Origin of the sequence: Mycolicibacterium houstonense, assembly GCF_900078665.2 — a bacterium.
Classification (GTDB): Bacteria; Actinomycetota; Actinomycetes; order Mycobacteriales; family Mycobacteriaceae; genus Mycobacterium; species Mycobacterium houstonense.
Map to the genome: position 1 here is coordinate 1,851,918 of NZ_LT546207.1, position 56,937 is coordinate 1,908,854.

Consider the following 56,937-nt stretch of genomic DNA (forward strand, 5'->3'; position numbering starts at 1 on the left):
CGGGCCGGCCGTGCGGCCGGTGGCGCTGGCCCGGGGGCCGGGCAACCTGTGCTCAGCGCTCGAAATCACCATGGAGGACAACGGAATTGACCTCTTCGCTGCCACCAGCCCGATCCGGCTGGCGTTGAGCGATCCGGTTCCGGCGATCGAGGGCCCACGGGTGGGGGTGAGCAAGGCCGCCGACCGGCGGTGGCGATTGTGGCTGGCCGATCGGGCGGAGGTGTCGGCGTACCGGCGCAGCCCCCGCGCCCCGGCGCCCGGCTCCAGTGACTGAAACGCGATGATTGATCGCATGACTTCTAGAGCGATGGGAATCCTCGATGAGCTGGACTGGCGTGGGCTGATCGCGCAGTCGACCGACCGCGACGCCCTGGCGACTGACCTGGCCAAGGGACCCATGACCGTCTATTCGGGCTTCGACCCGACCGCGCCGAGTCTGCATGCCGGGCATCTCGTACCCCTGCTCACGCTGCGGCGATTCCAGCGCGCCGGGCACCGGCCGATAGTGCTCGCCGGTGGGGCCACCGGGATGATCGGCGATCCCCGCGACACCGGGGAACGCACCTTGAACACCGCCGATACGGTCGCCGACTGGGCCGGCCGGATTCGCGGCCAGCTGGAACGGTTCGTCGAGTTCGACGACACCCCGACCGGTGCGATCGTCGAGAACAACCTGTCGTGGACAGGGGAGTTGTCTGCGATCGAATTCCTGCGTGACCTGGGCAAATACTTCTCGGTCAACGTGATGCTCGACCGGGAGACGGTCCGGCGCCGGCTGGAGGGCGACGGCATCTCCTACACCGAGTTCAGTTACATGCTGCTGCAGGCCAATGACTTCGTGGAACTGCACCAGCGGTACGGCTGCGCATTGCAGATCGGCGGCTCCGACCAGTGGGGCAACATCGTGGCCGGCGCCCGGTTGGTCCGCCAGAAGCTGGGCGCCACCGTCCATGCCATGACGACTCCGCTGGTCACCGACTCCGAGGGCAAGAAGTTCGGCAAGTCGACCGGCGGCGGCAATCTGTGGCTGGACCCCGAGATGACCAGCCCGTACGCCTGGTACCAGTACTTCGTGAACACCGCCGACGCCGATGTCATCGGGTACCTGCGCTGGTTCACCTTCCTGCCCGCCGACGACATCGCCGAGCTTGAGGACGCGACCAAGAACCGGGCGCATGAGCGGGCCGCGCAGAAGCGATTGGCCCGCGAACTCACCACGTTGGTGCACGGGGAGGCCGCCACGACGGCGGTCGAGCTGGCCAGTCAGGCGTTGTTCGGGCGGGGCGAGCTCACCGACCTCGACGAATCGACGCTCGGCGCGGCGCTGCGCGAGGCGAGTAATGGTCAGGTGGCCGAGCTGACTCCTGGTGGCCCCGACTCGATCGTCGATCTTCTGGTCGCCACCGAATTGGCGCCGAGTAAGGGCGCGGCACGTCGCAACGTCGCCGAGGGCGGGGTGTACGTGAACAACATTCGTATCGAAAGTGACGAGTGGATACCACAGCACTCGGACTTTCTGCACGACCGTTGGCTCGTGTTGCGACGTGGCAAGCGGCACATTGCCGGGGTCCGGCGGGCGAGCGCTTCCGGTTAGTCGCGCGTGGGCGCTGACCTGGGAAAACGTCGCAATGACCTGGCGATTTGACTCCCTGTTAGCGCTCACGTAACTTATTCCAGGTCAGAGCGACACGGACAAGCGCCGGAGAGCGAAGACGAAATCCGAGAGAGACACCCATTACGGTGGGTCTTCTCACTGCCCGCAGTAAAGTTCAGCGGCTTTTAGCCGCGGGATTTCTGCGCGACAAACTCGGGCGTGTTGTTTGAGAACTCAATAGTGTGTTTGGTGGTTTTTGTTTGTTGTTTTTGGCCACGCTCTTTTTCCCGTTTAGGGTGTGGTTTTGTTTTTTGATGCCAGTTTTTGGTGTCTTTTGTTTGTGATCGGATTTTTCTGATTCGAATTCTGCCTGGGCTTTGGTCTGGGAGTTTTTGTTTGGAGAGTTTGATCCTGGCTCAGGACGAACGCTGGCGGCGTGCTTAACACATGCAAGTCGAACGGAAAGGCCCTTCGGGGTACTCGAGTGGCGAACGGGTGAGTAACACGTGGGTGATCTGCCCTGCACTTTGGGATAAGCCTGGGAAACTGGGTCTAATACCGGATAGGACCACGCGCTTCATGGTGTGTGGTGGAAAGCTTTTGCGGTGTGGGATGGGCCCGCGGCCTATCAGCTTGTTGGTGGGGTAATGGCCTACCAAGGCGACGACGGGTAGCCGGCCTGAGAGGGTGACCGGCCACACTGGGACTGAGATACGGCCCAGACTCCTACGGGAGGCAGCAGTGGGGAATATTGCACAATGGGCGCAAGCCTGATGCAGCGACGCCGCGTGAGGGATGACGGCCTTCGGGTTGTAAACCTCTTTCAATAGGGACGAAGCGCAAGTGACGGTACCTATAGAAGAAGGACCGGCCAACTACGTGCCAGCAGCCGCGGTAATACGTAGGGTCCGAGCGTTGTCCGGAATTACTGGGCGTAAAGAGCTCGTAGGTGGTTTGTCGCGTTGTTCGTGAAAACTCACAGCTTAACTGTGGGCGTGCGGGCGATACGGGCAGACTAGAGTACTGCAGGGGAGACTGGAATTCCTGGTGTAGCGGTGGAATGCGCAGATATCAGGAGGAACACCGGTGGCGAAGGCGGGTCTCTGGGCAGTAACTGACGCTGAGGAGCGAAAGCGTGGGGAGCGAACAGGATTAGATACCCTGGTAGTCCACGCCGTAAACGGTGGGTACTAGGTGTGGGTTTCCTTCCTTGGGATCCGTGCCGTAGCTAACGCATTAAGTACCCCGCCTGGGGAGTACGGCCGCAAGGCTAAAACTCAAAGGAATTGACGGGGGCCCGCACAAGCGGCGGAGCATGTGGATTAATTCGATGCAACGCGAAGAACCTTACCTGGGTTTGACATGCACAGGACGCCGGCAGAGATGTCGGTTCCCTTGTGGCCTGTGTGCAGGTGGTGCATGGCTGTCGTCAGCTCGTGTCGTGAGATGTTGGGTTAAGTCCCGCAACGAGCGCAACCCTTGTCTCATGTTGCCAGCACGTTATGGTGGGGACTCGTGAGAGACTGCCGGGGTCAACTCGGAGGAAGGTGGGGATGACGTCAAGTCATCATGCCCCTTATGTCCAGGGCTTCACACATGCTACAATGGCCGGTACAAAGGGCTGCGATGCCGTGAGGTGGAGCGAATCCTTTCAAAGCCGGTCTCAGTTCGGATCGGGGTCTGCAACTCGACCCCGTGAAGTCGGAGTCGCTAGTAATCGCAGATCAGCAACGCTGCGGTGAATACGTTCCCGGGCCTTGTACACACCGCCCGTCACGTCATGAAAGTCGGTAACACCCGAAGCCGGTGGCCTAACCCTTGTGGAGGGAGCCGTCGAAGGTGGGATCGGCGATTGGGACGAAGTCGTAACAAGGTAGCCGTACCGGAAGGTGCGGCTGGATCACCTCCTTTCTAAGGAGCACCACGAAAAGGGTTCAAGACACTGGGTCTTACCCGAGCCGTGAGGAACCGGTTGCCTGTAGTGGGCACGGTTTGGTGCACAACAAACGTTGAGCTGGCGCGGGAAAGCGTTGGTGATGGACTGCCGAACACACTATTGGGCTTTGAGACAACAGGCCCGCAGTCCTGTCCCGTTGGGGGCAGGGGGTGTGTTGTTGCCTCACTTTGGTGGTGGGGTGTGGTGTTTGATTTGTGGATAGTGGTTGCGAGCATCTAGCACGCAGAGTGTGGCTGGGGGCCTTCGGGTTTCTGGTCGCGTTTGTGTGTTGATGTGCAATTTCTTTTGAAACTCATTTTTGGTTTTTGTGTTGTAAGTGTTTAAGGGCGCATGGTGGATGCCTTGGCACTGGGAGCCGATGAAGGACGTTGGAGGCTGCGATATGCCTCGGGGAGCTGCCAACCGAGCGTTGATCCGAGGATGTCCGAATGGGGAAACCCGGCACGAGTGATGTCGTGTCACCCTGCACTGAATACATAGGTGTTGGGAGGGAACGCGGGGAAGTGAAACATCTCAGTACCCGTAGGAAGAGAAAACAAAATGTGATTCCGTGAGTAGTGGCGAGCGAAAGCGGAGGATGGCTAAACCGTATGCATGTGATACCGGGTAGGGGTTGTGTGTGCGGGGTTGTGGGACCTGTTTTTCCAGTTCTACCTGGCTGGAGGGTAGTGAGAAAATGTTGTGGTTAGCGGAAGTGGTTTGGGATGACCTGCCGTAGACGGTGAGAGCCCGGTACGTGAAAACCTGACATCTACCTTGAACGGTGTTCCCGAGTAGCAGCGGGCCCGTGAAATCTGCTGTGAATCTGCCGGGACCACCCGGTAAGCCTGAATACTTCCCAGTGACCGATAGCGGATTAGTACCGTGAGGGAATGGTGAAAAGTACCCCGGGAGGGGAGTGAAATAGTACCTGAAACCGTGCGCTTACAATCCGTCAGAGCCTTCGACTTTGTCGTGGGGTGATGGCGTGCCTTTTGAAGAATGAGCCTGCGAGTCAGGGACATGTCGCGAGGTTAACCCGGGTGGGGTAGCCGCAGCGAAAGCGAGTCTGAATAGGGCGTATCCACACAATAGTGTGTGGTGTAGTGGTGTGTTCTGGACCCGAAGCGGAGTGATCTACCCATGGCCAGGGTGAAGCGCGGGTAAGACCGCGTGGAGGCCCGAACCCACTTAGGTTGAAGACTGAGGGGATGAGCTGTGGGTAGGGGTGAAAGGCCAATCAAACTCCGTGATAGCTGGTTCTCCCCGAAATGCATTTAGGTGCAGCGTCACATGTTTCTTGTTGGAGGTAGAGCTACTGGATGGCCGATGGGCCCCACAGGGTTACTGACGTCAGCCAAACTCCGAATGCCGACAAGTCCAAGAGTGTGGCAGTGAGACGGCGGGGGATAAGCTCCGTGCGTCGAGAGGGAAACAGCCCAGATCGCCGGCTAAGGCCCCTAAGCGTGTGCTAAGTGGAAAAGGATGTGCAGTCGCGAAGACAACCAGGAGGTTGGCTTAGAAGCAGCCACCCTTGAAAGAGTGCGTAATAGCTCACTGGTCAAGTGATTGTGCGCCGATAATGTAGCGGGGCTCAAGCACACCGCCGAAGCCGCGGCAGCCATTTATGGCTGGGTAGGGGAGCGTCCTGCATCCGGTGAAGCAGCAGAGTGATCTAGCTGTGGAGGGTGTGGGAGTGAGAATGCAGGCATGAGTAGCGAATAGGCAAGTGAGAACCTTGCCCGCCGAAAGACCAAGGGTTCCTGGGCCAGGCCAGTCCTCCCAGGGTGAGTCGGGACCTAAGGCGAGGCCGACAGGCGTAGTCGATGGACAACGGGTTGATATTCCCGTACCCGTGTATGTGCGTCCCTGATGAATCCATTGTGCTAACCATCCAAAACCGTCGTGACTGATCCCTTCGGGGTGAGGCGTTGACGGGGCTGCGTGGGACCCCGGTGGGTAGTAGTCAAGCGATGGGGTGACGCAGGAAGGTAGCCGTACCAGTCAGTGGTTGTACTGGGGTAAGCCGGTAGGGAGTCAGATAGGCAAATCCGTCTGGCATATATCCTGAGAGGTGATGCATAGCCGTTTGAGGCGAATTCGGTGATCCTATGCTGCCAAGAAAAGCCTCTAGCGAGGACATACACGGCCCGTACCCCAAACCAACACAGGTGGTCAGGTAGAGAATACTAAGGCGTACGAGTGAACTATGGTTAAGGAACTCGGCAAAATGCCCCCGTAACTTCGGGAGAAGGGGGACCCCCATATCGTCAACACCCTTGCGGTGGGTAGCGGGAGGGGGTGGCACAAACCAGTGAGAAGCGACTGTTTACTAAAAACACAGGTCCGTGCGAAGTCGCAAGACGATGTATACGGACTGACGCCTGCCCGGTGCTGGAAGGTTAAGAGGACCCGTTAACCCTTCGGGGTGAAGCGGAGAATTTAAGCCCCAGTAAACGGCGGTGGTAACTATAACCATCCTAAGGTAGCGAAATTCCTTGTCGGGTAAGTTCCGACCTGCACGAATGGCGTAACGACTTCTCAACTGTCTCAACCATAGACTCGGCGAAATTGCACTACGAGTAAAGATGCTCGTTACGCGCGGCAGGACGAAAAGACCCCGGGACCTTCACTACAACTTGGTATTGGTGCTCGATACGGTTTGTGTAGGATAGGTGGGAGACTGTGAAGCAGCCACGCCAGTGGTTGTGGAGTCGTTGTTGAAATACCACTCTGATCGTATTGGGCCTCTAACCTCGGACCGTATATCCGGTTCAGGGACAGTGCCTGGTGGGTAGTTTAACTGGGGCGGTTGCCTCCCAAAATGTAACGGAGGCGCCCAAAGGTTCCCTCAACCTGGACGGCAATCAGGTGTTGAGTGTAAGTGCACAAGGGAGCTTGACTGCGAGACGTACATGTCGAGCAGGGACGAAAGTCGGGACTAGTGATCCGGCACCTCTGAGTGGAAGGGGTGTCGCTCAACGGATAAAAGGTACCCCGGGGATAACAGGCTGATCTTCCCCAAGAGTCCATATCGACGGGATGGTTTGGCACCTCGATGTCGGCTCGTCGCATCCTGGGGCTGGAGCAGGTCCCAAGGGTTGGGCTGTTCGCCCATTAAAGCGGCACGCGAGCTGGGTTTAGAACGTCGTGAGACAGTTCGGTCTCTATCCGCCGCGCGCGTCAGAAGCTTGAGGAAATCTGTCCCTAGTACGAGAGGACCGGGACGGACGAACCTCTGGTACACCAGTTGTTCCACCAGGAGCACCGCTGGATAGCCACGTTCGGACAGGATAACCGCTGAAAGCATCTAAGCGGGAAACCCCCTCCAAGACCAGGCTTCTCACCCTTTTAGAGGGATAAGGCCCCCCGCAGACCACGGGATTGATAGACCAGACCTGGAAGCCTAGTAATAGGTGCAGGGAACTGGCACTAACCGGCCGAAAACTTACAACAACCAACAAACACCAACGTTTGACGAGTTTCGTAAGACACACATCTGTCTCGCAACCACATCCATAAACACCCACACCACGTGTGATCGGAGTGCACCGCACCCCACCACCAAAACACACAGGATTTGCACTCACAAACGAGTGAATAGAGTTACGGCGGTCCATAGCGGCAGGGAAACGCCCGGTCCCATCCCGAACCCGGAAGCTAAGCCTGCCAGCGCCGATGATACTACCCACACGGGTGGAAAAGTAGGACACCGCCGAACACAAATTAAGAATCACCCCCCACGTTTTGCGTGGGGGGTGATTCGTTTTTATCGATCAGTTCTTTTCAACGACAATTCCGAGCCCGGTATTGACATGATTATGTCGGCCGTGGCAGCTGCCAGTATCCTTTGCGGGAAGGGCGGGTAGAAAGGCACACGTGGTCGGAGATAGGCAAGGCGACGCAGAGCGGCGCCCGCGGCGTGCATCCAACGACCGCGCATCGAGCAATTCAGGTCATCGTCGTCCTCGCGATCAGCGGGGCCGTGATCAGCGTGGCGGCGCTCCCCGGGTATCCGGGCCGGGCCGGGCACGCAATGCGCAACCCAGCGACGATGCCCAGCCGAAGAATGACGGCCCGAAGTTGCCGGTCGACGTCGAAGCGAAAGAACTGGCCCCCGACGTCCGTCGGGAACTGGTGACGCTGGACAAGGCGACGGCCGACTTCGTGGCCCGGCACCTGGTGATGGCAGGCAAGCTGCTCGACGAAGATCCCGAAACCGCTCTGGCCCATGCCCGCGCCGCCCGCAACCGGGCCGGCCGGATCGCCGTGGTGCGCGAGGCGGTCGGTATCGCGGCCTACTACTGCGGGGACTGGGCACAGGGGTGTTGTGTGCACTTGCTGTACACGCGGTGACGAATGGGTACAGTGATGTGGATAGGAAGGCTAGCCTAAATATAGGCTGACCTGGTGGGGCGGGCGGGGCTCGAACCCGCGACCAATGGATTATGAGTCCACGGCTCTAACCGACTGAGCTACCGCCCCCGGGCGCATCTGCGCGGCAATATGGTCCCACATGGCGAAGCGACCGAGCCAAATGAGGGCACGTGGTGCCATCACGCCAGGTGGGATCATGGCGGACGTGCCTTCTCACGCGTTCGCCTCCGACAACGCCGCCCCCGCGCACCCGAAGGTGATCGACGCGATCGCCGCGGCCAACACCGGCTCCGCCGCGTCCTACGGGAACGATCCGGTTACCCAGCGGGCGGCCGAGACCATCAAGGCCGCGTTCGACTCCCCCGATGCACAGGTGCTGTTCGCACTCACCGGTACCGCGGCCAACGTCATCGCGCTGGCCTCGGCGGTCCGGCCGTGGCAGGAGATCCTGTGCAGCGACATCGCCCACTCTCTGGTGGACGAGGCCGGCGGCCCGGTACGGCTATCTGGAGCTCCGGTGACGCAGCTGTCCAGTGACAACGGCTTGATCGACCCGTCCGCTCTCGACACCGCGATCACCCGCCGCGGGCCGGTGCATCATTCCCAGCCCCGCATCGTCACCATCACCCAGTCCACCGAGAACGGCCGGGTGTGGACCCCGCAGGCCATCAAGGACTTCGTCGACCACGCCCACGACCTCGACCTGCTGGTCCACGTCGACGGCTCCCGCATCGCCAATGCGATTGCCGCCCTGGATGTCTCACCGCGAGAAGCCATCGCCGACGCCGATATCGTGACGGTCGGCGGCACCAAGAACGGCATGCTGATGGGCGACGCGATCCTGGTCCGCCGACCCGACCTGTTCGACGGAATTCACTTCGTGCAGAAGCAGATCGGCCAATTGGCCAGCAAGCAGCGCTTCATCGCGGCCCAGTTCGAGGCGATGCTGCACGACGGGCTGTGGCTGCAGACGGCCGCCCACGCCAACCGGATGGCCGCCCGGCTCAGCGCGGGATTGTCGGCTTTGGGTCTCACACTGTCCTGCCCCACCGAGGCCAACGAGGTGTTCGTCGACCTCGAACCCGCCACGTACGAGGAGGTTTCGGCGAGCTATGCCGTGCACCGCCCCGACCCCCTGCGGCCCGCCGCGCGCTTCGTCTGTTCGTGGGCGACCACGGACGCCGAGGTGGACGGCGTGCTGCGGCTGCTGTCGTCGATTTCTACCTGAGGGCGGTAGTTCGGCCCGGGCAACCACCCACGGGTAGAAAGCGGCGCAGTGGCGATCGCCGAAAACCTCAGCTGTAGATCGGCTGCCCGTCGTCGCCCAGCCGGTATTGCTCGGTGCCCTCGTCGACGCGGGCCGCATCGGCACCGAGCGCGACGGCCACCTTGTTGCAGGCGTTGCGCATGACGTCCAGGGTCAGTTCGACGGCCTCGTCCTGCGAAAAGTGTTCGCGTAGTTCATCGCCGGACACGTTGGCGGGAGTCCAGATCAACGCGTCGACATAGCGCAGCGCGGCCTTGTGCCGATCGGACAGACCGGAATTCTCGAAGTCGTCGATGGCGTCGAAATCCGATTCGGTGGCGCCGGCTTCCAGTGCCGCGGCTTCCCGCAGCGACTTGCACAGCCGGCAGTTGTGCTGGCGGGCCCCGCGCAGCCGGACGATCTCGGACGTCACCGGGTCCAGCGCACGCATCCGCCCCACGGCGGGAACGAAGGTGTCCAGCACGTAGTCGGCCGGGTTGGTGTCGTGATCCCAGGCCACGACCTCTGCGGGCCAGTCCACGCCCACCGCCGACAACCCGGCCCGCACCCGGGGCACGAAGTCGGCCACATAGATCATCGTCGCCACGGTGAACACGTCGGGCCCGAGCAGATCGGAGAATGCCGCACGCTGGGCGGCGTTGATGCCGGTCACGTCGATGCTGAACTGCTCGGCGAATTCGCTGACCATCGGATCGACAGTGCCGCCGCGGGTTTCGGCCGGCAACGGCACCAATCCCAGTGCCGAGGCACATACCTCACGCACGTCGGCGTTGATATCGGCCAGTCGTGGCGGCGACAGTGCGACCAGATGCGTCAACTCGCTGAACAGATCGGCAGACACATCCGCAGTATCCACCACCTCGGCCGCTCTCGTGGGATTACCCGGGCCCCGAAACCATCGCCTCCAGACCGGAGGCATAGCTCTCCTTGACCACGTCCAGATGCACCCAGCTGTCGACGACGCCGACCCCCGGCAGCGCCCGAATCGCGTCGAGGATCTCCACCAATTGCGCCGCCGAGAACGCCCGCACCGTGGCCAACAAGTCGAAGCGTCCGAGCGTGCGGGCCACGAAGATCACCGATCGCATGCCCACCAGCGCCGCCACCACCTCATCGCCGGCTCCAGTCAGCCGGATGCCGAGCCCGAGTGCGCTCTGCCGGTCCTGCCCGGAATGCCGGACCACGGCCCCGATCCGAACAACCTGCGATTCGACCAACCGCACCACGCGCCGACGTGCTCCCGCGGGGGAAAGACCCACCATCTGAGCGAGATCCACATAGGACGCCCGCCCGTCATCCTGGAGGGCGCGCAGCAGCGCCAAGTCCAGGTCGTCGACCTCGACGCTGACATCACCGACCGGGCCGACCACGTCGCGCAGCACCTCGACATAGGTGAGCGTGTCGACGCCCACCACGCCCGCCATCGCCCGCAACTCGGCGATCACCCCGTCGACGTCGCGGATCGAGCCGACCCGCACCTCCGCGATCAGCCCGTACGCGCCGCTGGTCAGCGAGAGGAACGCGATGTCGACGCGCTCCGCCAGATTCGCCGCGATCCCGGCGACCGGCCCATCGACCATCACGCTGACATGGGCCAGCGCACCGCGACCGAGGACCGCGGGGTGCACGACACCGCGGACGACCACTTGCCCGCCGTCGATCAGGCGCTGGATTCGGGCGGCGGCGGCCGAGCGGGACAGCCCCACGCGGTGGGCGATGTCGCGGTGCGTCAGCCGCCCGTCGGCCTCGAGCAGGCTGATGATCGCCTCATCCATCTCGTCCATCCGGGCACCGCCTGAAAATCGGTCGAAGAATTATCTTCACAAACGTACCGGCACAAAGTTCACTGTCGAGCGGATCTATCGCTTCTTCTGACTGAAATGACGCGAGCTGCCGTCAGATCAATATTCTTTGAATGCTTCTGATGATTGAAGTGATTGCATGCGATGAACTGCGGGTTTACCGTAACGCAGATCACTACGACCGCAGAGGAAGTGACAGCATGACCGCCCCGATCGGCCCCGTCGACGCTTCGAAGATCCCGCGCTTCGCCGGTCCGGCCACCTTCGCCCGGTTGCCCCGTCTGGACCAGGTGACCAAGGCCGACGTGGTCGTGGCGGGGGTGCCGTTCGATTCCGGCGTCTCCTACCGGCCCGGCGCCCGCTTCGGCCCCACTCACGTCCGGGAGTCCTCGCGACTGCTGCGCCCGTACAACCCCGCGATGGACGTGTCGCCGTTCGAGCTCGTCCAGGTCGCCGATGCCGGCGATATCGCGGTGAACCCGTTCAACATTCACGAGGCGATCGAGACCATCGAAGGCGCCGCCCGCGACCTCACCTCCGACGGGACCAAACTGGTGACCATCGGTGGTGACCACACCATCGCACTGCCACTGCTGCGCGCGGCGGCAGCCAAGCACGGCCCCGTCGCCCTGGTGCACTTCGATGCCCACCTGGACACCTGGGACACCTACTTCGGTGCCGAATACACCCACGGCACCCCGTTCCGCCGCGCCGTCGAGGAGGGCATCCTCGACACCGAGGCGCTGTCCCACGTCGGCACCCGCGGGCCGTTGTACGGCAAGAAGGATCTCGAGGACGATCGCCGGTTCGGGTTCGGCATCGTCACCTCGTCCGACGTGTACTACCAGGGTGTGCGCGAGGTCGTCGACAAGCTGCGCCAACGCCTCGGGAACCGGCCCGTCTACGTGTCGATCGACATCGATGTGCTCGATCCCGCCCACGCGCCCGGCACCGGCACCCCCGAGGCCGGCGGCATGACCAGCCGTGAGCTGCTGGAGATCCTGCGCGGCTTCCGTGGGCTGAACCTGGTCGGTGCCGACGTGGTCGAGGTGTCCCCGGCCTACGACCACGCCGAGATCACCGGCGTGGCCGCATCACACGTCGCCTACGACCTGGTGTCCCTGCTGGCCTTGGGTCCCGATGCGTAACGGGGGCGACGTCGTCGTCGAAACCCTTACCGCACTGGGCGTCTCGCATGTGTTCGGCATCCCCGGACAGAACGCCCTCGGGTTGTTCGACGCCATCCGGCGCAGTGACCTGAGGTTCGTCAGCTCGCGGGTGGAGAACAACTCGGCGTTCGGCGCCGACGGCTACAGCCGCGCCACCGGCGAGGTCGGCGTGCTGTTCCTGTCCACCGGCCCGGGCGCGTTGACCGCCCTAGGCGCACTGCAGGAGGCCTACGCCAGCGGCGTACCGGTGTTGGTGATCGCCAGCCAGGTACCGCGGGCCGGCCTGGGTCTGCGCCGCGGCATGCTGCACCAGCTCGACGATCAGAAGGCCAGCGCCGTCAACGTCACCAAAAGCGTTGCCACCGTGCGGCGGGCCGCCGAGATTCCGAGCCTGATCGCCGATGCCTACGCGTTGGCCCGGTCGGCGCCGGCCGGGCCGACCTGGGTGGAGATCCCGCAGGATGTGCTGCTGGAGCCGACGACGGTGCCGCCGGTGCGTGCCCTCGACGCGACACCGACGCAACGTGCCCCGCGCCCCGAGTTGATCGAGGAAGCCGCCGCGCTGCTGAACGGCGCGCAGACACCGGTCATCCTGGCCGGCGGCGGGGTGCGCCGGTCGGACGGCGGCCCCGACGCTCTGGTGGCGCTGGCCGAAAGGCTTGGCGCCCCGGTGGTTTCCACCGTGGGCGGCAAGGGCGCCATCGGGTTCGACCACCCGTTGTCGGCCGCCTCCTGGATCGAGGACCGCTACACCACCGAGATGTTGGAGAACGCCGACGTCCTGCTGGCCGTCGGCACCGCGATCGGCGAGGTCACCAGCAACTACTTCACCTTCGCCCCGCGCGGTCGGCTGATCCACGTCGACGCCGAGGCCCGCGTGCTGGAGGCCAACCACCCGGCACTGGCCATCCATGCCGACGCGGCGCAAGCCATGCTGGCACTGGCCACCAAGGTCGATGCCCGGGACACCACCGAGGGCGCGACGCACGCCGCCGAGTTGCGCAAAGCAGTGCAGGACAGGCTCTCCGGGCAGAACGTGGCCACCGAACTGCAACTCATGGCCGATCTGCGGGCTGCGGTGCCGTCGGCCACCCATACGTTCTGGGACATGACGATCGCCGGCTACTGGGCCTGGTCGGCCTGGGACCCACAAGATGGCGCCTTCCATTCCGCGCAGGGCGCCGGTGGTCTGGGCTTCGCCTTCCCGGCCGCCCTGGCCGCCGCGATCGCCACCGGTGAGCGCACCTTCGCGGTATCGGGTGACGGCGGTGGCATGTACTCGATCGCCGAGTTGGCCACCGCCCGCCAGCACGACGCCAACGTCACCTGGCTGATCGTCGACGATGGTGGTTACGGCATCTTGCGCGAGTACATGACCGCCGAGTTCGGCACCGCGACCGCCACCGAGCTGGCCCGCCCCGACTTCGCCCGGCTCGCAGAAAGTTTCGGCATTCCCGCCCACACCGCCACACCCGACACCGTCGGCGAGATCGTGGCCGCCACATTCGGCACCGACGGCCCAGCTGTCGTCGTGCTGCCCGCAGTACTCAGCATGTTCGCCCCCACTCACCTCTGACCGAAGGAATGACATCGTGGGTAAACCAGTCGATATCGCGATCGTGGTCATCTATCTCGTCGCGATGCTCGCCTTCGGATTCTGGGGCAAGACCCGCACCAAGGACTCCGCCGACTTCCTGGTCGCGGGTCGCCGGCTGGGGCCCACGTTGTACACCGGCACCATGGCCGCCGTCGTGCTCGGCGGCGCCTCCACCGTCGGCGGCGTCGGCCTGGGCTACAAGTGGGGCATCTCCGGGATGTGGCTGGTGGTGGCGATCGCCGTCGGCCTGCTCGCGCTGAGCCTGTTCTTCGCCGGACCCATTCAGCGCCTTCGGGTTTACACCGTCGCGCAGATGCTCAGCCTGCGCTACGGAGTAGACGCCACCTCGGCCTCCGGGGTGGTGATGGCGGCCTACACCCTGATGCTGTCGGTCACCTCGACCATCGCCTACGCGACGGTGTTCAACGTGCTGTTCGGCACGGGCCGAACACTTTCCGTGGTCATCGGCGGCATGGTTGTCATGTTGTACTCGGCGATCGGCGGCATGTGGTCCATCACGCTGACCGACATGGTGCAGTTCATCCTCAAGACCGTCGGGGTGTTCTTCCTGCTGCTGCCGTTCACCTGGAACAAGGCAGGTGGATTCGACGGTATCCGGGAACGCGCCGGCGACGCGGTGTTCGACCTCACCGCGATCGGCACCGAGACCATCATCACGTTCTTCGTCGTCTACAGCTTCGGAATGCTGATCGGACAGGACATCTGGCAGCGGGTTTTCACCGCGCGCTCCCCGCAGGTCGCCCGCTGGGGTGGGACGACGGCCGCGCTCTACTGCGTGCTGTACGGCATCGCCGGGGCGCTGATCGGCATGGCCGCATCGACGTTCATGCCCGACGTCGAAGCCAAGGACGATGTGTACGCCCAGATCGCCGAGGCGATTCTGCCCGTCGGCATCAGCGGCCTCGTACTGGCCGCGGCCGTGGCCGCGATGATGTCGACCGCGTCGGGGGCATTGATCGCCACCGCCACGGTGGCCCGCACCGACATCAAGCCGATGCTGGCCCGCCTGCTCGGCAGGCCCGCCGACACCCGGGCCGAGGGCGAGAACCCCGAAGTGGACGTGCATTCCGACCGCCGCTACGTCGCGGTGCTCGGTGTCATCGTGATCATCATCGCCGCGCTGCTCAACGACGTGGTCGGGGCACTGACCATCGCCTACGACATCCTGGTCGGCGGGCTGCTGGTACCGATCCTCGGCGGATTCCTCTGGAAGCGCGCCACCGGGGCCGGTGCGCTGGCCGCGATGGCGGTCGGCACCGCCGTCACCCTTGGCACGATGGCGATCGTCGGGGACGTACTGGCCAACGAGCCCATCTACTACGGCCTGCTGGCCAGCCTGATCACCTACATCGCGGTCAGCCTGGCGACCCCGCGCACCCGCGCCGAGGTGCTGCAGGTGTGGGACGACCGGCTCAGCGGGCGCGATACCGCCGACGTTCCCATGGCCACGTCATGAGCGCCCACACCCCGGCCACCAGGGCGCTGGCCACCAGCACATAGACCGGCCACGGGCCCATCAGATCAAGCAGGGAGGCGGTCGCGGGTTTGGCGTTGAGGAAGCCGTAGTTGGTTCCCGCGATCGCGTTGAATGTCATGGTGGCGAGCGCCCACACCGCCGTCACCGAAACCACCAGCCGATAGGCGCGCCAGTCGGGGCGCATGCCGCGCCCCCAGGTCAAATAGATTGCCGCCCAGACCACGAGCAGGTGGATCGACCAGAACGCCAGGAACTCGTAGTGCGGAAAATCCGCGCTCTTGAGCACCGGGGAGATCAGCGCCTGGGTGCTCAGCACCAGGCCCCAGTAGTAGGTCAGCACATACGCCCACTGGCGTTGCGACCACAGCGCGTAGGCGCCGACGACAGTGGCCAGGTCGGTCAACCGCAACGGCACCGACCGGTCGAGCGACGGCGGGGTCAGGGTGTAGACCAGCATCGCGAGGTAGATCGCCGCCGTCACCGCGCCGAGGATGCGGCCGCACACCCGGGATTGTTGTTCGGTCTGACGGCGCCCCAGCCAGACCAGCAGCACCGCCCCGACGACGAACACGGCGATGGCGACCCAGTGTGAGGGGCCGTACACCGTGAATTGCCGTTGGGAGAGGACTTTTCGGCTCCTTCTAGCTCATTGCGCCTGGCTCACCGAGGACATGTGGAAGTCAGGGATCCGCAGCGTCGGCATCGACGCCCGCGTCGCCCAGTCGCCCCACTCGCGCGGCAGGGTGACCTCGCTGACTCCGGCCTCGGTGGCCCGCCGCAACAGGTCCAGCGGACTCTCGTTGAACCGGAAGTTGTTCACCGCGGCGGTCACCTCGCCATCCTCGATCAGGTAGACGCCGTCGCGGGTCAGGCCGGTCAGCAACAACACCGTCGGGTCGACCTCGCGGATGTACCACAGCGTGGTCAACAGCAGGCCGCGTTCGGTACCCGCGATCATGTCAGCCAAATCTTTTGCGCCGCCGGTCATCAGCAAATTGTCGGCGGGCACGGCGACCGGCGCCTCGTATTCGGCGGCCACGGCCCGCGGGTAGGCCAGTGCGTTGACCGTCCCGTTGCGGATCCAATCCACCCGGCCGATGTCCATGCCGTTGTCGAAGATCGACACGCGCTCCGAGGAACTCGGCACCGCGACGAACGGTTGGCAGGCCAGCCGGTCGGCGAACGGGTCGGAGTACAGGGTCAGCCCGAGATCGGTGAGCTTCTCCCCCACCCTGGTTCCGCCGGGCGCCGACAGCGCGGTGCGTCCTTCCTGCGCGCCGCGCCCGTCCATGGCCCAGGTCAGGTAGATCATCATGTCGGCCACCGTGGACGGCGGCATCACGGTCTCGTACCGGCCGGCGGGCAGCTCGACGGTCCGCTGCGCCCAGCCGAGCTTCAGCGCCAACTCGTCGAGCAGCGAATCCACCCGCACATCAACGAAATCGGGGGTACTCACGCCGGCCCACACGCTGGCACCGTCGCGCTTGGCGTTGATCTCCACCGAACCGGTCGGCTGCGTGTACCGCCGGCGCAGCCCGGTGGAGGTGGCCACGAACGTCGTCTCCAGCACGTGGCGGGCGTACCCGTAGAGCCGGTCGGAGCCGGCGAATCCCTTGGCCAGGTCATCGGCGATGCCGGTGAACACCCGCGCGCCGGTGCCCTCCACCGGTGCATCCCAGTCGGCGGGCACGCCCGTCCCCGGCAACGGTGGCGCGGCGTCGCGGGCCTCGGGAGAGGACTCCGCGGACCGTTGCGCCGCGGCAACCAGTTCCGGGATCACCGCCGGATCGACCTCGGTGGTGCGGACCGACCCGACGTGCGCCGTGTCCCCCCGCCGCACGATCGAGATCACCGTGGTGGTGCGGCTGACCGTCTCACCGTTGGTGGTCATCGAGTTTCCGGCCCACCGCAACGAGGCGTCCGATCGGTCGGTGACCAGCACCATGGTTTCCGTGCCAGAACCTGCCGCCGCCAGCGCGATGTCGAGGACCTGCTGTGCGCCGATCATCGGCCGCCCTCCGTTCGGGTGTTGAGCACGTTGATGCCGCGGAACAGGGCACTCGGGCAGCCGTGGCTGACCGGCGCCACCTGACCGGGCTGGGCCTTGCCGCAGTTGAACGCCCCACCCAGACGCCAGGTCGACGGTCCGCCAACGGCTTCCATCGCGCCCCAGAAGTCGGTGGTGGTGGCCTGATACGCCACGTCCCGCAGCTGGCCGTCCAGCCGGCCGTCGCGGATCCGGTAGAACCGCTGGCCGGTGAATTGGAAGTTGTACCGCTGCATGTCGATTGACCAGGACTTGTCCCCGACGATGTAGATACCGTCGGCCACCCGTGAGATGAGGTCATCGGTACTGATGTCCTCCGGCGCGGGCTGCAACGACACGTTGGCCATCCGCTGGATCGGCACATGGTGCGGCGAGTCCGCGTAGGAGCAGCCGTTGGAGCGGGACTGGCCGAGGCGCGGCGCGAACACCCGGTCCAGCTGATAGCCGACGAAGATCCCGTCGCGCACCAGGTCCCAGCTCTGCGCCCGCACGCCCTCGTCGTCGAAACCGACCGATGCCAGGCCGAATTCCACGGTGCGGTCGGCGGTCACGTTCATCACCGGTGAGCCGTAGCGCATGGTGCCCAGCTTGTCCGGAGTGGCGAACGACGTGCCGGCATAGGCGGCCTCGTACCCGATGGCCCGGTCGTATTCGGTGGCGTGCCCGATGGATTCGTGGATGGTCAGCCACAGATTGGACGAGTCGATCACCAGGTCGGTGGGGCCGGCGACCACCGAGGGCGCCTTGGTCTTCTCGGCCAGCAGGGTCGGCAGTTCCGCCAGCTCGCCGGTCCAGTCCCACACCTGGTCACCGGCCAGGGCTTCCCATCCGCGCGCCGTCGGTGGTGCCAGGGTGCGCATGGTCTCAAAGCTTCCGGCGGCGGCGTCCACGGCGACGGCCTCCATCATCGGCATCACCCGCACCCGCTGCTGGGTGATCGAGGAGCCGAAAGTGTCGGCGTAGAACGTCTGCTCCTTGACCGCGTGCACTCCGGCCGAGACGTGATCGACGCCGTCGGCCGCCAGCAGCCGGTCGGAGTATCCGGCGAGTAGGGCGATCTTGTCGGCGGCGGGCACCGTGAAGGGATCGATGCCGTACTCGGACACCCAGGTCACGTCGGAGTAGACCGGTTCGGCGGCCAGCTCGATCCGCTCGGCGTTCAGCGGGCCCAACGTCGTAGCCACCTGCACGGCCCGGCGCGCCGTCTCCGCGGCGACGCCCGGGGCCAGCTCGGCGTGGGAGGCGAAGCCCCACGCGCCGTCCACGATCACGCGCACCGCTAACCCGACCTCACGGTTGACCACTGAGGTCTCCAGCTCACCGTCACGTAGTTGGATGATCTCGGTCGTGATGCGGTGAACCCGCAGATCGGCATAGCTGGCGCCGGCCGCGGCTGCCGCGGTCAGTGCCGCGTCAGCCAGCTCGAACCGGGGCAGCTCCAGGAAATCGGCGTCCACACGTCGTTGAGCTGTCACGATTTCCCACACTAAAGGGTGCTGTTCACGAAACTCATGTTGCGCACAGGATGACCCCTTAGCCTGACTAAATGGCAGAGGTCAGCAGGCGGACGGTTCTCGGTGGCGTTGCGGTGGCCGCAGGTGCGGCCGCGGTGGGATTCGGCGGTTACGAATTGTTGGGGCGGCGCGAGGCCGCATCGGCCGGGCGGCCCAACATCCTCGTGGTGATCGTCGACCAGATGCGCGCGCCGCAATGGTTTCCCGACACCCAGCAGCTCGGGGCGCTGCTGCCCAACCTCGACCGGCTGCGGACACGCAGCACCGTCTTCGGCTCGCACTACAGCGCGTCGAACATGTGCACACCGTCACGCGGTGTGCTGACCACCGGGCTCTACTCACATCAGACCGGGTGTCTGTACACCGGAGAGGGCCCCACCGAATCGACTCTGGCCGCCCGCTTCCCCACCTGGGGCACGATGCTGCGCGACGCCGGATACCGCACCTGGTGGTGGGGCAAATGGCATCTGGGCAGTGCGGCCGACAACACGCCGGACGGCTTGGACGTCCACGGCTTCGCCGGCGGCACCTACCCGTCCCCCAACGGTGCGCCCAACCAGGGGCTGCACCAAGACCCGTCGATCGTCGATCAGTTCACCGGATGGTTCGACGCCCATGCCGACGAAGGCCCGTGGTGCACGACCGTCTCCCTGGTCAACCCGCACGATATCTGCTGGTGGCCCAAAAATTCGCTGCCAGAAGATGTTCCACACGTATTCAACGCCAAACCGGTGAACTTCGAGACCGCTGACGATCTACGTCGCCGCGGCAAACCCCAGCTGCAGATCGACTACATGAACTTCATGTCGCCGTTGATGACGGGCGCCATGGACTACACCGGGCCCGACGCGGCCGCGCAGTGGGCGCGGTGCCTGGACATGTACCTGTGGCTGCATCAGCAGGTGGACACCCAGATCGGCCGGGTGCTCGACACTCTCGCGGCTCGGCCGGAGATCGACGAGAACACGGTCGTGGTGTTCACCTCCGACCACGGCGAGTACGCCGGTTCGCACGGCCTGCGCGGCAAGGGCGCCGCGGTCTACGAGGAGAGCATCCGGGTGCCGCTCTACATCCGTGATCCGTCAGGTCATTTGACACCGTCACCCGGCGACACCCGGACGCAGTTGACGTCCAGCGCCGACCTGGCGTCGCTGTTGTTGACCATTGCACACGGCGGGTCGGGCTGGCGGTCGGACTCGCGCTACTCGTATCTGGCCGGCCGGGCCGACATCGCCGGCATGGCGGCCGACGCCGCCGCACCGGGCCGGCCCTGGATCGCCCACGCCACCGACGACATGTCGGTCGAGGAGATGGCGGCCTTGATGAAATCGCCACTGGCAAAGAAGTTCTTCGGCACTTCCGGGCCGCCGATGGAGATCCCGACTTCGGCACCCAGCCACATCGTGGCCGTGCGCACCCCGGAGGCCAAGCTCGGCATGTACACGTACTGGAAGCCCGGCACCATGGACATCGACACCTCGCGACCCATCCATCACGAGTTGTACGACTACTCAACGCCTTCCGGCGGCCACGAGCTCGACAACCTGGCCGGCCGCAGCGCCAAACAGGCCGACCTGCAGGCGCTGCTCGACCACGAGGTGCTGCCCGAGCTGCGTGCTCCGCTGCCCGACTTCCTCGATGAGGCGCAGGAGCAAGGGTTGGCGAATATGAGGGAGCTCGCGGAACTGCGCGGAGGCTGAGCCGACAAGTTCAGCACGGAGGCTGAGCCGACAAATTCAGCGCGGAGGCTGAGCCGACACAACCAGCACGGAGGCTGAGCCGACCGAGCAGCCAAAACCGCTTCCCGGCGACGTCCGACGTACTAGCGTCTGTGCGACGTCGTTCGTTCGCCAGGAGGTTCGCGTCATGCGTGTTTTGGTCACCGGCGGTACCGGATTTGTCGGCGGATGGAGCTCGAAAGCGATTGCCGACGCGGGTCATTCGGTCCGCTTCCTGGTACGCAATCCTGACCGCCTGCACACCAGCGTCGCCAAGCTCGGGGTCGATGTGTCCGACCATGCGGTCGGCGACATCACCGACCGCGACTCCGTCCTGCGCGCACTCGACGGCTGCGACGCCGTGCTGCACAGTGCCGCGTTGGTCGCGACCGATCCCAGCCAGACGGCGCAGATGATGAGCACCAACATGGACGGTGCGCGCAACGTGCTCGGCGGCGCCGTCGAACTCGGTCTCGATCCGATCATCCACGTATCGAGCATCACCGCGCTGTTCAACCCCGATGTGGAGACCCTCGACGCGGACCTGCCGGTGTTCGGCGGCACCGACGGCTACGGTCGGTCCAAGGCCCAGGTCGAGATCTATGCCCGCGGAATGCAGGACGCCGGGGCGCCGGTCAACATCACCTATCCCGGCATGGTGATGGGACCGCCGGTCGGAAACCAATTCGGCGAAGCCGGCGAGGGCGTCGCCGCCGCCCTGCAATTGGGAGCGATACCGGGCCGCAGCGCGGCCTGGACGATCGTCGACGGCCGCGACCTGGCCGCCCTGCACGTCGCCCTGTTGGAGCCGGGTCGCGGACCGCGGCGCTATATGGCCGGCGGCCATCGGATTCCGGTGGACCAATTGGCCAAACTCCTCACCGAGGTCGGTGAGAAGACCATGTTCGCCGTCCCGGTTCCCGACACCGTCCTGCGCGTTGCCGGTCAGGTGCTGGACCGCATGGGTCCGTTCCTGCCGTTCCAGACACCGTTCACCGAGGCCGGTATGCAGTACTACACCCAGATGCCGGCGTCCGACGACTCACCGAGCGAACGCGATCTCGGCATCACCTACCGTGATCCGCGAATCACGCTGGCCGACACCGTCGCCGGGTTCCGGCAGCTCGAAGAGTGATGGCCGGAAGCGAATCCGCTTCCGGCCATCAGCCTCGTGTTCAATTGGCGTCAGTTGCCGCCGACCTGCCCTGAGGTTTGCACCACCGGCGCCGACGGGGCGCCCGCACTCAGCTGGCGGGCCGCGAAATCAGCTGCCTGGACGGCCATTCCGTTGTCCTTGTAGGAGCTGTGGGCAGCGCGGTTCAGACCGCCCGGGTAGCAGATCGGGTCGCCCGTGGCGCACAGCTGGATGGTCTTGGCGACGTACGGCGCACCGATCGCGATCGGCGGGGCGCTGCGGTCGGCCAGCCCCAGAACCCACTCGTCGGGAGTTCCGAACAGCGCCACGGCGGCGACGTGCGAGGCGACCGAAGCCGGCATCGGGCCGCTGATCCCGGCGGGCAGCACATACCCGGCCGGAACGGAGCTGGAGGTGGTGTAGCCGGCCACCGCGGCGCCCTGCGAGTACCCGCCGAGGACGATCTTGGTCGCCGGGCAGGTCGCGGCGATCGACTGGATGCGGTTGCTCGCATCGGCGATCCCGTCGACCGCCTGACCGAAGTTCAGCGATGCCGGGTAGTTCACGGCGTACACGTCGACGGACTTGCCGGGCAGGTCGGCCCTGAGCGCGTCGACGAAAGCCTGTCCAGTCGCGCCGACACCCGGCGCCTCGTTGGTACCGCGGGCGAAGACCACCTCGACGTCGGCACACCCGTCGGCCGCGTCGGCCGAGGCGATCGGCCCGGCCAGCGAGCCGAAGACCATCGCCACCAAGGCGAACACAACGAAGATCGTGGACTGTGCCACTTTGGTGAAGGTCACGCGCCCGTAGGCCGCCTGCGCTGCGCTCATGTCCTGGTCCCACCCTTTAGCCTCGTTTGCCAAGACCTCGGTGTGGTAGTGGCAACCAATTGCTACAAGCCGGTTGACTCGACTTCGATTCCTGAGCCGTCAAGTGATCTACGTCATCTGAGCAAATCGCACCGAGCGGGATGAGGCCGCGGCGATCGAGCGTTGACAACACGCCCCTCCGACCAGCGTGGCGTCTGCCGGTCGCCACCCGCTTTAATGGCTCGATGGCCACCTCGCGGGTCCGCTCGACCGCACTGGGATACGCGCTTGTCGCCCCCAGCCTGTTCGGGGTCGTCACCTTCCTGCTGCTGCCCATGCTGGTGGTGATCTGGCTGAGTCTGCACCGGTGGGATCTGCTGGGCCCGATCGAGTATGTCGGCCTGGACAATTGGACCTCGGTGCTCACCGATTCGGCGTTCGCCGGGTCGCTGGCGGTGACGCTGCTGTTCGTGCTGTTGGTGGTGCCGACGCAGACCGTGCTCGGGCTGGTCGCGGCGACGCTGCTGGCCCGAGGCCTGCCGGGGACCGGATTCTTCCGCACGGTGTACGTGCTGCCGTGGATCTGTGCGCCGCTGGCCATCGCGGTGTTGTGGAAATGGATCCTCGCCCCCACCGATGGCGCGCTGAGCACCGTGCTGGGCCGGTCGGTGGAGTGGCTGACCGATCCGGGGCTGGCACTGCCGGTGGTCTCGGCGGTGGTGGTGTGGACCAATGTCGGCTACGTCACGCTGTTCTTCCTGGCCGGCATCCTCAACATTCCCGCCGATGTACACAACGCCGCCCGTACCGACGGCGCCGGCGCGTGGCAGCGGTTCCGTCACATCACGCTGCCGATGTTGCGGCCCACTCTGTTCTTCGTGCTGGTCACCGGGATCGTCAGTGCCGCTCAGGTATTCGACACCGTGTATGCGCTGACTGCGGGCGGGCCGCAGGGCCGCACCGATCTGGTGGCCCACCGCATCTACGCGGAGGCGTTCGGTGCGGCGGCGGTGGGCCGCGCCGCGGTGATGGCCATCGTGTTGTTCGTCATCCTGGTCGGCATCACGCTGCTGCAGCACATCTACTTCCGCCGCAGGATCAGCTATGACCTCACGTAACGCCGCGGTCTATGTGGGGCTGCTGATCGGCGCGGTGATCACGCTGCTGCCGTTCGGGCTCGGATTGTTGACGGCGTTCACCTCGGCCGAGCAGTTCGCCACCGATTCCCCACTGTCGTTGCCCGCGCCGCCGACCCTGGAGAACTTCCTCGGGCTGGCCGATGCCGGGTTCGGCCGGGCCATCCTGGTGACCGCGCTGATGACCGCGGTGATCCTGCTGGGCCAGCTGGTGTGTTCGGTGTTGGCGGCCTATGCCTTTGCCCGGCTGCGGTTTCCGGGACGCGACGTGTTGTTCTGGGTCTACATCGCCACGCTGATGGTGCCCGCCACCGTGACCGTGGTGCCGCTGTACCTGATGATGGCCGAGGCCGGGTTGCGCAACACCTTCTGGGCGCTGGTGCTGCCGTTCATGTTCGGGTCGCCGTACGCGATCTTCCTGCTGCGCGAGTACTTTCGCTCCATCCCTGGCGATCTGATCAACGCCGCCCGCCTCGATGGGGCCAACACGCTGGATGTGCTCACCCATGTGGTGGTGCCGGCCAGCCGGCCGATCCTGGTGACCTTGGCGTTGATCACGGTGGTGAGCCAGTGGAACAACTTCCTGTGGCCGTTGGTGATCACCAGTGGCAGCAAGTGGCAGGTACTCACGGTCGCGACGGCCGGGCTGCAGACGCAGTACGACGCGCAGTGGACGCTGGTGATGGCGGCCACCACCGTCGCCATCGTTCCGCTCATCGTGTTGTTCATCGCGTTCTCGCGCAACATCGTCCGCTCGATCGTCGTCACGGGAATCAAATGAGCACCGAGATCAACGCCATGGTCGTGAAATCCGCCCGGCAGCAACCATATTGTCGATCTCGCGGCCGGGGGCCGGCATGAGACTCCGCCGCTCGACCCTGCTGGCCACGGGCCTGGCGCTGACCATGGCCGTGTTGCTGGCGGCCGCGGTGCTGCTGGGCCGCTCCACCGATCCGCAGGGCCGCACCATCGTCACCGTGCGGCTGTGGGACCCCCAGGTCGCCGCCGCCTACCGGGCGTCCTTCGCGGAGTTCGGCAAGGAGCATCCCGACATCGAGGTGCGGGTCAACACCGTCGCCTACTCGGCCTACTTCGACAGTCTGCGCACCGATGTCGCCGGCGGCAGTGCCGATGACATCTTCTGGCTGTCCAACGCCTATCTCGCCGGCTACGCCGACAACGGGCGACTGCTGAACATCGGGCAGACCCTCGGCGCCGACGCCGCCCGGGCCTGGGAACCCTCGGTGGTCAACCAGTTCACCCGCAACGATGCGCTGTGGGCGGTTCCACAGCTGACCGATGCCGGGATCGCCGTGTACTTCAACGCCGACCTGCTCGACGCCGCCGCCGTCGATCTCGCCGAGATGACCACGCTGCGTTGGTCGAACGGGCCCGACGACACGCTGCGGTCGCTGGCGNGCCGTACGCGATCTTCCTGCTGCGCGAGTACTTTCGCTCCATCCCTGGCGATCTGATCAACGCCGCCCGCCTCGATGGGGCCAACACGCTGGATGTGCTCACCCATGTGGTGGTGCCGGCCAGCCGGCCGATCCTGGTGACCTTGGCGTTGATCACGGTGGTGAGCCAGTGGAACAACTTCCTGTGGCCGTTGGTGATCACCAGTGGCAGCAAGTGGCAGGTACTCACGGTCGCGACGGCCGGGCTGCAGACGCAGTACGACGCGCAGTGGACGCTGGTGATGGCGGCCACCACCGTCGCCATCGTTCCGCTCATCGTGTTGTTCATCGCGTTCTCGCGCAACATCGTCCGCTCGATCGTCGTCACGGGAATCAAATGAGCACCGAGATCAACGCCATGGTCGTGAAATCCGCCCGGCAGCAACCATATTGTCGATCTCGCGGCCGGGGGCCGGCATGAGACTCCGCCGCTCGACCCTGCTGGCCACGGGCCTGGCGCTGACCATGGCCGTGTTGCTGGCGGCCGCGGTGCTGCTGGGCCGCTCCACCGATCCGCAGGGCCGCACCATCGTCACCGTGCGGCTGTGGGACCCCCAGGTCGCCGCCGCCTACCGGGCGTCCTTCGCGGAGTTCGGCAAGGAGCATCCCGACATCGAGGTGCGGGTCAACACCGTCGCCTACTCGGCCTACTTCGACAGTCTGCGCACCGATGTCGCCGGCGGCAGTGCCGATGACATCTTCTGGCTGTCCAACGCCTATCTCGCCGGCTACGCCGACAACGGGCGACTGCTGAACATCGGGCAGACCCTCGGCGCCGACGCCGCCCGGGCCTGGGAACCCTCGGTGGTCAACCAGTTCACCCGCAACGATGCGCTGTGGGCGGTTCCACAGCTGACCGATGCCGGGATCGCCGTGTACTTCAACGCCGACCTGCTCGACGCCGCCGCCGTCGATCTCGCCGAGATGACCACGCTGCGTTGGTCGAACGGGCCCGACGACACGCTGCGGTCGCTGGCGGCCCGGCTCACCGTCGACGAGCACGGCCGCACCGCGGCCACCGAAGGATTCGACGCCGGCCGGATCCGGCAGTGGGGCTACAACGCGGCCAACGATCTGCAGGGCATCTACCTCAACTACATCGGCTCGGCCGGGGGCATCTTCACCATCGGCGACCGCTTCGCCTTCGACAACCCGCAGTCCGTGGAGGCCTTCACGTATCTGGTCGGAATGATCAACGACGACCACGTCGCCCCGCCGGCCTCGGCGACCAACAACAACGGGGACTTCTCCCGCAACATGTTCCTGCAGGGCCGCATGGCGTTGTTCCAGTCCGGTACCTACAACCTGGCCGCGATCGCGAACCAGGCCCGGTTCCGGTGGGGCGTGGCGATGCTGCCGGCCGGACCGAAGGGCCGGGTCAGCGTCACGAACGGCATTGCCGCCGCGGCCAACTCGGCCACCCGCCATCCCGACGCGGTGCGCGAGGTGCTGGCCTGGATGGGCAGTAAACGCGGCAACGCCTACCTCGGGGCCAGCGGCGCGGCCATCCCGGCCGTGCTGGGCGCCCAACCCACCTACCACGACTATTGGGCGCGGCGCGGGGTTGATGTCAGCCCGTTCTTCCGGGTGCTGCGCGGGCCGCGTATCCCCGCACCCGGGGCGGCGGGTTTCCCGGCCGGATTCCAGGCCCTCAAACCATATTTCGATGAGATGTTCCTGGGCCGTCGCGACATCGCGACCTCGCTGGCCGACGCGCAGTGGGCGGCCAATTCCGCGGCGGCGCGCTGACCGCGGGCAAAGTTCAGCCTCCGGCATCCGGCACATCGCTTACATTGGGCGCATGCCCGAGCCCAGGAGTGCAATCCGTCGCCACCGCCTGGTGGCGGCCCTGTTCGCCGCGACCTTGTTGGTCGGCGCACCGGCCTGTGCGGCCGGGCCCTCCCCCAACTCGTCCGCCCCGGAGGCAGCACGTAGCGATGCCGGATTCGCCCCGTCGGCCCCGGTCCCGGCGGGCGGCCCGGGCCCCAAGGAGGCGCCGGTACCGGCCGAGGTCAAACGTGACATCGTCAAGACCGCGTCGATGTCGCTCACCACGGGCGATCCCGTTGCGGCAGCGGACAAGGCCGCATCGATGGCCGCGGATGCGGGCGGCCGGGTGGACAGCCGCTCGGAGGACGCCGGGTCCAGTTCGGGCCGCGCCCACATCTCACTGGTGCTGCGGGTGCCCGCCACCGAACTGGAAGGCACCCTCGACGAGTTCAAGAAGCTCGGCACCGTGCAGACCGTGGAGGTTCGCGCCGAGGACGTAACCGCCCAGCGCGTCGACCTCGATGCGCGCATCAAGGCGCTGCAGACCTCGGTGGACCGGCTGCTGGGCATCATGCGGGACGCCAAGGATCCCGAGGCGCTCATCAGCGCCGAGAACGCGTTGTCGCAGCGCCAGGCCGAGCTCGACAGCCTGCGCGCGCAGCGCAGCCAACTCGGTGACCAGATCGACTACAGCACGGTCAATCTCGACATCACCGCCCAGCAGATCGGTGGTCCCACCTCGCAGTATCAGGGGTTCTGGGGCCAGGTCGAGCGCGGTTGGCACGGCATGGTCTCGGTGGCGTCCGGGGCGGTGATGCTGTTCGGCCTGCTGCTGCCGTGGCTGCTGGCATTCGCCGTGGTGGCGGCAATCATCGTGATCATCGCCCGGGTGGCCAAGTCTCGGACCGGTCCGGCGTCACCGCCGCGGCAGGCTGGTGGGCAGGACGGTCAGCTCCAGGGCCAGAGCGCTCCCGCAGACCACGACGAGGATGGCGAAAGCGATCCAGTCCCGCGCCCGGGGACGTGACGGCGCCGCCGAGATCTGGCCGGCACCACCACGCGCGGTGATGGCGTCGCCCATCTCGTCGCCCCGGCGCAGCGCCACGGTGACCGCTGCGGCCAGCAGATCGACCAGGTTGGCCACCCGTTGCCTACGCCGCGCCCCGAACGTCTCGGCCGGCTCCATGGGACGCAACCGATGCGCGGCATACAGCGTGCGGAACTCGTCGATCAGCATCGGGAACGCCCGCAGCGCCAGTGCGATGGTGACCGCCCAGTCGTGGACCGGGATCCGCAACCATCGCAGCGGACGGCCCAACGTGGCGACTGCAGGGGCGACGTCGGCGACATTCGTGGTCCAGGACACCAGCGCACCCAGACCCAGCAGCACGATGGCCAGCGCGGTGACCCGCAGGAAATTGAGCAGCCCGCCCAAACCCAGTTGCACCGAACCGATGTCGACGAACGGGGCACCGCCGGCCAGCGAGGCGAGCGCCCCGCCGATGGCCACCAGGATCCACAGGAAGAACGGGATCGACGGCAGCGCGCCGCGCGGGATGTGCGCCAGCCGCGCCACCACCAGCACCAGCACCGCCACGGCGGCGATCGGCACCCACCCGGGGTAGAGCGTCAGCAGCACCCCGATACCCGCGACGCCGAGCAGCTTGGTGCCGGCCCACAACCGGTGGATGACGGTGTCGCCGGGAACCGGGCGCAGCAGCACCACCGGTTTGCGTTGCCCTCGGGTCGGAGCGGTCATCGGGTACCCCCGGCGGCGGTCGGGGCCAGCGCGAGTTCGCCGTGGTGCAGGTGCAGTGTGCGCGGGCACAGGCCTTCCAGGCCGGTGAAGTCGTGCGAGATGACGACGACGGTCAGGCCGTTGTTGTGGCGCAGATCTTCCAGCAACCGCAGCAGGCCCCGTTGGCTGGCGGCGTCGAGTCCGGCCAGCGGTTCGTCGAGGATCAGCGCGCGCGGTGAGCGGGCCAGCAGCCCGGCCAGCACCACCCGGCGCATCTGCCCGCCGGAGAGCTGGTCGATGCGGCGCTGTGCCAGTGCGGCATCCAATCCCACCATCTCGAGCGCGCTCGAGACGCGGTCCTGCTCGTGGGCGGAAAAGCCTGCTGCCGAGGCGATTTCCTTACCGACGGTGCTGCGCATCAACTGCAGCCGGGCGGCCTGGAAGGAGATCGCCACCGAGCCCACCTGCTGCGCCACCGGCGTCCCGTCGAGCAGGCAGGCACCGTAGGTCGGGACCGTCAGGCCGGCCATGATCCAGGCCAGGGTTGATTTGCCCGACCCGTTCAGACCGTGCACCAGGACACCGTCGCCTTCGTTGACCGTGAAGGTGATGTCGCGCAAAGCCGTTTTCGCCCATGGGGTTCCGCTGGCGTACTCGTGCCCGACGCCGGTCAGCTCCAGCACCGGTGCGCCCCGGTGCGCGGCGGGTGCGGCCGAGACGGGCACCGCCGAGGTCTGCACCATGTCCGTGTTGTCGGCGGTGCCGCCGTTGCCGCTGAGCGTCACCGTGCGATCGGCGGAGTCGGCCTCGTCGTTGTAGTGCGTGATGTGTACCAGTGACATCCGGTGGTGGTCGGTCAGCCCGGACAGTACGTTCATCAACGTGTCGCGCCCCTGCTGGTCGACCATGCTGGTGACCTCGTCGGCGATCAGCAACGAAGGTTCGCGGGCGAGGGCACCGGCGACCGCCAGGCGCTGCAGTTCCCCGCCCGACAGTCCCCCGGTGTCGCGTTCGGCCAGCCCGTCGAGCCCGACCTCGGTCAGCAGCCGCTCGACGTCCACTTCTGTACCGGGCGGCAGTCCCCACACCACATCGTCGGCCACTCNGCACCGGCCTGTGCGGCCGGGCCCTCCCCCAACTCGTCCGCCCCGGAGGCAGCACGTAGCGATGCCGGATTCGCCCCGTCGGCCCCGGTCCCGGCGGGCGGCCCGGGCCCCAAGGAGGCGCCGGTACCGGCCGAGGTCAAACGTGACATCGTCAAGACCGCGTCGATGTCGCTCACCACGGGCGATCCCGTTGCGGCAGCGGACAAGGCCGCATCGATGGCCGCGGATGCGGGCGGCCGGGTGGACAGCCGCTCGGAGGACGCCGGGTCCAGTTCGGGCCGCGCCCACATCTCACTGGTGCTGCGGGTGCCCGCCACCGAACTGGAAGGCACCCTCGACGAGTTCAAGAAGCTCGGCACCGTGCAGACCGTGGAGGTTCGCGCCGAGGACGTAACCGCCCAGCGCGTCGACCTCGATGCGCGCATCAAGGCGCTGCAGACCTCGGTGGACCGGCTGCTGGGCATCATGCGGGACGCCAAGGATCCCGAGGCGCTCATCAGCGCCGAGAACGCGTTGTCGCAGCGCCAGGCCGAGCTCGACAGCCTGCGCGCGCAGCGCAGCCAACTCGGTGACCAGATCGACTACAGCACGGTCAATCTCGACATCACCGCCCAGCAGATCGGTGGTCCCACCTCGCAGTATCAGGGGTTCTGGGGCCAGGTCGAGCGCGGTTGGCACGGCATGGTCTCGGTGGCGTCCGGGGCGGTGATGCTGTTCGGCCTGCTGCTGCCGTGGCTGCTGGCATTCGCCGTGGTGGCGGCAATCATCGTGATCATCGCCCGGGTGGCCAAGTCTCGGACCGGTCCGGCGTCACCGCCGCGGCAGGCTGGTGGGCAGGACGGTCAGCTCCAGGGCCAGAGCGCTCCCGCAGACCACGACGAGGATGGCGAAAGCGATCCAGTCCCGCGCCCGGGGACGTGACGGCGCCGCCGAGATCTGGCCGGCACCACCACGCGCGGTGATGGCGTCGCCCATCTCGTCGCCCCGGCGCAGCGCCACGGTGACCGCTGCGGCCAGCAGATCGACCAGGTTGGCCACCCGTTGCCTACGCCGCGCCCCGAACGTCTCGGCCGGCTCCATGGGACGCAACCGATGCGCGGCATACAGCGTGCGGAACTCGTCGATCAGCATCGGGAACGCCCGCAGCGCCAGTGCGATGGTGACCGCCCAGTCGTGGACCGGGATCCGCAACCATCGCAGCGGACGGCCCAACGTGGCGACTGCAGGGGCGACGTCGGCGACATTCGTGGTCCAGGACACCAGCGCACCCAGACCCAGCAGCACGATGGCCAGCGCGGTGACCCGCAGGAANACACCACATCGTCGGCCACTCGCGAACCCAGCACCTGACTCTCGGGATGCTGCATCACCACCGCGGTTCCGCCGAGGCGGCCCAGGCCGACGGACCCGGCGCGCTCGATGCTGCCCGATGTGGGCCGGCGCCCGGACAGCATCAGCATGAGGGTGGTCTTGCCCGAGCCGTTGGGCCCGGTCACCGCGACGTGCTCGCCGGGCTGCAGTTCCATGGACACCGGGCCCAGCGCGTCGCGCTCGACGCCCGGATACCGGAACCGCACGTCGGTCAGCCGTGCCGGCACCGGGGCGATCGGCGACGAGGTGTCGTCCTCGTCGGCGGCGTCGAGTTTGTGGACGTCCGGTACGCCGAGCAGCCGGGCCAGGACGCGGGACAGCGCCCACCAACCGATCATGCTGACCGAGGTGATGCTGACGATGCCGAGGAACACCATGAGCAGCGGCCAGTAGTCCAGCAGGGTGGCGAACGTCGTCCGGAGCGGATCGGCCGCCACGTCGAGCACCGGAATGTGCTCCAGCACCTTGGCAATTCCCTCGAAGCCCGCCGACAGCGAGTCGAAGATCAGGGCGCGCAACCGCGTCAGCACGGACAGTGCCACGACGATCGCCGCGCCGAACCCCGCGCCGGCCACCACGGACGCGCCGAATGCCGTGGCGGTGCCCCGGCCCCGACGCTTGACCACACCGGTGAGCCCGCCGATGTAGGCGCAGTCGACAACCGTCATCGCGCCGCCCATGCCTGCGATCAGGAAGGCGATCGCTGCGGCGGCGACGGTGGCGGCGAGCAGCACCCGCAGCCGATACCGGTAGGCCAGCAGCCCCATCGGGACCGTCCCCAGCACCGAAAGCCCGGCCGCGAACGGCACGACGACCGCGATGATCGCGGTGGCCGCGCAGAGTGCCGCCATCACCGCTGCCTGTGCAAGCTCGCCGGGGGTGAGGCCGCGCCGAGGCGTCGTCGCCGGGGGTTTCGCGGTCATTGCTCGATTCTGCCAGCCGCGATCGTCACCGTTGGATGGCCGTGGTGTGAGCGACAGCACGTCGCACACCTAGAATGTATAGCAAATCTATGTAAAGATGGGGTATGCCGACCCCGACTGAGGATGTCACGGTAACCGACCAAACCGAGCTCGGCGCCGACCTGCTGTCCGTCGTCGCCAGGCTGAACCGGTTGGCCACCCAACGCACCCGGCTGCCCCTGCCCTGGGCCCAGGCCCGGTTGCTGTCCACCATCGAGGACCAGGGCGAGGCCCGCATCTCCGACCTCGCCTACCTCGATCACTGCTCGCAGCCGACCATGACCACCCAGGTTCGCCGCCTCGAGGACGCCGGCCTGGTGTCCCGCACCACCGATCCGGGCGACGCCCGCGCGGTGCTGATCGCCATCACCGATCGAGGCCGCAGGGTCCTGGAGCAGGCCAGGGCCGACCGTGCCGCCGCGATCAACCCACGGCTCGAGCGGCTCACCGCCGACGACCGACAGACCTTGACCGCCGCCGTCGACGTCATCCGCCGGATCCTCGAGGACCGCGACGAACCTGCTCTGCCGACCGACAACTAGTTAGGAGTTCCGCCCTGATGTGGCGCCAACCCAAGGCCGTCTGGGCCGTCGCCTTCGCCTCCGTCGTCGCCTTCATGGGCATCGGACTGGTCGACCCCATCCTCAAGCCCATCGCCGACAACCTCAACGCGTCGCCGTCGCAGGTGTCGCTGCTGTTCACCAGCTACATGGCCGTGATGGGCGTGGCCATGCTGATCACCGGCGTGGTGTCCAGCCGCATCGGCCCCAAGCGCACGCTGCTGCTCGGCCTGGTGATCATCATCGCCGGCGCCGGCCTGGCCGGCATGAGCGACACCGTGATGCAAATCGTGGGCTGGCGCGCGCTGTGGGGCCTGGGCAACGCCCTGTTCATCGCCACCGCTTTGGCCACCATCGTCAACTCCGCGAAAGGCTCTGTGGCGCAAGCCATCATCCTCTACGAAGCGGCGCTGGGGCTGGGCATCGCCGTCGGCCCGCTGGTCGGCGGGGTACTCGGCTCGATCTCCTGGCGCGGCCCGTTCTTCGGCGTCTCGGCGCTGATGGCGTTCGCCCTGGTGATCACCGCGTTCCTGCTGCCCGCCACACCACGCGCCGAGCGGGCGACCACACTGGCCGACCCGTTCCGGGCGCTGCGTCACCGCGGGCTGCTCGGGGTGGCGATCACCGCGCTGCTCTACAACTTCGGCTTCTTCACCCTGCTGGCCTTCACCCCGTTCCCGCTGGACATGACCGCGCACCAGATCGGCCTGATCTTCTTCGGCTGGGGTGTGGCGCTGGCCTTCACCTCGGTGGTGGTGGCCCCGCGGCTGCAACACCGATTCGGCACCGTGCGGGTCTTGATCCTCAATCTGCTGGCCTTCACCTCGGTGCTGGTGGTGATGGCGGTGTGGACGGATTCCAAGGCCGTGCTGGCGACCGGTGTCGTGGTCGCCGGGCTGTTCATCGGCATCAACAACACGCTGATCACCGAGACGGTGATGAAGGCCGCCCCGGTGGAACGTGGCGTGGCCTCAGCCGCTTACAGCTTCCTGCGCTTCGGCGGAGCCGCCGTCGCGCCGTGGCTGGCCGGGGTGCTCGGCGAGCAGGTCAACGTGCACCTGCCCTACTGGGTGGGCGCTTTGGCGGTGCTGGCGGGCGCCGGGGTACTCGCCCTGACTCGTCCGCACCTGCTCGGGATCGACGTCGAGGAAGACGAACTGGACGAGCTGACCGACGAGGCCACCGCCGTCACGGTGGGCTCCGACAGCTGATAGACCATTCGGCAGCTATCCGGGCGCTTCTCCGCGAGAATGACCTCAGGGTCGTGATTCGGCGAAGTTCACGACCCTGAGCGCTATCTCGACGCGAGCCTTGCCGCACCTACAACGCGAACAACAGGAACTGCGTCACCTGGGTGGGCGAGAAGTTGTTGTCGCTGACGGCGATCACCGACTGCCTGCCGTCGGGCAGCTTGGGCCCCAAGGTGATCCCCTCGATGTTGTCGAGCGGGTCGAGACCGGCGACCGTGCCGAGATCGGCCAGCAGCGTCTTGGTCAGCTCGGTGGAGCCCTCGACGATCGCGGCCCGATAGATCCGCACCGACACGTGGGTCCCGAAGCCGCGTTCGATCACCAGGAAGCTGCCGTCATCGAGCGCCAGCAGATCCGACAACCCGTTGCCGCCACCCGGACCGGAAGTGACCGGGTCCAGTGGGTAGGTGTACTCGCCGTCGAGCGCCCCGGAATCCGCGTCGAAGCGCAGGATCCGGGTCCGGGCACCGTGCCGCTCCTCGGGCAGCGGGCCGTCGTCGTATCCGGGTCCTTCCATGCCCGCCCACAGGTACCGCCCGTCCGGTGTCAGCGTCAGGCCTTCGAGCGTGCTGTTGCGGCGCGCACCGCGGTCCTCATCCGACATCCGCACCGCATCGGGCAACGCGAACTCGCCGAGAAAGCTGCCGTCCAGAGCGGCCGTGCGCAGCCACGGATCCAGCCGGGTACCGTCGTCGCGCCGCTCGCCCTCGCTGGTCCAGTACAACCGCTGCCTGCCGGCATCGAAGGCGATGGCCTCCGGGTCCGGCGGCACCACCGGTGGCACGGCGTCGGCGTCCAACGGCGGGAAAGGTTGTCCGTTGCGATCCAGCCAGGGCTCGGTGCCGACGAACTCGACGCCATCGATACCGTTGTCGGCCAAGGGGATCCGCGCCGTGTAGAAGCGGGCCGGGTTCTTGGCCGAACGATCGTCACTGATGACGTAGTACAGGTCGGAGGCCGCGTCGTAGCTGATCCCGGACAGCCCGCCGATCTCGGTGCCGCCGAACTGCGCGCCGAAGGCGACCTGGCGCTGCCCGAGGTAGTCCAGGCCGGGTGCCGCCTCCACCGGCGCACACGCCGAGAGCACCAGGGCACCGGCCAGCAATATGGGACGCAGCATCAGGTGGTGACAGTACCGATCAGGGTGCCCACCACGTAGGTCGCGGCGATCGCGATGGCGCCGAACGCCAGCTGACGCACCGCCGCGGTCCACACCGGTTTGCGGGTGAACCGCGCCGCGACGCCGCCGGCGATCAACAGGCCCACCCCGCCACAGGCCAGACCGGCCCACAGCGATTCGAAGCCGAGCAGATACGGGATCAGCGGGATGATCGCGCCGACCGCGAACATCATGAACGACGACACCGCGGCGACCCGGGCCGACGGCTTGTCCTGGGGATCGACCCCCAGTTCCTGCACCAGGTGGAAGTTGATCGCGCGGTTCTCGTCGCGGTGGATCTCCTCGCTGGCCTTCTCCGCGGTGGGCTCGGACATGCCCATGTCGACGAGCATCGCGACCAGTTCGGCCTGTTCGGCGTCGGGCGCCTTGCGGAACGAGCGGCGCTCGACGTGCACCTCGGCGTCGATCTGCTCGTTGGACGTGGTCACCGACGTGAACTCACCCAGTGCCATCGAGAACGCGCCGGCCAGCAGCCCGGCCACGCCTGAGAGCACGACGGTCTGGGCGCTGGCACTGGCGGCCACACCGGCAATCAGCGCGGTGTTGCTGACCAGCCCGTCCATCGCGCCGAAGGTGGCTGCGCGCAGCCACCCGCCGGACACGTCGGCGTGGGAGTGGTCGATCTCGTGGGGCATGCCGGCGGGTGACACCGACGACGGCCGATCAGTCATGGCTCGATTCAACGCCCTCACATGTCAACAGTTCCAGTGAGGTTTACCTGCCCTGACCGCTTCACGCGTTACGGTCGGGTATGACCACCACTGCCGAGCATCTGCGAAACACGCTGGACGGTCGTTGGCGCGACGTCAAGAACGCCATGCGGGCCGAACTGTCCAACGAGATCTTCCGACCGCACTACACGCCCAACACCGTCATCGCCCGGGCCAAGGTGGCCGAGCAACTGAAGATCATGGCCGCCGCCGGGGCTGCTGAGGACGGCTTCCGCAAGGAGCACGGCGGCAACGGCGATGTCGGCGCCGCGGTGACGCGCATCGAGATGCTCGCCATGAGCGACCTGTCGCTCATGGTCAAGGCCGGCGTGCAGTGGGGCCTGTTCGGCGGGGCCATCGAGAACCTCGGTACCGAGCGCCACCACAAGGCCTACGTGCGCCGCCTCATCGACCTGGACCTGCTCGGCTGTTTCGCGATGACCGAGACCGGCCACGGCAGCGACGTGCAGTCACTCGAGACCACCGCGACCTACGATCCGGCCACCCAGGAATTCATCATCCACTCCCCGACCCCGACCGCCCGCAAGGACTACATCGGCGGCGCGGCCGAAACCGCCAGGGTCGCCGCGGTTTTCGCGCAGCTGATCACCCCGGACGGCGAGAGCCACGGGGTGCACTGCCTGGTGGTGCCGATCCGCGACGACATGGGCAACGACCTTCCCGGCGTGACGACGTCGGACTGCCACTACAAGGGCGGGCTGCCCGGCGTCGACAACGGGCGCATCGTGTTCGACCAGGTGCGGGTACCGCGGGAGAACCTGCTCAACCGCTACGCCGACGTCGCGCCCGACGGCACCTACAGCTCACCGATCGAGAATCCGGGCCGACGTTTCTTCACCATGCTCGGCACCCTGATCCGCGGTCGCGTCACCGTCGGCGGCAGCGCGGCGGCCGCGGCCCGGGTCGCCCTCGACATCGCCACCCGCTATGCCTTGGAGCGCAGGCAGTTCGAGGCTCCCAAGAGCACCGACGAGGTGCTGATCATGGACTACCTGGTGCACCAGCGCCGGCTGTTGCCGCTGATCGCGGAGTCCTACGCGCTGCAGTTCGCGCAGAACGAACTGGTGGCCAAATGCCATGAGCTGCAGACCTCGGACAATCCCGACGCCGAGGAGCAGCGGGAACTGGAGGCCCGCGCGGCCGGCCTGAAGGCCACCAACACCTGGCACGCCAGCCGCGCCATCCAGGAGGCGCGCGAAGCCTGCGGTGGCGCAGGCTATCTCGCCGAGAACCGGCTGATCGCCCTGCGGGCTGACACCGACGTGTTCACCACCTTCGAGGGCGACAACCACGTGCTGACCCAGCTGGTCGCCAAGGAACTGCTCACCGCCTACGCCGACGACATCAAGGGCATGAGCCCGGTCGAATGGGTGCGGTTCGCGGCGAACTTCGCCGGGGAGCGGGTGCTCAAGCGCACCGCCGCCGAGACGATCATCCAGACCATCCTCGACACCCGCCAGGACAACGAGGAGGAAGGCAGCCTGTTCAACCGGGGCACCCAGGTCAAGATGTTCGAGGATCGCGAGGAGTACATGCTGGCCTCGGTGGCGCGGCGGTTACAGGGCAAGGCCAAGGAGATGTCGGCCTTCGACGCGTTCAACGCCGTGCAGGACCATGTGCTGCACGCGGCCCAGGCCCACATCGACCGGGTCGTGCTCGAGGCGTTCGTCGCGGGCATCGATTCGTGCGAGGACGAGACCGCCCGCGAACTGCTCAACGATGTGTGCGACCTGTACGCGCTGTCGGTGATCGAGAACGACAAGGCCTGGTTCATCGAGCACAGGTTCCTGTCGACCGAACGCGCCAAGGCCGTGACGCGCGGCATCAACGAACGCTGCCGCTCGCTGCGGCCGCACGTCGAGACCCTCGTCGACGGGTTCGGCATCCCCGAGCAGCTGCGCTACGCGGCGATGCTCGACCCCGCCGAGCTGGTCAACGGCTAACGCGCACTACGGCTTCGGGATCGGGTCGACGGCCTGCAGTTTGCCGTCGTCTCCGATCCGGAACCGCACGGTGGCGATGCCGGTCGGCGACTTCGCCGAATCCTGACCCTGCTGCCACTGGTAGTTCACCACCACCGAGTCATCGGCGTTGGTGACCACATTGATGTAGGGCCGCGGCTCCGGCGTGGCCGGGCCGAGCGGGGTCTGCCGGTCGAAGAACAGCAGCTGCCCGGGGCTGTTCGGCTCTGGGTCGGTCTGGCCCACCTGCACCCAGTACAGCCGGCAGTTCAGGGTGTGCCCGGTGCCGATCTGAGTCCACTGCCGGCCCGTCTCCGGGGCGGGCAGTTTCGCGATCTCATCGGCCACCGTGTCGGCGCTGGGGCCGTCCGACGGTGCGCAGGTGTCGGGCTTCGGCGGTGGTGCGGAGGACGGACCCCAGCCGCAACCAACCGCGAGGAGACCGACGAAGGCGACGATGGCGATCAGCCGTGAGTACACACCCCGAGGGTAGCGAATGAGGCCGTGTTGCCGATGGGGCTGACGACGGCGCGTCGATAGGTGACACTGTTGGGCGATCCAAGGACGGATCACCTTTTCGCACCACTACCCAAGGAGACACTGATGGCTTGGTTCCTCGCCATGGAAGGCCCCGCCAACAAGGCCGTGCTGTACCAACTGCAGGAATCAGTCAACGTCCAACAGATCGCCGAGGAGATGGCCAGTGCGGCCACCCTCGACCGCGCTGTACCCGTCCCGGCCGTGCTGCAGAACAACCGGCAACAGGTGACGGTCTACGTGCGGCCGGCGGCCTGGGGGGTGTGGACCTTCTACCAACTGTCCGAAGAGGAGCGGAAAGCTCTCGCGTCGGCGTCCAATCCACTCGTGGAGGCGCTCACCCAGGCGGCCCGTCAGGCCCAGGCCCGGCCCCAGTCTTGAGACCGGGATTTCGAGAACTTGCTCCCCCGGATGGACTCGAACCATCAACCGCCCGATTAACAGTCGGGAGCTCTGCCAATTGAGCTACAGGGGACTACCTTCCGCGGAAGCTCCGCGGCCGAGCGTTGACTCTAGCGTACGGACCGCCGCCGCCGCCAACTCGCTCCCGGACGGGCGCGCCGGGGCGGCGGTGAGGCAGGATGGAGCACACATGACTGCCTGTCTGGGAGGGACACTGTGATCCGCTATGCCGCCGTGATCGCCGTCGGCTACGTGCTGGGCGCGAAGGCCGGGCGACGCCGCTACGAGCAGATCGCCAGCACCTACCGCGCGGTGACCGCCAACCCGGCCACCAAGGCGGTTCTGGACGCCGGGCGGCGCAAGATCGCCAAGCGGGTGTCACCGGACCCGCAGTTCCTCACGCTGACCCCCATAGACGCAGAAACGTCGGTGTTCTCCACGAAGGAGAGCACCGACGGTTCGGCGAAAACTCGCTGGTAGGGCCTAGCCGATCCCCTGGTTGATCGAGGTGCCGGGCAGCAGCGGACCGGTAACGACGCCGTTCTGTCCGACGCCGACCCACGGCGTTCCCACGTTGGCGGGCATGCCGTTGGAGTAGGACAGGCACTTGCCGTCCTCTTTGTTCCCGAACCACGCCAGGCAGGCCGGGGCGGCCGTGATCTCAGAGCCCGGCGCCGACGTCGCGACGAATCCCGGGGCGGCCACCGCAGCGCCGGTGGCGAGTGCGAAAGCGCCGACTGCGACGATGCGCCGCGTCCGTGTACTGAACAGTGTCACCAGGTGTTACCTCTCACATTCAGGTGCCCGACTGCGGTCACCCTATCGCGATGCGCGCGATCACGCAGTGAGGTCGTCCCCGCTGGCCTGTTCGAGCAGGCTGCGCCGGTAGGACTCCATGGCGACCAGGTCACCGAACAGGGCGTGATATTCGTCTCCCTGTTCCACCGGTGACATGCGTTGCAGCTTGGACTTCACCTCGGCGATCTGCCTGCCCACCCACACCTCCTGCAGGCGGGCCAGCACGCTGCTGATGTAACGCGGCAACTGCTCGTCGTCTTCGACGTTGATGGCCTCCACGCCCAGCTCGTTGACCAGGCCGGCCGCCGCCGGGGATGACGTCTGCTCGCGGACCGCCTCGATCCACTGCGCGCCCGATTTCCCCGATGCCGTGCCGCCGGCCGCCTCGATCGCCGAGCGCACCGCGGTATAGCCGGGATGGGTGAAGCTNCCCGGACCCGGCCGATCACCTGCGCGACGTTGTCCCAGCCGACCCAGCCGGCCAGCTGACGGGCGTATTCGTCGCGCAGCGTCGGGTCCTTGATGCGGGCCGCCATCGGCACGCAGCGCCGCAGCGCCGCCACCCGGCCCTCGGCGCTGTCCAGGTCATGCTCGGCCAGCGCACTGCGAATCACGAACTCGAACAACGGAGTTCGGCGTGCCACGAGGTCTCGCACCGCACCGTCGCCCGATCGTAGCCGTAGATCGCACGGGTCCATGCCGTCGGGCGCCACCGCCACGAACGACTGACCGGACAGGTTCTGCTCGCCCTCGAACGCCTTCACCGCGGCGGCCTGGCCCGCGGCGTCACCGTCGAAGACGTAGATCAACTCGCCGCGGAAGAAGTTGTCGTCCATCATCAGCCGGCGCAGCATCGACAGGTGCTGCTCACCGAACGCGGTGCCGCACGAGGCCACCGCGGTGGTCACCCCGGCCAGGTGCATGGCCATCACGTCGGTGTAACCCTCGACGACGACGGCCTGATGCCCCTTGGCGATGTCACGTTTGGCGCGGTCCAGCCCGAACAGCACCTGCGACTTCTTGTACAGCACGGTCTCAGGGGTGTTGACGTACTTGGCCTGGTTCTGGTCGTCGTCGAACAGGCGGCGCGCGCCGAACCCGATGGTCTCGCCCGAGGACACCCGGATCGGCCACAGCAGCCGGCGGTGGAACCGGTCCATCGGACCACGCTTGCCTTCCCGGCTCAGCCCGGCGGCCTCCAGCTCCTTGAACTCAAAACCCTTGCGCAGCAGGTGCTTTGTCAGTGTGTCCCACCCCGATGGGGCGAACCCGCAGCCGAACTGGGCAGCCGCCGCGGCATCGAAGTTGCGCTCGGTCAGGTACTTGCGCGCCTCGGCCGCCTCGTCCGAGCGCAGCGCCTCGGCATAGAACTCCTGGGCCGCGGCGTTGGCGGCCAGCAACCGGCTGCGGCTGCCCCGGTCGCGCTGAACGTTGGTGGTGGACGCGCCGGTATAGGTGACGGTGTAGCCGACCCGGTCGGCCAGCAACTCGACCGCCTCGACGAAGCTGACGTGCTCGATCTTCTGGATGAACGCGTAGACGTCACCACCCTCGCCACAGCCGAAGCAGTGGAAGTGGCCGTGATTGGGCCGCACGTGGAACGACGGTGACTTCTCGTCGTGGAACGGGCAGAGCCCCTTCATCGAGTCGGCCCCGGCCCGTCTCAGCTGGACGTAGTCACCGACGACATCCTCGATCCGGACCTTGTCACGAATGGCCGCGATATCGCGATCAGGAATCCGGCCGGCCACCGGCATAGTCTATGCGCGCGCGGAAGTCGCGTTGACCGGGTTTGCCCGAGGGCTGGTGAATGGTGCACATGACCGACGGTGTCGTCGAACACCGGGGGCGAAAAGTGGCGTATGCCGCGTACGGCCCGGCCGACGGTACGCCGGTGTTGTTCATCGCCGGCGCCGGCTGCGGCCGCCGGATGTCGTTCGCCCACGAGCGGCTCGGCGACTACGGCCTGCGCCTGATCTCGGTGGACCGCCCGGGGCTCGGGTCCTCCGATCCCGATCCCGCCAAAACCCTCGACAGCGTGGGGGCCGACTTCGCCGCGGTGATCGACCACGTCGCCGGCCGCCCCGTTCCCGTGATCGCCAACTCGCAGGGGGCGCCGTTCGGCTTGGCGCTGGCCGCGACCGGACGGGCTTCGCGCCTCGTGCTGGCCTCCCCTATCGACGATCTGGGCTCGGCGCCGGTGACCGCGTTGTTGGCGCCCGCGCACCGCGAATTCGTCAACGCGATCGCGGCCGACCCAGAGGGCGCGATGCAGGACCTGTCCGGCTACACCGGCAGCGCCCTCTTCGACATGATCATGGCGGACTATCCGCCGTCCGACCGCGTGGTCTACGACGATCCCGGCTTTCGCACCATGTTGCGCACCGCGCTGGCCGACGGTTTCGCCCAGGGGGCCGCCGGTTATGCGCGTGACACCGTGCTGGCCACCTCGCCCTGGCCGGTGCAGCTGCTGGCCCCCGGGGTCGAGACGCACGTGCTGTTCGGCACCGACGACACCGTGCATTCGCCGGATCTGGGCGTCACCCTGGCGAGCCGCATCGACGGAGCCACCCGCACCGTCGTCGACGGTGTCGGTGGTGCGTTGCTGTGGGCACGGCCGGAGATGATCGTGAGCCGGCTCGGGATACCGGGACGTTGACGCCGAGTTACCCCAACGGACGGGGTGAGCGTGCCTCGTGCACGCGTTCCAGCCGGCTCTCGGTGTACGAGGCGATCTGGTCGACCACCACCCGCAACCGGGCACCATCGTCGGCGGCACGGTCGAACTCCGGCGCGAACTGCGGGTCGAGGCTGCCCGGCGCCTGCGCCCACAATGCCAGCGCGACCTCGTGGATCAACGTGCGCTGATCCGCCTGGACCTGCAGGTGCCGGTGATCGGACATGATGAACTGCAGCGCCAGCATCTTGAGCAGCACCACCTCGGCGCGCACCAGCGGCGGCACCTCGAGGTCGGCGTCGAACCGTCGCAGCGGCCGGGCCCCTGCCACCGCCCGGGTCTGCGTGATCGCCGCGTTGGCGAAGCGCCCGACCAGTTCGCTGGTCATGGTCTTCAGCGCGACCGAGGCCGCCAGCGTGCCGTCGTACTTGCCCACCGCGGCCACCACCGGCACCTGCGAGAGCCGCTCGGCGGCGGCCAGCAGGTCGTCGTGGCTGACGCTGGGAAATGACTTGGCACCCAGGACCGCCAGCGACCCCGCCTCATCGGGATCGCCCAGCACCCGCAGATCGATGCGCCCGGAGATGACACCGTCCTCGACGTCGTGCACGGAGTAGGCGACGTCGTCGGCCCAATCCATCACCTGCGCCTCCAGGCAGGGCCGCTCGGCCGGGGCACCGGCCCGCACCCACTGCGCGGCCTCGGCGTCGTCGTCGTAGAAGCCGTACTTGCGGCGGGTGCCGAAGCTGGGCCACGGATACTTCCCCACCGCATCCAGCGCGGCCCGGGTCAGGTTGAGCCCGGCCGAACGCCCATGGTCGTCAAGGACTTTGGGCTCCAGCCGGGTCAAGATCCGGAAATTCTGGGCATTGCCCTCGAACCCGCCGAACGGTTTGGCGATCTCGTCGAGCGCCCGTTCACCGTTGTGCCCGTAGGGCGGATGCCCGATGTCGTGCGCCAGGCCGGCCAGGTCGACCAGGTCCGGATCGCACCCCAGCCCGATTGCCATCCCCCGCCCGATCTGGGCCACCTCCAACGAGTGGGTGAGCCGGGTACGCGGGGTGTCGCCGTGCCGGGGCCCGACCACCTGCGTCTTGTCGGCCAACCGCCGCAGTGCCGCGCTGTGCAGCACGCGCGCCCGGTCACGGGCGAAGTCGGTGCGGTGCTCGGTGTCGGTTCCGGGCAGCGCAGCACCCTTCGGCGACTCGGCCACCAGACGTTGCCGGTCGAAGTCGTCGTACCAGGACTGCGTATCCGCGTTCACCGACGCACAGTCTGCCAGGAACCGACGCGCCGACCCGGCAGCGCATTAGATTGACGGTCATGCGTATCGCCCGTGTGCTCTCGATGCTGCTCGCGATCCTGATCACCGGTCTGCTGGCCGCCCCCGGTGCCGCCGCCGAACCGCCGTTGCGGTTGGCGGGCCAGCTCACCGACAACGCGGGGGTGCTGTCGCCGCCCCAGCGGGCGAACGTGCAACGCGCCCTGGACCAGCTCTACGACACCAAACGCATTCAGCTGTGGGTGGTGTTCGTCGAGGACTTCTCCGGGCAGAACCAGTTGGGCTGGGCCAGCAACACCATCCGGCTCAGCGATCTGGGCGATGACGATGCGCTGCTGGCCGTGGCCACGCAGGACCGGGCCTATTCGTTTCAGGTGCCGGACACCGTCCCGGGCGGGAACGCGCGCGCCAACGAGATCCGGCGCGACAGCATCGAACCGGCACTGCACCGCGACGACTGGGCCGGCGCCGCGATCGCGGCCGCCAACGGCCTGAAGACCGAACCGGTCACCAATCCGGTTGCCACGCCGGGCGTGTCGTGGTCGGCCATGCTGATCGGCCTCGGCGTGGTGCTGGTGCTGCTCGGCCTGGTGTGGTGGTGGGCCCGGCGGCGGCGGGCCAAGCGCCGCCAGGCCGAGTTCGAGGCTGCCAAGCGGGTGGACCCCACCGATGCCGATGCGCTGGCCACTGTTCCGCTGGAAGCACTCGACGAGTTGTCCCGCTCGATCGTGGTCGACGTCGACAACGCCGTCCGTACCAGCGAAGCCGAGCTCGAACTGGCCGTGGAAGAATTCGGCGCCAACCGCACCCAACCGTTCACCGCGGCCCTGGCCAACGCGAAAACGGCACTGGCCCAAGCGTTCACCGTGCGCCAGACGCTGGACGACGACGCCCCCGAGACACCCCTGCAGCAGCGGCAGCTGCTGACCCAGGTGGTGGTGTCGGCGGCCCGGGCCGACCGTGAGCTGGAAGCCCAGAGCCAGGCCTTCGAGCAGTTGCGGGACCTGGTGATCAACGCCCCGGCCCGCCTCGACACCATGACCCAGCAGATGGTCGACCTGACCGCCCGCATCGACCCCGCCCGCCAGACCCTCGACAACCTGCACACCCAGTTCGACGCCACCGCACTGACTTCGGTGGCCACCAATGTGGACACCGCCAAGGAGCGGCTGGCGTTCGCGGACCGCAACATCACCTCCGCCCGCGGTCTGGTGTCCCGGCCGGCGACCGACCAGACCGCACTGGTGGACGCGGTGCGCTCGGCCGAATCCGCGCTCGATCAGACCCGTACCCTGCTCGACGCCGTCGATAGCGCGGCCTCCGACATCAACCGGGCCCTGGCCGGCCTGCCCGCGGCGATCACCGACATTCAGGCCGGCATCGATCAGGCGAATTCGCTGCTGGCGCAATCCGGTACGCCGCAGGCCGACCGGCTGACCGTGGCCCGTGATGCCGCCAAGCAGGCCGCCGACGAGGCGACCACGAACGGCAAGGCCGATCCGCTGGGTACATTCACCCGGCTGACCAAGGCCGATGCCGACCTGGATCAGCTGCTGGCCAGCGTGCACGAGCAGCAGGAGGCCGCCGCGCGGCTGGCCCGGGCCCTCGAGCAGGCGCTGTTCACCGCGCAATCGCGGATCAAGGCGGTGTCGGACTTCATCGAGACCCGGCGCGGCAGCATCGGTCCCGAGGCCCGCACCCGGTTGGCCGAGGCACAGCGTCAACTGCAGGCCGCCGAGGCCAAGCGGGCCGCGAACCCGACCGAGGCCGTCGCGCACGCCAACGGCGCGTCGACGCTGGCTGCACAGGCCCAGGGCCTGGCCAACGACGACGTGCGGGCCGCGCAGCGCTCCTACACCTCGCAGTACGGCGGAGGCGGCGGCTCCGACATGGGCGCGGTGCTCGGCGGCATCCTCATCGGCAACATCCTGCGCGGCGGCGGTGGCTTCGGTGGCGGTTTCGGAGGTGGATACGGCGGTAGCTGGGGCGGTGGCCGCGGGATGGGCCGGCCGACGTCCTACGGCGGTGCTTCGCATTCGTCGGGCCGCAGCTACAGCGGTGGTGGCGGGCGCTTCTAACCGGCCGACTCGGTCAGGCTGACCTGCCCACGGGGCACCGCCGTACCGTCCTTGCGCTGGAATCCGATTCCGACGGGTTCCCCGGTGGCCGTCTCGACGAACCGGTACCGACTGCTGTGCGGACGAGGTCGATGCACGTGGCCCCATTGCCCGATCGCCGCGAGCACCGAGACGAGCTCGTGCCCGGCGTCGGTGAGCACGTAGCGGCTGCGGGTCCGATCCCCGGGCTTCTGGTAATCGACGACCTGCAGAATTCCGGCGTCGACCAGTTCGGATAGCCGGGCGCTCAGGACGTCCGGCGCGACGCCGAGCCGTTGCCGGAACTCCGAGAACCGTGACCGGCCGAGCAGTGCTTCGCGAATGATCAGGATCGCCCACCGCTGGCCGAGGACCGACATGGTGCGGGCGATCGGGCAGGCGTCGTCGGACCACGGATCAGTGCGCATGCGACAATTCTAGCTGGATTGGGAATACCTACTCAGCTGATGGACCTTGACGTAGGTGACGTTCACGCAGTCAATCGAGTTCGAAGGAGAATCGAATGTCCCGACAGATTCAGGGTGCAACGGCGGTGGTAACCGGCGGCCAGAAAGGGCTGGGCAAGGCGATCGTGGACGAACTCCTCGCCCGCGGCGCCGCCAAGGTCTATGCCACCAGCCGGCGCCCCGAGCCCAGCACCGACCCCAGGGTGGTTGCCGTCGAAGCCGAAGTTACTGACGGTGATTCCGTCGCCCGGCTGGCCGCACTGGCCGGCGACGCCACCATCGTCGTGAACAACGCCGGCGTCACCGGCGGAAAGTCACTGCTACACAGCGACCTCGACGAAATCCGTTCCGTACTTGAGACCAACCTGTTCGGCCCGTTACACGTGACGAGGGCCTTCGCACCCCAGCTGGCGGGGGGCACGCTGGTCAACGTGGCGTCCGTGCTGTCCTGGCTGCCCGGGTTCGGCGCCTACGGCGTTTCGAAAGCGGCGCTGTGGTCGGCCACCAACTCGCTGCGGGCCGAGCTACGCGAGCAGGACACCGACGTGATCGGGGTGTATCTCGGCTACACCGACACGTCGATGGTCGCCGATCTCGACGTTCCCAAGAACGACCCGGCCGACGTGGCCCGCCAGATCGTCGACGGCATCGAATCGAGGGCAGCCGAGGTGCTGGCCGATGAACTCACCCGCCAGGTCCGGACCAACGTCTTCGCCTGAGCGCCAAACATTTGAGGAGAGTGGACATGTCGACGTATCGCGCCTATCAGGTGACCGGACAGCGTCAGTTCGAACTGGTCGAACGTGAGCTCGCCGCACCGTCGTTCGGCCAGGTACGGGTGCGCGTGCTCAGTTGCGGGGTGTGCCACAGCGACGTACTCGCCGTCGAAGGCCAGCGCCCCGCACCGGAAAAACCAGTGGTGCCGGGTCACGAGATCGTCGGCGTGGTCGACGCGATCGGCGACGGAGTGCACACCTGGAAGCATGGCGACCGGGTCGGCCTGGGCTTCCTCGGCGGCCAGTGCAACGAGTGCGAGTTCTGTCGCCGGGGCGATTTCGTGAACTGCACCGATCAACCCAAACCCGGCACCAGCGATGACGGCGGGTATGCGGAGATCGTGTATGCGCGCGCGTCGGGTCTGGTCCGGGTGCCCGAGGAACTGACGCCCACCACCGCCGCACCCCTGCTGTGTGCCGGTGTCACCGTGTTCAACGCACTGCGGGCCACCGCGGCTCCGCCCGGGGCCTTGGTCGCCGTCCAGGGCCTCGGCGGGCTCGGACACCTGGGGGTGCAGTACGCCAACAAGCTCGGATACCGGGTCGCGGCGATCGCCCGCGGTGCCGAAAAGTCCGAGCTGGCAATGTCATTGGGCGCCGACCACTACATCGACAGCGCGGCCGCGGATCCCGGCGCCGAGCTCGACGCGCTCGGCGGAGCCACCGCGATCGTCGCCACCGCAGCCAGCGGCGCCTCGATGAGCCCCCTGGTCGCGGGCCTACGTCCACGCGGACAGCTCGTCGTGGTCGGGGTCGCGCCGGATCCGATCGCGGTCAACACCGCCGATCTGATTCTCGGTGGCCGCACCATCGTCGGCAGCCTGACCGGCTCGGCGATCGACAATGAGGACAACCTCGCGTTCAGCCTGGCCAACGACATTTCGCCGATGGTCGAGGTGATGGCGTTCGAGGAAGCACCGAAGGCCTACGAGCGGATGATGTCGGGGCAGGCCCGATTCCGCGTGGTGCTCGACATCGCCGGCACCACGCGGTGAGGCGTCAGCAGCCCTTGAGCCGCACCGCGAGGTAGTCGGACACCTTGTCCAGCGCGATGCGCTCCTGGGTCATGGCGTCCCGCTCGCGGATGGTGACCGCGTTGTCCTCCAGGGTGTCGAAATCGACTGTCACGCAATACGGCGTGCCGATCTCGTCCTGGCGGCGGTAGCGGCGGCCGATCGCACCGGCATCGTCGAACTCGACGTTCCAGTTCTTACGCAGCTCGGCCGCCAGGTCACGCGCCTTGGGCGACAGGTCGGCATTGCGCGACAGCGGTAGCACGGCGGCCTTGACCGGGGCCAGGCGCGGGTCGAGCTTGAGCACGGTGCGCTTGTCCACGCCGCCCTTGGCGTTGGGCGCCTCGTCCTCGGTGTAGGAATCGACCAGGAACGCCATCAGTGAGCGGGTGAGGCCGGCTGCCGGCTCGATCACGTACGGCACGTACCGGGTGTCGGCGCCCTGATCGTAGAACGACAGATCGACGCCGGAATGCTTTGCATGCGTGGACAAGTCGAAGTTGGTGCGGTTGGCGATGCCCTCCAGCTCACCCCATGGGTTACCGGCGAAGCCGAACTTGTACTCGATGTCGACGGTGCCGTCCGAGTAGTGCGACAACTTCTCCTTGGGGTGGTCGTACAGGCGCAGGTTGTCCCGGTTGATGCCGAGGTCGACGTACCACTGCAGGCGCGTCTCGATCCAGTACTTGTGCCACTCGCCCGCGGTGGAGGGCTCGACGAAGAACTCCATCTCCATCTGCTCGAACTCGCGGGTACGGAAGATGAAGTTGCCCGGCGTGATCTCGTTGCGGAAGCTCTTGCCGATCTGGCCGATACCGAACGGTGGCTTCTTGCGCGCGGTGGTGACCACGTTGGCGAAGTTGACGAAGATGCCCTGCGCGGTCTCCGGGCGCAGGTAGTGCAGACCTTCCTCCGACTCGATCGGGCCGAGGTAGGTCTTGAGCATCATGTTGAAGTCACGCGGCTCGGTCCACTGACCCTTGGTGCCGCAGTCGGGGCAGACGATCTCGTCCATGGGGACGGCATCGGGATCGTCGATCCCCTTCTTCGTCGCGTAGGCCTCCTGCATGTGGTCCTGGCGATGACGCTTGTGGCAGTTCAGGCACTCCACCAGCGGGTCGTTGAAGACGTCGACGTGACCGGAGGCCACCCACACCTGGCGCGGCAGGATGATCGCGGAGTCCAGGCCCACGACGTCGTCGCGGCCGGTGACCATGGACTTCCACCACTGCCGCTTGATGTTCTCCTTGAGCTCGACACCGAGCGGTCCGTAATCCCACGCGGACTTGGTACCGCCGTAGATCTCGCCGGACTGAAATACAAGGCCACGGCGTTTCGCCAAGTTCGCAACGGTGTCGATGATGGATGCCACGGTGCATCAGAGTAGCGAGTGACCGGGCAAAACCCCGAACCCGCGTGACGCACCGCCCGCCCCGGGCACTGCACACTCGCCGGGCCGATGCAGTTGACATGCAATACCGCGCATGTATTCTTGCCCGTAATGAAAACGATTTCCAATTTCGCGGACAATCAGCACTACGACGCACGCGAGCACAACGGCGCCCCGGCCGCCGACATGCCCTCGCGCGAGGTCCTCGACACCGCGGGCGAGCTGCTGCGCGCGCTGGCCGCGCCGCTCCGGATCGCGATCGTTCTGCAGTTGCAGCAGTCGGCGCGCTGCGTGCACGAGCTGGTCGACGCCCTCGCCGTGCCGCAGCCTCTGGTGAGCCAGCACCTGCGCATCCTCAAGCAGGCCGGCGTGGTGGCCAGCGAACGCGCCGGCCGCGAGGTGCTCTACCACCTGGTCGACCACCATCTGGCGCACATCGTCGCCGATGCCGTCGCCCACGCCGCCGAGGAACCGCGGTGACGGGCGCGGTCCGGTCCACCCGGCAACGGGCGGCCATCGCCGACCTGCTCAACGAGACCGACGGATTCCGCTCAGCACAGGAACTCCACGACGAACTGCGCCGCCGCGGCGAGGGCATCGGCCTGACCACGGTGTACCGCACCCTGCAGGCCATGGCCACCGCAGGCAGCGTCGACACGTTGCGCACCGACACCGGCGAATCGGTCTACCGGCGCTGCTCGGAACACCACCATCACCACCTGGTATGCCGGGCCTGTGGCGCGACGGTCGAGATCTCGGGCGGTCAGGTCGAGGCCTGGGCCGCCGACGTCGCGCGTGAACACGGGTTTTCAGACGTCAGCCACACGATCGAGATCTTCGGTATGTGTGGCGAGTGCGTCGGCGCAACCGACTGAGTGCTGCCGCCAATGAAGCGTGGTGGCGATTTGACGGCCGATTTTCCGCCGTGGCGCTTCACACGTGGGGACGCCCGGCCTCACCCCGTGCCAACGCGAGCACGGTGTGCTCGGTGAGCGGCGCCAGCGGAACGTCGCCCGGCGCGTGCGGGTCGATCCACTGCATCTCCTCGATCTCGGCCTGCGGCCGCGGATCACCGTCCAAGCGCACCGAGTAGAGCCAGGCGTCGACATCGTGGCCCGGCTCGTTGGCTGCAGGCGCACTGTGGCGGCCGAGCTCGCTTGCGGCGGCCGGGTCGAATCCGACCCCGAGTTCTTCGCGAACCTCACGGCCCAGCGCCTCGAGCGGCTGCTCCCCCGGCTCGATCTTTCCGCCCGGCTGCATGAATGCCGACGTGCCCCGCTTGCGGACCACGAGCACGCGGTCGCGCTCGTCGAGCACCACCGCCGCGACGATGCGGATGACCGACGGGGTCACGGCTCCTCGCGCAAGCGCTCGTCGGCAGTCACGACATCAGGTCCCGGCGCACGTCGGCACCGGTGGCCAGCACCATCAGAATCAGGGTGCGCAACGCGTCGTCGGTGAGCCCGGCGGCCGGGAAGTTGTAGCGCAGCATCACGTCGGCGACTTTCTTGGCCGGCCGTTTCCGCGCAGCGCCCTTGGGCGTCGCTCCATTGGTGGGGGTTTCGACCAGCTTTTCCACCAGCACCACGGTGCCCAGCATGGTCTTGCTGGCATGGTCGGACACCCGCTCGCGAATCTTGTTGTTCAGCGGCAGATCCCATGCCAGCGGCTGGGTCAGCGAGACCATTTCCAGGTCGTCGGCGATGGCAACCACCCGCACCGAGGCCACCGATCCGTCGACCGTGACGGTCAGCGCGTCGTCCTCCTCCTCGACGACCGACATCACCGGGCCGAGTACCGCGGACAACCGCTGCAGCAGGCCGGGCATGTCAGGCCCTGCCGAAACGGCGGTTGCGGTTCACGTACTCCTCGCACGCCGCCCACAGATCACGCCGGTCGTAATCCGGCCACAGCTTGTCCTGGAACACGAACTCGGCGTACGCCGCCTGCCACAGCAGGAAGTTGCTGGCCCGCTGCTCGCCCGAGGTCCGGATGAACAGGTCGACGTCGGGGATGTCGGGGCGGTGCAGGTGCTTGGCGAAGGAGGCCTCGCTGATCCGGTTCGGGTTGATCTTGCCCTCGGCGGCTTCGGCGGCCAGGGCCTGCGCGGCTTCGACGATCTCGGTGCGCCCGCCGTAGTTGACGCAGTAGTTGACCGTGATGACGTCGTTGCCGACCGTCATCTGCTCGGCGATGTCGAACTCCTTGATGACACTGCGCCACATCTTCGGCCGCGACCCGACCCAGCGCATGTTCACACCCATGGCGTTCAGATTCTCCCGGCGGCGACGCACCACCTCCCGGTTGAATCCCATCAGGAACCGGACTTCCTCGGCGCTGCGTTTCCAGTTCTCGGTGGAGAAGGCGTACACGCTCAGGTGTTTGATACCCAGCTCGATCGCGCCGCAGGTGATGTCGATCAGCACCGCCTCGCCCATCTTGTGTCCCTCGGTACGTCCGAGGCCGCGCTGCGTGGCCCACCGGCCGTTGCCGTCCATCACCACGGCGACATGGTTGGGCACCTGATCGGCCGGGATCCGGGGCGCGACCGCCTTGGAGGGGTGCTGCGGCGGACGGGCGAAGCGGCCGTTGCTGCCCGCCGGGATCTCCGGGAAGACGACAGGCCAGGTCGAGGTGTCCGGGAAAACCGGATAGTCCTCAGGCGCCGGAGGCAGCTGTGGGTAGGTGGTCTTGCCCCGCTTCCCGTCCTTCGTCAATGCCATGGGGCATATCCTGCCCGACCAGCGTCGCGCGCCGTTCGGCGACTGTCCGATCGATCCGGTATACCCGCTCGACCAGAGGCAACGTCCGCAGCTGACGCTCCAGGTGCCACTGCAGATGCGCCGCGATCAGCCCACTGGCCTGACTGCGATGACCGGACGCGGAGGCCTCGGCATACTCCCAGTCACCCTCGTGCAGGGCTGCCATCAGCTCCAGCACAGGCTGCGGCGGGGTGCTGGATCCGCTGGGCCGACAGTGCACGCACACACTGCCGCCGGCCGCGACGTGAAACGCCCGGTGCGGGCCCGGCGTGGCGCACCGCGCGCACTCGGTCAGCGCGGGCGCCCACCCGGCGATCGCCATGGCCCGCAGCAGATAGGAATCGAGGATGAGCTCACGGGCGCGTCGGCCATCGGCGATCGCCCGCAGCGCGGCCACCGTGAGCCGGTGCAGGTCGGGCATCGGCGCCCGCTCCTCCCCGGCCAGCCGCTCAGCGGTTTCCAGCATCGCGCAGGCGCTGGTGTAGCGGCCGTAGTCGCTGACGATGTCAGCAGCGAAGGCGTCGATGGCCTGCACCTGGGTGACGATGTCGAGATTGCGCCCCGGATGCAGCTGGACATCGATGTGGGCAAACGGCTCCAACCGCGCACCGAACTTACTGCGGGTACGCCGAACACCCTTGGCCACCGCGCGCACCAACCCGTGGTCGCGGGTGAGCAGGGTGACGATCCGGTCGGCCTCGCCGAGCTTGTGCTGGCGCAGCACCACCGCCCGGTCCCGGTACAGCCGCATCGTGACAGTGTCGCACCATGGCCGGACAGGATCCGTTACGCACCGCCGATATTCTCGAAAGTGATGGCCAAATCTGCGACTTCCGACTCGTCCACCCCGGTTTTCCCCACCCTGACCAATCAGCTCTATCAACTCGCCAGCGGCTCGACCACGTCTGAGGAACTGGTACGCCAATCCCTCCACGCCATCACCGCGAGCCAGTCCACCCTCAACGCGTTCCGCGTGGTCCTCACCGAGCAGGCGCTGGCCGATGCCGCGAAAGCCGACCGGATTCGCGCCGCCGGCAAACACCTACCCCTGCTGGGCATTCCGATCGCGGTCAAAGACGACGTCGACGTCGCAGGCGTGCCCACCCGATTCGGCACCGAGGGCAATGTCCGGGTCGCCACCTCCGACAGCGAGGTGGTGCGCCGGCTGCGGGCCGCCGGCGCGGTCATCGTCGGCAAGACCAACACCTGCGAGCTCGGGCAGTGGCCGTTCACCGGCGGCCCCGGCTTCGGACACACCCGTAATCCGTGGTCGCGCAAGCACAGCCCGGGCGGATCCTCGGGCGGCAGTGCGGCAGCGGTCGCCGCGGGCCTGGTGACCGCTGCCATCGGGTCCGACGGCGCGGGCAGCGTCCGCATCCCGGCGGCCTGGACGCATCTGGTCGGCATCAAACCGCAACGCGGCCGGATCTCCACCTGGCCGCTGCCCGAGGCGTTCAACGGCATCACCGTCAACGGCGTGCTGGCCCGGACCGTCACCGACGCGGCCCTGGTGCTCGACGCCGCATCCGGCAACGCCGAGGGCGACCTGCACAAGCCCACACCGATCCAAGCCGCCGAGCACGTCGGCCGGGCGCCCGGGCCGCTGCGGGTGGCCATGTCGACGAAGTTCCCGTTCACCGGCTTTCCGGCCAAGCTGCATCCCGAGATCCGCGCGGCGGTGCAGAACGTCGGCCATCAGCTCGAGCAGCTCGGACATACCGTGGTCACCAAGGACCCGAACTACAGCCTGCGGATGTCGTGGGATTTCCTGGCCCGCTCCACCGCGGGCCTGCTGGACTGGGCCGACCGGCTCGGCGACGTGCCGTACGACGAGCGCACCGCGGTCAACATGAGGATCGGCCGGCTGCTGTCGCAGGATGTGCTGCGCAAGGCCCGCGCGCACGAGGCCGCCGTGCAGCGCCGCATGTCCTGGACCTTCAACCTCGTCGACGTCATCATCGCGCCGACCACGGCCCAACCGCCGCCGCTCACACACGAATACGACCGGCGCGGGTGGTCTGCCACCGAACGCGCCGCGATCGCGGCCTGCCCGCTGACCTGGCCGTGGAACCTACTGGGCTGGCCGTCGATCAACGTACCCGCCGGCTTCACCGCTGACGGGTTGCCGATCGGGGTCCAGCTGATGGGACCGGCCGACAGTGAGCCACTGCTGATTTCGCTGGCGGCCGAGTTGGAGGCGATCACCGGGTGGGCCGCCAAGCAGCCCGAGATCTGGTGGACCGCCCCATCCCAGACCGATGCGTCCCAGGCGGCCGCCGCGATCAATGCGCTTGAGCGGAAAGCCGGGTGAAACTACGGAAGGGGATCAGAACCCAAGGCGGCCAAGCTGTTTGGGGTCGCGCTGCCAGTTCTTGGCGATCTTGACCCGCAGGTCGAGATAGACCTTTGTGCCGAGCAGCTTTTCGATCTGGGTGCGCGCGGCCGTGCCGACCTCACGCAGGCGGGCGCCACCCTTGCCGATCACGATCCCCTTCTGGCTGTCGCGCTCGACATAGAGGATGGCGTGCACGTCGATGAGGTCGTCGCGCCCTGGCCTTTCTTCGACTTCCTCGATGACCACAGCCAGCGAGTGCGGCAATTCGTCGCGCACGCCTTCCAGCGCGGCCTCGCGGATGAGCTCGGCCATCAGGACTTCCTCGGGCTCGTCGGTCAGCTCGCCATCTGGGTAATAGGCAGGCCCCGGCGGCAGTTTCGAGACGAGGACATCGGTGAGCACGTCGAGCTGTTCGTTGGCAGTGGCCGACACCGGCACGATGTCGGCGTCGGGGCCGACCAGCTCGCTGACCGCCAGAAGTTGTTCGGCGACACGGTCTTTGGGCACCTTGTCCGTCTTGGTGACGACGGCGATGAGCGTGGTTTTCGGTGCAACCGCGCGAATCTGCTGATAGATCCAGCGGTCGCCGGGACCGATGCGCTCATCGGCGGGTATGCACAGTCCGATCACGTCGACCTCGGAATAGGTGTCCTTGACCAGATCATTCAGCCGTTGTCCGAGCAGCGTGCGCGGCCGGTGCAGACCGGGCGTGTCGACGAGAATGATCTGGAAGTCGTCGCGGTGCACGATGCCGCGGATGGTGTGCCGGGTGGTCTGCGGCCGATTCGAGGTGATCGCGACCTTCTGGCCCACCAATGCGTTGGTCAGCGTCGACTTGCCGGTATTGGGCCTGCCGACGAAACAGACGAAGCCGGAGCGGAATTCGGTCATGACGGGTTCCCGGCCCGATCGGTGACGATCACCGTGGCGCCGGCCGACAGTTCGCGGACCGCGGCGACGCCTGCGTCGTCGGCTCCCCCGCCGACCAGCACCGCCGCCTCGATGCCGGTGGCACCGCTGGACACCGCGGCGGCCACCGCCGCCTGCAATGCGGTCAACTGCAAGGCCGCCAACGCCACCGGGGCACCCGCGTAGGTGCGGCCGTCCTGATCGCGCACCGCCGCACCCGAGGACGCCTCGGCGCGACCCATCGCACCACGGGCCAGCACCACCAGCTTGTTGTCTTCTGCGTCGAGCTCAGTCATCTGCTTCCTGTCCTCCTCGCGTGCGGGGCGGATCGCGCGTCTCGTTGTTCTCAGATTCGGCCGGGCTCACCAGAACTGTGCCGATCCGAACCCGGCCGCGGTGATCGGAACCGCCTTCGGCGCGCAGCCGCAGGCCGTCCCACGTGACTTCTGCGCCGGGCAGCGGCACGCGGCCCAACTCGAATGCCACCAGCCCGCCGACGGTGTCCACGTCGAGGTCCTCGTCGGCCTCCAATTCGTAGAGCTCGCAGAGGTCCTCGATCGGCAGCCGCGCCGACACCCGGTACTGGCCGTCGCCCAGCTCTTCGACCGGGGCCACCTCGTCGGTGTCGTATTCGTCGGCGATCTCGCCCACGATCTCCTCGAGAACGTCCTCGATGGTGACCAGGCCGGCGATGGCGCCGTATTCGTCGACCAGCAACGCCATGTGGTTGCGGTCGCGCTGCATCTCGTTGAGCAGTTCGTCCAGCGGCTTGGAGTCCGGCACGAACACCGCCGGGCGCATCACCTGGGCGACGTTGGTGTCGCGGCCACCGTTGGTCGAGTAATACGTCTGCTGGACAAGATCTTTGAGGTAGACGACGCCGACGATGTCGTCGACGTTGTCGCCGATCACCGGGATGCGGGAATGCCCGCTGCGCACCGCCAACGACGTTGCCTGTCCGGCCGACTTGTCACTCTCGATCCACACCATCTCGGTCCGCGGCACCATCACCTCACGGGCCGGGGTGTCACCGAGCTCGAAGACCGACTGGATCATCCGGCGTTCCTCGTCGGCCACCACACCGCGCTGCTGGGCCAGGTCGACGACCTCGCGCAGCTCGATCTCGGAGGCGAACGGGCCGTTGCGGAAGCCGCGGCCGGGCGTGAGTGCATTGCCGATCAAGACCAACAACCGGCTGATCGGGGTGAGCAGCACCGAAATGGCCTGCAGCGGCAGCGCCGACAGCAGCGCGATGGAATACGCGTTCTGCCTGCCGACGGTACGCGGGCCGACACCGATGGCCACGAAGCTCGTCACCACCATGATCGCGGCCGAGGCCACCAGCCCCCAGCCGACGCCGAGCAGCCCGTCGAGGAAGGACACCAACAGCACCGTGGCACTGATCTCGCACGTGATACGCAGCAGCACAACGAGGTTGATGTACCGCGGACGTTCCTCGACGACGCGGCCCAGCCGGGCGGCGCCTGGACGTTCGTCCCGGGCCAGCTCCTCGATGCGGGCGATCGAGACGGTGGACAGCGCCGCGTCGATGGCAGCGAACAGGCCGCCGAACCCGACCAGCACCACGGCGCCGATGAGCGGAAGTAAGCCGGTCACGGTTCGTCGAAATATCGGGACTTGTCGAGCAGCCGCTGGTCTTTCTGACTCTGCCGGTCAGCGTGATACGACTCGACCTGATCGGCCACCCAGGCCTCAAGCAGCTGACGCTGCAGGGCGAACATCTCTTTTTCCTCGTCGGGTTCGGCGTGGTCGTAGCCCAACAGGTGCAGCACCCCGTGCACGGT

47 protein-coding genes, 2 tRNA genes, 3 rRNA genes and 7 pseudogenes (1 of these 59 cut by a window edge) are annotated in these 56,937 nt (G+C 66.9%); 31 read left to right on the forward strand and 28 right to left on the reverse strand.

Annotated features, from left to right (window positions below):
• The 6 genes and pseudogenes from BN4332_RS34235 to BN4332_RS09390 form a co-directional block, all read left to right on the forward strand.
• Positions 1–274 (forward strand): DNA-3-methyladenine glycosylase (locus BN4332_RS34235; protein WP_235654060.1); only part of this gene is annotated, 274 nt, incomplete at its 5' end.
• A gap of 18 nt (positions 275–292) precedes the next feature.
• On the forward strand, positions 293–1,594 hold the full coding sequence (tyrS, locus tag BN4332_RS09370; protein WP_066898197.1) for a tyrosine--tRNA ligase: 1,302 nt from the start codon (positions 293–295) through the stop codon (positions 1,592–1,594).
• Between the two features lie 393 nt (positions 1,595–1,987).
• Positions 1,988–3,505: ribosomal RNA gene (locus tag BN4332_RS09375) — 16S ribosomal RNA — on the forward strand.
• A 356-nt stretch (positions 3,506–3,861) separates the two neighbouring features.
• A 23S ribosomal RNA gene (locus BN4332_RS09380) occupies positions 3,862–6,986 on the forward strand.
• A 151-nt stretch (positions 6,987–7,137) separates the two neighbouring features.
• Positions 7,138–7,251, forward strand: a 5S ribosomal RNA gene (rrf, locus tag BN4332_RS09385).
• The 16S, 23S and 5S rRNA genes sit together here, the layout of an rRNA operon.
• A gap of 158 nt (positions 7,252–7,409) precedes the next feature.
• Positions 7,410–7,853 (forward strand): annotated as a pseudogene (locus BN4332_RS09390) (tetratricopeptide repeat protein); the annotation flags it as partial.
• An 85-nt stretch (positions 7,854–7,938) separates the two neighbouring features.
• Here the strand turns inward: BN4332_RS09390 and BN4332_RS09395 are convergent.
• Positions 7,939–8,015, reverse strand: a tRNA-Ile gene (locus BN4332_RS09395).
• Positions 8,016–8,103: 88 nt separating this feature from the next.
• Between BN4332_RS09395 and BN4332_RS09400 the strand changes: the two genes are divergently transcribed.
• Positions 8,104–9,135 carry a threonine aldolase family protein gene (locus BN4332_RS09400; protein WP_200820285.1) on the forward strand — a complete coding sequence of 344 codons (1,032 nt, stop codon included), beginning with the start codon at positions 8,104–8,106 and terminating at the stop codon, positions 9,133–9,135.
• A 67-nt stretch (positions 9,136–9,202) separates the two neighbouring features.
• On the opposite strand, the gene BN4332_RS09405 is transcribed toward BN4332_RS09400, so the two are convergent.
• A complete protein-coding gene (locus BN4332_RS09405) occupies positions 9,203–10,015 on the reverse strand; it encodes a carboxymuconolactone decarboxylase family protein (protein ID WP_066898244.1) in 813 nt (270 codons plus the stop codon).
• A 37-nt stretch (positions 10,016–10,052) separates the two neighbouring features.
• Positions 10,053–10,958, reverse strand: a complete 906-nt coding sequence (locus BN4332_RS09410; protein WP_066898198.1) for an Lrp/AsnC family transcriptional regulator — start codon at positions 10,956–10,958, stop codon at positions 10,053–10,055.
• A 218-nt stretch (positions 10,959–11,176) separates the two neighbouring features.
• Between BN4332_RS09410 and speB the strand changes: the two genes are divergently transcribed.
• Genes speB through BN4332_RS09425 form a run of 3 tightly spaced genes read left to right on the forward strand, consistent with a single transcriptional unit; the run spans position 11,177 to position 15,219 of the window.
• Positions 11,177–12,124, forward strand: coding sequence for an agmatinase (speB, locus tag BN4332_RS09415; protein WP_066898245.1), 948 nt, complete (start codon positions 11,177–11,179; stop codon positions 12,122–12,124).
• On the forward strand, positions 12,117–13,721 hold the full coding sequence (locus tag BN4332_RS09420; protein WP_066898199.1) for a thiamine pyrophosphate-binding protein: 1,605 nt from the start codon (positions 12,117–12,119) through the stop codon (positions 13,719–13,721). Before speB ends, BN4332_RS09420 begins: the two co-directional genes overlap by 8 nt.
• A gap of 16 nt (positions 13,722–13,737) precedes the next feature.
• Positions 13,738–15,219 carry a sodium:solute symporter family protein gene (locus tag BN4332_RS09425; RefSeq protein WP_066898200.1) on the forward strand — a complete coding sequence of 494 codons (1,482 nt, stop codon included), beginning with the start codon at positions 13,738–13,740 and terminating at the stop codon, positions 15,217–15,219.
• On the opposite strand, the gene BN4332_RS09430 is transcribed toward BN4332_RS09425, so the two are convergent.
• The 3 genes from BN4332_RS09430 to BN4332_RS09440 are packed head-to-tail and all read right to left on the reverse strand — an operon-like array spanning position 15,176 to position 18,762.
• Positions 15,176–15,844: a YwaF family protein gene (locus BN4332_RS09430; RefSeq protein ID WP_066898201.1), complete on the reverse strand. Its 669-nt coding sequence runs from the start codon at positions 15,842–15,844 to the stop codon at positions 15,176–15,178. The genes BN4332_RS09425 and BN4332_RS09430 overlap by 44 nt on opposite strands.
• A 42-nt stretch (positions 15,845–15,886) precedes the next feature.
• Complete coding sequence (locus BN4332_RS09435; RefSeq protein ID WP_066898202.1) at positions 15,887–17,248, reverse strand: TldD/PmbA family protein; 1,362 nt, start codon at positions 17,246–17,248, stop codon at positions 15,887–15,889.
• Positions 17,245–18,762 carry a TldD/PmbA family protein gene (locus tag BN4332_RS09440; protein ID WP_066898246.1) on the reverse strand — a complete coding sequence of 506 codons (1,518 nt, stop codon included), beginning with the start codon at positions 18,760–18,762 and terminating at the stop codon, positions 17,245–17,247. The genes BN4332_RS09435 and BN4332_RS09440 overlap by 4 nt, the downstream gene beginning before the upstream one ends.
• 71 nt (positions 18,763–18,833) lie before the next feature.
• On the opposite strand from BN4332_RS09440, the gene BN4332_RS09445 reads away from it, so the two are divergent.
• Positions 18,834–20,501, forward strand: coding sequence for a sulfatase-like hydrolase/transferase (locus tag BN4332_RS09445; RefSeq protein WP_066898203.1), 1,668 nt, complete (start codon positions 18,834–18,836; stop codon positions 20,499–20,501).
• Positions 20,502–20,667: 166 nt separating this feature from the next.
• Positions 20,668–21,654: an NAD-dependent epimerase/dehydratase family protein gene (locus BN4332_RS09450; RefSeq protein WP_066898204.1), complete on the forward strand. Its 987-nt coding sequence runs from the start codon at positions 20,668–20,670 to the stop codon at positions 21,652–21,654.
• Between the two features lie 50 nt (positions 21,655–21,704).
• Here the strand turns inward: BN4332_RS09450 and BN4332_RS09455 are convergent, their stop codons facing one another.
• Positions 21,705–22,487 carry a cutinase family protein gene (locus BN4332_RS09455; RefSeq protein WP_066898205.1) on the reverse strand — a complete coding sequence of 261 codons (783 nt, stop codon included), beginning with the start codon at positions 22,485–22,487 and terminating at the stop codon, positions 21,705–21,707.
• A gap of 224 nt (positions 22,488–22,711) precedes the next feature.
• Between BN4332_RS09455 and BN4332_RS09460 the strand changes: the two genes are divergently transcribed.
• From BN4332_RS09460 to BN4332_RS09485, 6 genes and pseudogenes are all read left to right on the forward strand, one after another.
• Positions 22,712–23,584 carry a carbohydrate ABC transporter permease gene (locus BN4332_RS09460; protein ID WP_066898206.1) on the forward strand — a complete coding sequence of 291 codons (873 nt, stop codon included), beginning with the start codon at positions 22,712–22,714 and terminating at the stop codon, positions 23,582–23,584.
• On the forward strand, positions 23,571–24,383 hold the full coding sequence (locus BN4332_RS09465) for a carbohydrate ABC transporter permease (protein ID WP_066898207.1): 813 nt from the start codon (positions 23,571–23,573) through the stop codon (positions 24,381–24,383). Before BN4332_RS09460 ends, BN4332_RS09465 begins: the two co-directional genes overlap by 14 nt.
• A gap of 76 nt (positions 24,384–24,459) precedes the next feature.
• Positions 24,460–25,026, forward strand: a pseudogene (locus BN4332_RS09470) (ABC transporter substrate-binding protein); the annotation flags it as partial.
• Positions 25,011–25,400, forward strand: a pseudogene (locus BN4332_RS09475) (carbohydrate ABC transporter permease); the annotation flags it as partial. The pseudogenes BN4332_RS09470 and BN4332_RS09475, both read left to right, overlap by 16 nt.
• A gap of 76 nt (positions 25,401–25,476) precedes the next feature.
• A complete protein-coding gene (locus BN4332_RS09480) occupies positions 25,477–26,808 on the forward strand; it encodes an ABC transporter substrate-binding protein (RefSeq protein WP_066898208.1) in 1,332 nt (443 codons plus the stop codon).
• Positions 26,809–26,860: 52 nt separating this feature from the next.
• The gene (locus BN4332_RS09485; RefSeq protein ID WP_066898209.1) at positions 26,861–27,856 is read left to right on the forward strand and encodes a DUF4349 domain-containing protein; all 996 of its coding nucleotides are present in this window, start codon (positions 26,861–26,863) and stop codon (positions 27,854–27,856) included.
• On the opposite strand, the gene BN4332_RS09490 is transcribed toward BN4332_RS09485, so the two are convergent.
• Both BN4332_RS09490 and BN4332_RS09495 read right to left on the reverse strand, forming a co-directional pair.
• Positions 27,746–28,588, reverse strand: coding sequence for an energy-coupling factor transporter transmembrane component T family protein (locus BN4332_RS09490; protein WP_066898210.1), 843 nt, complete (start codon positions 28,586–28,588; stop codon positions 27,746–27,748). The two genes, BN4332_RS09485 and BN4332_RS09490, sit on opposite strands and share 111 nt — an antisense overlap.
• Positions 28,585–29,670, reverse strand: a pseudogene (locus BN4332_RS09495) (ATP-binding cassette domain-containing protein); the annotation flags it as partial. The gene BN4332_RS09490 and the pseudogene BN4332_RS09495, both read right to left, overlap by 4 nt.
• On the opposite strand from BN4332_RS09495, the gene BN4332_RS09500 reads away from it, so the two are divergent.
• Positions 29,659–30,594 (forward strand): DUF4349 domain-containing protein, encoded by a 936-nt coding sequence (locus BN4332_RS09500; RefSeq protein ID WP_084459225.1) that lies wholly within the window; start codon positions 29,659–29,661, stop codon positions 30,592–30,594. The pseudogene BN4332_RS09495 and the gene BN4332_RS09500 overlap by 12 nt on opposite strands.
• On the opposite strand, the pseudogene BN4332_RS09505 reads toward BN4332_RS09500, so the two are convergent.
• Together BN4332_RS09505 and BN4332_RS09510 are read right to left on the reverse strand one after the other, a co-directional pair.
• Positions 30,484–30,984: pseudogene (locus tag BN4332_RS09505) on the reverse strand (CbiQ family ECF transporter T component); the annotation flags it as partial. The gene BN4332_RS09500 and the pseudogene BN4332_RS09505 sit on opposite strands and share 111 nt — an antisense overlap.
• A gap of 2 nt (positions 30,985–30,986) precedes the next feature.
• A pseudogene (locus BN4332_RS09510) lies at positions 30,987–31,967 on the reverse strand (ATP-binding cassette domain-containing protein); the annotation flags it as partial.
• A 104-nt stretch (positions 31,968–32,071) separates the two neighbouring features.
• Here BN4332_RS09510 and BN4332_RS09515 point away from each other — a divergent pair.
• Both BN4332_RS09515 and BN4332_RS09520 read left to right on the forward strand, forming a co-directional pair.
• Entirely contained in the window at positions 32,072–32,548 is a 477-nt protein-coding gene (locus tag BN4332_RS09515; RefSeq protein ID WP_066898212.1) for a MarR family winged helix-turn-helix transcriptional regulator, read from the forward strand.
• A gap of 17 nt (positions 32,549–32,565) precedes the next feature.
• Positions 32,566–33,777: an MFS transporter gene (locus tag BN4332_RS09520; RefSeq protein WP_066898213.1), complete on the forward strand. Its 1,212-nt coding sequence runs from the start codon at positions 32,566–32,568 to the stop codon at positions 33,775–33,777.
• A gap of 109 nt (positions 33,778–33,886) precedes the next feature.
• On the opposite strand, the gene BN4332_RS09525 is transcribed toward BN4332_RS09520, so the two are convergent.
• Both BN4332_RS09525 and BN4332_RS09530 read right to left on the reverse strand, forming a co-directional pair.
• On the reverse strand, positions 33,887–34,936 hold the full coding sequence (locus BN4332_RS09525; RefSeq protein ID WP_066898214.1) for an esterase-like activity of phytase family protein: 1,050 nt from the start codon (positions 34,934–34,936) through the stop codon (positions 33,887–33,889).
• Positions 34,936–35,667 carry a VIT1/CCC1 transporter family protein gene (locus BN4332_RS09530; protein WP_066898215.1) on the reverse strand — a complete coding sequence of 244 codons (732 nt, stop codon included), beginning with the start codon at positions 35,665–35,667 and terminating at the stop codon, positions 34,936–34,938. Before BN4332_RS09530 ends, BN4332_RS09525 begins: the two co-directional genes overlap by 1 nt.
• 80 nt (positions 35,668–35,747) lie before the next feature.
• Here BN4332_RS09530 and BN4332_RS09535 point away from each other — a divergent pair, with 80 nt between their 5' ends.
• Positions 35,748–37,670: an acyl-CoA dehydrogenase family protein gene (locus BN4332_RS09535; RefSeq protein ID WP_066898216.1), complete on the forward strand. Its 1,923-nt coding sequence runs from the start codon at positions 35,748–35,750 to the stop codon at positions 37,668–37,670.
• 6 nt (positions 37,671–37,676) lie between these two features.
• On the opposite strand, the gene BN4332_RS09540 is transcribed toward BN4332_RS09535, so the two are convergent.
• Positions 37,677–38,168, reverse strand: a complete 492-nt coding sequence (locus BN4332_RS09540; RefSeq protein ID WP_066898217.1) for an LppP/LprE family lipoprotein — start codon at positions 38,166–38,168, stop codon at positions 37,677–37,679.
• Between the two features lie 123 nt (positions 38,169–38,291).
• Here BN4332_RS09540 and BN4332_RS09545 point away from each other — a divergent pair, with 123 nt between their 5' ends.
• Positions 38,292–38,606, forward strand: a complete 315-nt coding sequence (locus tag BN4332_RS09545) for a hypothetical protein (protein ID WP_066898218.1) — start codon at positions 38,292–38,294, stop codon at positions 38,604–38,606.
• Between the two features lie 21 nt (positions 38,607–38,627).
• Here the strand turns inward: BN4332_RS09545 and BN4332_RS09550 are convergent.
• Positions 38,628–38,700: transfer RNA gene (locus BN4332_RS09550), tRNA-Asn, on the reverse strand.
• Positions 38,701–38,843: 143 nt separating this feature from the next.
• Between BN4332_RS09550 and BN4332_RS09555 the strand changes: the two genes are divergently transcribed.
• Complete coding sequence (locus tag BN4332_RS09555) at positions 38,844–39,107, forward strand: hypothetical protein (RefSeq protein WP_019343335.1); 264 nt, start codon at positions 38,844–38,846, stop codon at positions 39,105–39,107.
• A gap of 3 nt (positions 39,108–39,110) precedes the next feature.
• Here BN4332_RS09555 and BN4332_RS09560 read toward each other — a convergent pair whose 3' ends face one another.
• Together BN4332_RS09560 and dnaG are read right to left on the reverse strand one after the other, a co-directional pair.
• Entirely contained in the window at positions 39,111–39,404 is a 294-nt protein-coding gene (locus BN4332_RS09560) for a DUF7155 family protein (protein WP_096866869.1), read from the reverse strand.
• Between the two features lie 60 nt (positions 39,405–39,464).
• Positions 39,465–41,176 (reverse strand): annotated as a pseudogene (gene dnaG, locus BN4332_RS09565) (DNA primase).
• Between the two features lie 68 nt (positions 41,177–41,244).
• On the opposite strand from dnaG, the gene BN4332_RS09570 reads away from it, so the two are divergent.
• The gene (locus BN4332_RS09570; protein WP_074133025.1) at positions 41,245–42,084 is read left to right on the forward strand and encodes an alpha/beta fold hydrolase; all 840 of its coding nucleotides are present in this window, start codon (positions 41,245–41,247) and stop codon (positions 42,082–42,084) included.
• A 7-nt stretch (positions 42,085–42,091) separates the two neighbouring features.
• On the opposite strand, the gene BN4332_RS09575 is transcribed toward BN4332_RS09570, so the two are convergent.
• Positions 42,092–43,366 (reverse strand): deoxyguanosinetriphosphate triphosphohydrolase, encoded by a 1,275-nt coding sequence (locus tag BN4332_RS09575; RefSeq protein ID WP_066898221.1) that lies wholly within the window; start codon positions 43,364–43,366, stop codon positions 42,092–42,094.
• A 59-nt stretch (positions 43,367–43,425) separates the two neighbouring features.
• Between BN4332_RS09575 and BN4332_RS09580 the strand changes: the two genes are divergently transcribed.
• Positions 43,426–45,462 (forward strand): TPM domain-containing protein, encoded by a 2,037-nt coding sequence (locus BN4332_RS09580; protein ID WP_066898222.1) that lies wholly within the window; start codon positions 43,426–43,428, stop codon positions 45,460–45,462.
• Here the strand turns inward: BN4332_RS09580 and BN4332_RS09585 are convergent.
• Positions 45,459–45,908 (reverse strand): winged helix-turn-helix transcriptional regulator, encoded by a 450-nt coding sequence (locus BN4332_RS09585; RefSeq protein ID WP_066898223.1) that lies wholly within the window; start codon positions 45,906–45,908, stop codon positions 45,459–45,461. The two genes, BN4332_RS09580 and BN4332_RS09585, sit on opposite strands and share 4 nt — an antisense overlap.
• Before the next feature lie 95 nt (positions 45,909–46,003).
• On the opposite strand from BN4332_RS09585, the gene BN4332_RS09590 reads away from it, so the two are divergent.
• Both BN4332_RS09590 and BN4332_RS09595 read left to right on the forward strand, forming a co-directional pair.
• The gene (locus BN4332_RS09590; RefSeq protein WP_066898224.1) at positions 46,004–46,666 is read left to right on the forward strand and encodes an SDR family oxidoreductase; all 663 of its coding nucleotides are present in this window, start codon (positions 46,004–46,006) and stop codon (positions 46,664–46,666) included.
• Positions 46,667–46,692: 26 nt separating this feature from the next.
• Positions 46,693–47,718 carry an alcohol dehydrogenase catalytic domain-containing protein gene (locus tag BN4332_RS09595; protein WP_066898225.1) on the forward strand — a complete coding sequence of 342 codons (1,026 nt, stop codon included), beginning with the start codon at positions 46,693–46,695 and terminating at the stop codon, positions 47,716–47,718.
• Between the two features lie 4 nt (positions 47,719–47,722).
• Here BN4332_RS09595 and BN4332_RS09600 read toward each other — a convergent pair whose 3' ends face one another.
• Positions 47,723–49,108, reverse strand: coding sequence for a glycine--tRNA ligase (locus tag BN4332_RS09600; protein ID WP_066898226.1), 1,386 nt, complete (start codon positions 49,106–49,108; stop codon positions 47,723–47,725).
• Positions 49,109–49,237: 129 nt separating this feature from the next.
• On the opposite strand from BN4332_RS09600, the gene BN4332_RS09605 reads away from it, so the two are divergent.
• A complete protein-coding gene (locus BN4332_RS09605; RefSeq protein ID WP_066898227.1) occupies positions 49,238–49,606 on the forward strand; it encodes an ArsR/SmtB family transcription factor in 369 nt (122 codons plus the stop codon).
• Positions 49,603–50,001 (forward strand): Fur family transcriptional regulator, encoded by a 399-nt coding sequence (locus BN4332_RS09610; protein ID WP_066898228.1) that lies wholly within the window; start codon positions 49,603–49,605, stop codon positions 49,999–50,001. Before BN4332_RS09605 ends, BN4332_RS09610 begins: the two co-directional genes overlap by 4 nt.
• Before the next feature lie 58 nt (positions 50,002–50,059).
• Here the strand turns inward: BN4332_RS09610 and BN4332_RS09615 are convergent, their stop codons facing one another.
• The 4 genes from BN4332_RS09615 to recO are packed head-to-tail and all read right to left on the reverse strand — an operon-like array spanning position 50,060 to position 52,639.
• The gene (locus BN4332_RS09615) at positions 50,060–50,479 is read right to left on the reverse strand and encodes an NUDIX hydrolase (RefSeq protein WP_066898229.1); all 420 of its coding nucleotides are present in this window, start codon (positions 50,477–50,479) and stop codon (positions 50,060–50,062) included.
• A 28-nt stretch (positions 50,480–50,507) separates the two neighbouring features.
• Positions 50,508–50,954, reverse strand: coding sequence for a hypothetical protein (locus BN4332_RS09620; protein WP_066898230.1), 447 nt, complete (start codon positions 50,952–50,954; stop codon positions 50,508–50,510).
• A gap of 1 nt (position 50,955) precedes the next feature.
• Positions 50,956–51,849: a decaprenyl diphosphate synthase gene (locus BN4332_RS09625; RefSeq protein ID WP_066898231.1), complete on the reverse strand. Its 894-nt coding sequence runs from the start codon at positions 51,847–51,849 to the stop codon at positions 50,956–50,958.
• A complete protein-coding gene (gene recO, locus BN4332_RS09630; protein WP_066898232.1) occupies positions 51,785–52,639 on the reverse strand; it encodes a DNA repair protein RecO in 855 nt (284 codons plus the stop codon). Before recO ends, BN4332_RS09625 begins: the two co-directional genes overlap by 65 nt.
• Before the next feature lie 63 nt (positions 52,640–52,702).
• On the opposite strand from recO, the gene BN4332_RS09635 reads away from it, so the two are divergent.
• Positions 52,703–54,199, forward strand: coding sequence for an amidase (locus BN4332_RS09635; protein WP_066898248.1), 1,497 nt, complete (start codon positions 52,703–52,705; stop codon positions 54,197–54,199).
• Between the two features lie 15 nt (positions 54,200–54,214).
• Here BN4332_RS09635 and era read toward each other — a convergent pair whose 3' ends face one another.
• The 4 genes in view from era to ybeY are tightly spaced (each overlapping or abutting the next) and all read right to left on the reverse strand, a layout consistent with a single transcriptional unit that may run on beyond the window.
• A complete protein-coding gene (gene era / locus BN4332_RS09640) occupies positions 54,215–55,114 on the reverse strand; it encodes a GTPase Era (RefSeq protein WP_066898233.1) in 900 nt (299 codons plus the stop codon).
• A complete protein-coding gene (locus BN4332_RS09645; protein WP_066898234.1) occupies positions 55,111–55,428 on the reverse strand; it encodes a cytidine deaminase-like protein in 318 nt (105 codons plus the stop codon). The genes era and BN4332_RS09645 overlap by 4 nt, the downstream gene beginning before the upstream one ends.
• Entirely contained in the window at positions 55,421–56,749 is a 1,329-nt protein-coding gene (locus tag BN4332_RS09650; RefSeq protein ID WP_066898235.1) for a hemolysin family protein, read from the reverse strand. The genes BN4332_RS09645 and BN4332_RS09650 overlap by 8 nt, the downstream gene beginning before the upstream one ends.
• Positions 56,746–56,937 carry the final stretch of an rRNA maturation RNase YbeY gene (ybeY, locus tag BN4332_RS09655; protein ID WP_066898236.1) on the reverse strand. The gene runs 345 nt beyond the window's last position, so 192 of the gene's 537 nt are visible here — the last part of the coding sequence; its start codon lies off the right edge, out of view — the gene reads right to left on this strand; the stop codon is at positions 56,746–56,748. Before ybeY ends, BN4332_RS09650 begins: the two co-directional genes overlap by 4 nt.

Excerpts from the sequence above, each read along its gene's own strand:
- recO (WP_066898232.1), bottom strand. The coding sequence starts at position 52,639 with ATGCGGCTGTACCGGGACCGGGCGGTGGTGCTGCGCCAGCACAAGCTC.
- speB (WP_066898245.1), top strand. The coding sequence starts at position 11,177 with ATGACCGCCCCGATCGGCCCCGTCGACGCTTCGAAGATCCCGCGCTTC.
- BN4332_RS09570 (WP_074133025.1), top strand. The coding sequence starts at position 41,245 with ATGACCGACGGTGTCGTCGAACACCGGGGGCGAAAAGTGGCGTATGCC.
- BN4332_RS09535 (WP_066898216.1), top strand. The coding sequence starts at position 35,748 with ATGACCACCACTGCCGAGCATCTGCGAAACACGCTGGACGGTCGTTGG.
- BN4332_RS09580 (WP_066898222.1), top strand. The coding sequence starts at position 43,426 with ATGCGTATCGCCCGTGTGCTCTCGATGCTGCTCGCGATCCTGATCACC.
- BN4332_RS09585 (WP_066898223.1), bottom strand. The coding sequence starts at position 45,908 with ATGCGCACTGATCCGTGGTCCGACGACGCCTGCCCGATCGCCCGCACC.
- BN4332_RS09590 (WP_066898224.1), top strand. The coding sequence starts at position 46,004 with ATGTCCCGACAGATTCAGGGTGCAACGGCGGTGGTAACCGGCGGCCAG.
- BN4332_RS09645 (WP_066898234.1), bottom strand. The coding sequence starts at position 55,428 with ATGACTGAGCTCGACGCAGAAGACAACAAGCTGGTGGTGCTGGCCCGT.
- BN4332_RS09420 (WP_066898199.1), top strand. The coding sequence starts at position 12,117 with ATGCGTAACGGGGGCGACGTCGTCGTCGAAACCCTTACCGCACTGGGC.
- BN4332_RS09465 (WP_066898207.1), top strand. The coding sequence starts at position 23,571 with ATGACCTCACGTAACGCCGCGGTCTATGTGGGGCTGCTGATCGGCGCG.
- BN4332_RS09435 (WP_066898202.1), bottom strand. The coding sequence starts at position 17,248 with ATGATCGGCGCACAGCAGGTCCTCGACATCGCGCTGGCGGCGGCAGGT.
- BN4332_RS09525 (WP_066898214.1), bottom strand. The coding sequence starts at position 34,936 with ATGCTGCGTCCCATATTGCTGGCCGGTGCCCTGGTGCTCTCGGCGTGT.
- tyrS (WP_066898197.1), top strand. The coding sequence starts at position 293 with ATGACTTCTAGAGCGATGGGAATCCTCGATGAGCTGGACTGGCGTGGG.
- BN4332_RS09400 (WP_200820285.1), top strand. The coding sequence starts at position 8,104 with ATGGCGGACGTGCCTTCTCACGCGTTCGCCTCCGACAACGCCGCCCCC.
- BN4332_RS09625 (WP_066898231.1), bottom strand. The coding sequence starts at position 51,849 with ATGGCATTGACGAAGGACGGGAAGCGGGGCAAGACCACCTACCCACAG.
- BN4332_RS09410 (WP_066898198.1), bottom strand. The coding sequence starts at position 10,958 with ATGGACGAGATGGATGAGGCGATCATCAGCCTGCTCGAGGCCGACGGG.
- BN4332_RS09545 (WP_066898218.1), top strand. The coding sequence starts at position 38,292 with ATGGCTTGGTTCCTCGCCATGGAAGGCCCCGCCAACAAGGCCGTGCTG.
- BN4332_RS09520 (WP_066898213.1), top strand. The coding sequence starts at position 32,566 with ATGTGGCGCCAACCCAAGGCCGTCTGGGCCGTCGCCTTCGCCTCCGTC.
- BN4332_RS09490 (WP_066898210.1), bottom strand. The coding sequence starts at position 28,588 with ATGACCGCTCCGACCCGAGGGCAACGCAAACCGGTGGTGCTGCTGCGC.
- BN4332_RS09480 (WP_066898208.1), top strand. The coding sequence starts at position 25,477 with ATGAGACTCCGCCGCTCGACCCTGCTGGCCACGGGCCTGGCGCTGACC.
- BN4332_RS09530 (WP_066898215.1), bottom strand. The coding sequence starts at position 35,667 with ATGACTGATCGGCCGTCGTCGGTGTCACCCGCCGGCATGCCCCACGAG.
- BN4332_RS09595 (WP_066898225.1), top strand. The coding sequence starts at position 46,693 with ATGTCGACGTATCGCGCCTATCAGGTGACCGGACAGCGTCAGTTCGAA.
- BN4332_RS09445 (WP_066898203.1), top strand. The coding sequence starts at position 18,834 with ATGGCAGAGGTCAGCAGGCGGACGGTTCTCGGTGGCGTTGCGGTGGCC.
- era (WP_066898233.1), bottom strand. The coding sequence starts at position 55,114 with ATGACCGAATTCCGCTCCGGCTTCGTCTGTTTCGTCGGCAGGCCCAAT.
- BN4332_RS09620 (WP_066898230.1), bottom strand. The coding sequence starts at position 50,954 with ATGCCCGGCCTGCTGCAGCGGTTGTCCGCGGTACTCGGCCCGGTGATG.
- BN4332_RS09450 (WP_066898204.1), top strand. The coding sequence starts at position 20,668 with ATGCGTGTTTTGGTCACCGGCGGTACCGGATTTGTCGGCGGATGGAGC.
- BN4332_RS09455 (WP_066898205.1), bottom strand. The coding sequence starts at position 22,487 with ATGAGCGCAGCGCAGGCGGCCTACGGGCGCGTGACCTTCACCAAAGTG.
- BN4332_RS09635 (WP_066898248.1), top strand. The coding sequence starts at position 52,703 with ATGGCCAAATCTGCGACTTCCGACTCGTCCACCCCGGTTTTCCCCACC.
- BN4332_RS09515 (WP_066898212.1), top strand. The coding sequence starts at position 32,072 with ATGCCGACCCCGACTGAGGATGTCACGGTAACCGACCAAACCGAGCTC.
- BN4332_RS09460 (WP_066898206.1), top strand. The coding sequence starts at position 22,712 with ATGGCCACCTCGCGGGTCCGCTCGACCGCACTGGGATACGCGCTTGTC.
- BN4332_RS09605 (WP_066898227.1), top strand. The coding sequence starts at position 49,238 with ATGAAAACGATTTCCAATTTCGCGGACAATCAGCACTACGACGCACGC.
- BN4332_RS09485 (WP_066898209.1), top strand. The coding sequence starts at position 26,861 with ATGCCCGAGCCCAGGAGTGCAATCCGTCGCCACCGCCTGGTGGCGGCC.